Below are 57,671 nucleotides of genomic sequence, written 5' to 3'. Positions count from 1 at the left end.
AATCATGCGGCGTATTCTCCGCAAAATTGCCGCGGATGAACTGGACAACCTGGGGGACACCTCCACACTGGCCGACCCGACAGTGGTGGATGACCTGATCGAAAACCGGGGCGGCTAACCGCTTGGTGACCCCGCCCACATCAACCCCCAAAGGGAGTCGAGAATGAGAGGAAAACCGCAAAAAAGCCGTCAAACCCGGGCCCTGTGGCAGGCCCTCCTGACGGGAGCGACCTTGCTTACGCTCGCCCTGCCGACGGTGGCAGAGCCTTCAGCTTCGGGTGAAGAGCCCTCAGCGGCGGGTAAAGAGCCCTCAGCGGCGAGTAAGGAGCCTTCAGCGGCAGGGAATGAGCCCTCAGCGGCGGGTAAGGAGCCCTCAGCGGCAGGCAAAAAGCCTTCCCTTGAGCGCCAGTGGGAAACCGAAGGCCTGCGTGTGCCCGAGTCCGTCCTCTACCATGAGGCGGACGGGGAACCGTACCTGTTGGTTTCGGAAATCGATGGCGAAGGCGCCAAGGCCGACGGGAAAGGAGGCATTGCCAAGCTGTCCGTCAGTGGCGAAATCCTGGACCAAGATTGGGTAAGAGGTCTGAATGCCCCCAAAGGCATGGCAGTTTTCCGCGACACTCTGTACGTGGCCGACCTGGATGAAGTTGTTGCCATTAGCCTTAAAACCGGCCAGGTTGACGCCCGCATGCCGGTGGAAGGAGCGGTCTTTCTGAATGATGTGGCCGTTGACCGCTCGGGCAAGGTTTATGTGTCCGATACCCGGACCGGCAAGGTTCATCAGATTGATCGTGAGGGTGAGGTAACCCTCTTCCTTGAGGGGCTTGAAGATCCCAATGGCCTGTACGCCGAGGGTAAAACGCTGTATGTCGGAGCGGGCAAGACGCTGCTTAAAGTTACCCCCAATGGCAAGCAGCACACCGTGGCCACCGGCTTTGAAGCCGGCATTGATGGGGTTGAGAAAATCGGCACCGATGAGTTTCTCGTCACTTGCTGGGTGGGGCTGGTTTACCACGTCAACAAGGGTGACGTTAACCGCCTGATGGATACCCGCGACCCGAGAATGAATACCGCCGATCTCGGTTGGAACCCCGATGACGGTGTCGCCTATATCCCGACGTTCTTCACCAACTCCGTGATTGCCTATCGCTGGCGCTGAGTGAGGTATGCCCCCGGACTTGATCGACAGCCATTGTCATTTCGATTTCGAGGCTTTTGATGAAGACCGAAGCGACATCTGGTCCCGATGTCGATCGCTGGGGATTCGACAGCTGCTGATTCCCGGCACCGAGCCTCGCCAATGGGAGCGGGCCCGGGCACTTTGCGAGACCACAGCCGGCTGGTATTTCGCCGCCGGCGTTCACCCTTGGTGGCAGCATAAAGTTCGGGAGGACGAGTGGCTTGACCCATGCCGCCGGGCTCTGGCGACCTCCCGCTGCGTGGCGGTGGGGGAGTGCGGTTTGGATAAGTTTACTGATACCCCCATGGCAGAGCAGGAAAAGCTGCTTGAGCAGCACCTGCAGCTTGCCTCCGAGCGGCGGCTCCCCATTGTCCTCCACTGCGTTAAGGCCCACAACGAGTTGATTCGGTGGCTGAAGCGCTACCCGCTGGAGCGCGGTGGCGTTATCCACGCTTTCAGCGGCAGTGCAGACATCGCCGAGACCTATTCGCAAATGGGGTTTCGATTGGGCATTGGCGGTACCATCACTTACGAGCGGGCGAAGAAAACCCGTGAGGCGGTTAGTCGGGTGCGCCTTGAGGCACTTCTGCTGGAAACGGATGCGCCCGACATGCCCCTGTGCGGCCGGCAGGGGGAGCGAAACAGCCCCGAATATCTGCCCGAGGTCGCCCGCGTGCTCGCCGAGCTCCGGGGCCTAAGCCTTGCGGAACTGGCCGCCGCTACCGGCGAGAACACCCGGTTACTTTTTGGGCTTGAGCACTGAGCGGTCCTGTAGATATCGTTCCACGGCTTGGGCCGCAGCCGCAAAGCCGAAGCTCCCGGTTACCATCAAGACCGACCCCAGACCCCCGCCGCAGTCGAGTTTGACGCCGCTGTCCGGGTCCCGGTTGCCTTTGTCCCCCGTGCACACACTGCCGTCGAGTTGAGGGAAGTGCATCTGCTCGTTGGAGTAAATGGCATCGACTCGAAAGCGCCGCTTGGCATCTTTGCGAAATCCATAATGCCGATAGAGTAAATTGCGAACCTTGCGCAGCATGGGGTCATAGGCCGTTTGCGCCAGGTCATGGCAGACAATTTGTTTCGGGTCCCGCTTGCCGCCGGAGGAACCCACGGTAACCAGGCGCATTTTCCGGCGACTGCAGTAGGCGACCAAGTGTGCCTTAATGTGAGCAGCATCAATGGCATCAATAACAACATCATGCCGTGGACCGATCAGCGCCTCCACATTGTCGCTGGTCAGGAACGTCTCCTCGCTGTGAATGGTCAGCTCTGGGTTAATGGCCCTGAGCCGGTCGCTGACCACCTGATTTTTCGAGGCGCCAATATAGCCCTCCAGGGCATGCAGCTGCCGGTTAGTGTTGGTGACACAAACGCCATCGAGCTCAATCAATGTCAGAGTGCCGATGCCGGTGCGAGCCAAGGCCTCCGCAGCCCAGCTCCCAACGCCTCCCAAACCCACCACCGCGATGTGAGCCCCGGCCAGGTGCTCAAGCGCGGCCTCTCCGTAGAGCCGGCCCAAGGCTCCAAAGCGTTGTCGGTAACCACTACTTAATTCGGGGGTGTCGGTGCTGGCAGTCGATTTCATAAGTCTCCGATGAATGAAAAGAGTACGGGCGCCTTTGACGCCATTTTAAAGGATTTGTCACACTTCGGCTAAAAATTGTTCTAAAGGGGTTGAGATATATAAAAACCTATGCAAATATTAAAACGCTGGATTCTAATATAAGCTTGGTGTGGTAATGCCTCCGGGTGTTGGGCACCGCAAAAGCGACCGGCGATAACCATAAGTGATGATAGTTTGAGTGAGAGAGAGGAATGGGAGAAATGAGCACATCATGTGTCATTCTGTCTGCCAATGGAGATGCTTTGCCAAGAAAAAAGTGCTCTATTGCGTCCCCCTGAGTGTGCCTGCTTCCAAGGTGCCTTTGTAAATCTTGCGCGTTGGCTTATCTGTGTTGGTTCGCAGAGGCTATCCATTGTCGCTGTGGTGATGCCCGTTCTAGTTCCGTCGATTCTGAATAGGACGGCGGTTGCCCGTCGCTGAGCTTATGTTCTTTCCTGTTTTAACAGGGGGAAGCTGATGACAGTGGTGAGAGATTGATAATAACCGTAAAGAGATAATAACTCAGGAGGCATCATGTCCTACATGAAAAAACGCATTGGTCGCCGGTTCTTGGCCAACACTTCAATGACCGCTCTGGCTATGGCGATTGCAGGTGCGGCTCAGGCTCAAACATCAACCAACGGCGAACCCGCAATGGAGGAAGTCGTGGTCACGGGGTTTCGCCAGAGCCTGGAACGTGCGCTTGATATCAAACGTGACTCTGCCAATAACGTCGAAAGTATCGTTGCCGAAGACATGGGCAAAATGCCCGACTTGAACCTCGCCGAATCCCTCCAGCGGGTGCCCGGCGTGGCGATCACCCGCGAAGGGGGGGAAGGCCGCAGTATTACCGTGCGTGGTTTGGGGCCAGACTTTACCCGCAGTACCCTCAACGGCATGGAAGTGCCCGGTGGCGCCGGCGGTTTGGACTCCTCCGGGGGCGTGAACCGCGGCCGTTCCATGGACTTCAATATTTTTGCCTCCGAACTGTTTAATCGTATTGATATTCACAAGTCCACTACCGCTTCAGTAGAAGAGGGCGGCCTGGCCAGCACGGTGGAACTGCATACCGCCAAACCTTTTGATAATCCGGGGCTGAACCTCAGCGCCAGCGCACAGATGACTGTCGACAATGTGGCCGGTGAGGAGGATCCGCGTTTCTCGGCCCTGGTCAGCAACACCTTCATGGACGAGACCTTCGGCGCCTTGTTCTCCATCGCCCAATCGACCCGCACCGTGCGACAGGAAGGTTTCGGCACCGTGCGCTGGACGTCGCCCTTTGCCAACGGCGATCGCGGATGGGCCGATACCACCGGGACCGAGGTGACCGGCACGGCCAACCCGGCGGCCAACCACTCTGAATATACATCCGGGGATGAACCCCTGGATTACATGTGGCACCCCCGCTTGCCGCGAATGGATTACTTCGGCAACACTCAAGATCGCACCGGTGCGACCGCCTCGTTTCAGTTCCGCCCCAACGATCGGCTGGAAATGAGTCTGGATCTGGTGGGCTCCAAGCTGGAAAACGATCGCGAGTCCTACAACTATTTTGCGCAGTTCCGTAACCTTCAGGACACGATTACCCCCGAAAGCGTAACGTTGGACCCAAGTGGCCGCTACATGGTCGCGGGTAGCTTCAGCAACGTGCAGCCGCGCTCTGAAAGCCGTGGGCAGTTTTCGGAAACCGACTTTCTTCAAACCGTGTTCAGCGCGGACTATGACTTGTCGGACCAGACAACGCTGAGCGTTGTATTGGGGAATGCCTCCTCCAAGCATGACGAGGAGCAGTACCGGTTTAACCTGACGGCGACTGATGCGTCCACCTTCTCATTCGACTTCGGCCCGAATGCCAATATCGCCGAGATGAGTTACGGTTTTGATATCATGGACCATAATAACTACGAATTTACCGGCCCGGTAATTCGCAAAGATGTGGTCGATCGTGATAACAACACCTTCAGTGTGGATTTGGTCACCCATCAGGGCGGCGCCACGTTCAAAACCGGCTTTATCTACAATGACCGGGAGGTGGACTCACTGCGTTATGATCCCACCGAGGGCACCCTTACGCCGCCTTCTGATACTTCAGATTCCCTCACTACCAATATCCGTGAATTGGGAGTGGATGATTTCGCCACAGGGCTGGACGCGCCCGACGGCTTCCCCACCAACTGGTTGGTGGCCAATTTTGACAACACCATCGAAGCCTACAATGCGGGGCAGTTCACTGCGGCTCCGCTTGACTCTTCTTCCTGGAATGTTCAGGAAGAAACCATGGGTGTCTACGGTGAGTTGGATTTTGAGACCGACGTCTTCAGTCGTCCTCTGCGAGTCAATACCGGCCTTCGACTCGCCCGTACTTTTATGACCTCGGAAGGTGTGGCTGAGAACCCCGTTACCGGTGAAATTTCCCCGCTGACCGGGGAAAACAACTACACCGACGTTCTACCCTCGACCAACATCGTTTGGGAGCTCGAGGAAGACCTGCTGCTTCGAGCCAATATCTCTCGGAACATGACCCGCCCCGGCTTGGGCAGTCTCTCGCCCACCGTCACTAACGTGACGCCACGTAATGGTAACATCGGTCGGGGCAATCCGGAGTTGGATCCCATTCGTGCCAACGCCGTGGATTTGGGCGTGGAGTGGTACTTCGGGGACCAAGGGTTGCTGGCACTGACCGTCTTCCATAAAGACATCGAGAGCTTCATCGCCGGTGACGAAGTGGAAGGCGCCTTGTCCTCGGAGCTGCGTCAGGTTGTAGCGAGCTACCCTGAGTATGATCCCGACTCTCCGCTTTACGACCCCAGCGTGGTGCCTGTTGATGGAAGCGATTGGTTCGTGTCGCAGCCGGTCAACGGTGACGGCGCCCAGCTGGATGGTTTCGAGCTGGCCTATCAGCAAACCTTCACCTTCCTGCCTGCACCCTTCAACAACATGGGCACCATTGCCAACTACACCTATGTGGAGTCGGAGGCCCGCTTTGATGATGTGGTCAGCACACTGCCGGGGCTGTCCGAGAGCAGCTACAATTTTACGCTGTACTACGAAACCGACCGCTTCGGTGTTCGGGGCTCGTGGAACAGTCGGGATGATTACATCACCAGTCCCAACGGCAGCAACGGCAACGCGCAGCACGCGACGACCGGGCCGACTCGCCTGGACATGTCCGCTTTCTATAACATCACTGACGATCTGAAAGTGACCCTGGAAGGCATCAACATGACCAACGAGGCCGAGCGGCTTTATACGACCGGTCCGCAGGGTGATCTGAATCTGGTGCGTGAATACAACACCACCGGACGCGAGGTTTACCTGGGGCTGCGTTACACTTACTAGCTCCGGTTTTCGCCTTAGAGTGAGCCCGGTTTGATCCACTGAGACGCCACCTTTATCGGGTGGCGTTTTTTTTTGAGCGGCCCCTGGACAGACATAAAAAAACCGGCCCGGGGGAGTGGGCCGGTCAACTTGCTGGCGCAAGTGGGTGGAGTGAAGTCTGAATTAGAACTCTAGGCGAACGCCCACCTTAACGGTGTCCAGGTCCGTATCTTCCACGCCCTCCAGATCTTCGATTTCGGTGTCGATCTGGTAGCGGCTGTATTCAATGATCATGCTCAGGTGGGAGCTTAGCTCTACGTCCGTGCCCGCGGCGAAGAAAGGATCATCGCCATCGGCTTCGGCGCTGCCGAAGGGAGTGTCAATGCTGGCGTCCCAGAAGAATTGGCCGCCCTTGGCATACAGGCCCCAAGTATCAGACAGCGGTACGCGTCCGATCAGAGCCATGCCATAGCCTTCGGCTTCGGCCGTGGCCAAGTCGCCGCCATACTCACCAAAATAGGTGCCGCTGGCTTCAAGGCCGAGATAGGGATTAAAGAAACCACCGAAAGAGACTTCGATTAGATCCTTTTCATCGTCGAATTCGCCGCCGCTGGCTTTAAAGCCACCATAGCTGCCGCCTATGTAAACGTGGGCGTCATCGTCCGAAGATTGTGCCAGAACCGCTCCAGATGTAAGAGTCAGCAAGCCGGCAAAACCGTAAACAATTGATTGTTTCATGCGATGGTTCCTCTTTGGTTGTTACGAAAATTTTTGCGCCGTTAACGACGCAAACATGGTCCCTATGATTATTCGTTAAAAGGAAGGCGGAGTCGAGGGTGACTTCCGTGCCCCCTCGCTCCGAGCACCCTAAGGTTCCAGTGGGTGCAGTCGCTTTATCCCTCGTACTCCGATTGCGACACGGTTCCATCTCCATTGGCGTCCATGGATTCGAAGCGGCTGTCGCTAACGCCGGCGTTGCGAGCTTCGTCCTTATCGATGCTGCCATCACCGTTCTGGTCGATAACAGAAAAGGCGGAGCTATCGTTGGTACCGCTCTCGTAGGTAGACTCGGTTTCAGTACCGGTCTCGGTATCAGTCTCGCTGTCGTCGCCCCAATCTTGAGCTACAGCGGACAGAGAACCCAGAGAAAACAGAGCAGTGGCCGTCAACGCGTAAATAGTCTTCATGTTCATAATGTCACCTCATCGTTCCTGTTGATGTGTTGCCAGCGTTTTATTGCGCTGGCACCGAGGATAATGCGAAGGCTGTGCCACAATATAAAAATCCATAAATATCAGTGATTTACGTATTTTTGGTGTCAGGCGTACCGATCTCGGAGGGGCTGTAGTGTTGCTAAATTGCGACGGGGTTTACCCCTCAAGCCGCTCAAGCCCGCTAAAATGGCGGGTTTAGGGTGTCGCTAAAGAGCAACAGTTTGAAGGTTGTTTGGAAAAGGCGTTGAATCAGGCCATGGTGAAGAGGAGTTCCCCCATGCCCCACAAGCCCAAAGGGTTATCGCTGTCCCAGCAGTGGCTACTGATTGCCATGGTTACTCTGGTGCCGGTTTTTGCGATGGTCGCTTACGCGTCTTGGTCGCTCTATCAACAACTACAACTACAGCGCGAATTAGTGAGCCGTTCGGACACGCTTCAGGCCCGTCACGGCGAGCTTAACGAAGAGACACGCGACCTCGAACGTTTTGCCCGGCAATACCGTTTATTGCGCGACGATACGTTTCTCGAACCTTACGCGGAAAAATATCAAACAATTCTTGTTGGGGTCGGGGAGCTGAGAGATTTTTTACGCCGCGAGAGTCGCGCTCAGGGCGGCCCTGTTGCTGAAGCGCAACACCAAGAACTGGCGGCTACTTTGACGGCGTTAAGTGCCGCGCTCGCGGAGCTTGAACCCGTCGTACTGGAGCGTTCTGATGAGGAGTCCTTTACCTCGGCGCTTCAGGAGTTGGGTCAGACCCGGGGGCAACTAGGTTCGGCTGTCTCCGACTATAGTGAAGCGCTTCAAAGTCGTGGCGAATTGGCGCTGCAGGATATTTTAGAGAGGCTGTTCCTGTTGGGGGTGATAAGCCTGCCGTTGACGCTGGCGCTGATGGCGCTGGGCTTTTTGCAAATGATTCGGCCGATTCGCCGGCTTTCCTGGGCCATTCGCAATCTCGGCCACGGAGACTGGAACACACCCATTGCCGTGACCGGCCCGCGGGACTTCCAAGCGTTGGGCGAGCGGTTGGAATGGATGCGGGATCAGCTGCGCGCCGCGGACCATCAAAAACAGGCTTTTCTTCGACATGTTTCCCACGAACTTAAAACGCCACTCTCGGCAATCGTTGAGGCCGGGTCCTTGTTGAAAGATGAAGTGCCCGGCCCCATAAATGCAAAGCAGGAGTCTGTGGTGCGCATACTGCTGGAAAATTCCCACAGTCTTCAGGAACTTATTCAGCAATTATTGAACTACAACGTAACGACCCACAATGTTGGTTTACGACGCCAGCCCGTGGTGATGTCTGAATTGTGCTCCAAACTGACCGGCCGGCTGGATCAACAGAATTGGCGCCACCGAGTTATCTGGGAGTGCCGGGGGCAGCCCGACACACTGGAAACCGACCCACAACTATTAGAGATGATACTATCCAACCTGCTCTCCAACGCCTACCACTACTCCCCCGACGAGGGACGCGTGACTGTATGCTGGGGAATCGAGGGCGCCGATGCCTGGATTTCCGTGGCGGATGAGGGGCCGGGCATTGAGGTGGCCGAACAGGAAAAGATTTTTCAGCCCTTTGTGCAGGGGCATGTGCGGCGGCACGGTTCGGTGCACGGGAGCGGCGTCGGACTGGCTATTGTGAAAGAGTCGGTCGTTCGGCTGGGAGGAGACGTTCGAATCGAATCCCGAGCCGGCCAGGGCAGTCGTTTCCTCTTACGCTTTCCAATGACCCCATTAGCTGATCAGGAGAATGTCGCATGACACGAATGGGTACTCTGGGCGTATTGCTGCTGTCCCTGGTGGGGTGCACGCTAATACAAAACGATCGCCAGTCACAGGCGCCATCCGAGGTAAACAGTCCTTTGGATTGCCCCGTAGTGCTTCAGCGGCGGTCTGAACCGAAGGTCGAGCCCGCAAACACCGCTAACGCGCTGTTGGGGTTCCGTCGTGTGCAGTGCGCCCGCCCCAAGGAAGAACGTGATGCGTTAATTCAAGACTATCTCGAACAATCCTCCCGGCAGGCGGTGATGCGAACGCTTATGCTGGCCTCCTGTGCGCCGGACCAAACTCCAGGGCTCTTGGCCAACGCGCTGGTTCAGGCCCGGGACATGGAGCCGCATGCGAAGGATGTGGCCGCCTTGCTGGATTTGCTGGCCGCCCAAGCGGAGTCCTACGCTTTACTTGAGCGGCGGCTACACTCGACGCAAAAAAAACTGGACGATATGATTCAAGGCATTCGCGCGATCGAGGCCGAGATGGGTGAGGCCTCCGATGGCGCGGACACCTCCGGCCAAAGGGGAGCCCAGCCATGACGCAAACCCAGCCTGATAAGGACACCGAAAAAGCCCCGCTGATTCTGCTGGTGGATGATGACCCGGGCATACTGCAGTTGTTGAGCATGCGGCTTAATGCCTATGGTTATCGGGTTCACACAGCGGCCAGTGGCGCCGATGCCATTGCGAGCCTGGAGCAGGAATCCGCCGCCGCCGTGATCACCGACCTGCGCATGGAGCCGATGGATGGCATGACGCTGTTTTATCACCTGCAGCAACACTGGCCCAACCTCCCGGTGATTATGCTCACCGCCCACGGTTCGATCCGCGAAGCGGTGGATGCCACTCAACAGGGCCTGTTTTCCTTTCTTACCAAGCCGGTGGACAACCGCGAACTGCGTCAGGTGCTGGAGCAGGCGATTGAACTGGGAGGCACCGGGCCCGTGCCCGACGCCCAGTGGTCCGATGCCATCGTCACCCGCAGCGAGAGCATGTTTAAATGCCTGGAGCAGGCCCGACGGCTGGCCCGTAGCGACATCAATGTGTTGATCGGTGGGGACAGCGGTACGGGTAAAGAGCTGTTGGCTCAAGCGGTACACAAGGCCAGCCGACGGGCCGATGCGCCCTTCATTGCTGTGAACTGCGGCGCCATTCCCGCGGACCTGTTGGAGTCGGAGTTGTTTGGCCACACCAAGGGGGCCTTTACCGGCGCCACTCAGGACCGGGAAGGCCTGTTCATCGCGGCCGATGGCGGCACGCTCTTTCTCGATGAAATCGGAGATATGCCCATTGGCCTGCAGGTAAAGTTGCTGCGGGTGCTGCAAGAGCGCAAAGTCAGGCCGCTGGGCTCCACGGCGGATCAACCGATCGACGTTCGGGTGCTGTCCGCCACCCACCGGGATCTGGACGAAGCCATTGCCGAGCAGACCTTCCGGGAGGACCTTTACTACCGACTCAACGTCGCCCAATTGGCGTTGCCACCGCTGCGCGAGCGCAAAGAAGACATCCCCCTACTTAGCCACCACTTCCTGCAGGCCATTGCCAAGCGGACCGGTGATTCAGTTCGTCAGCTTTCACCGGGGGGGCAGCGGTTGCTGCTGCAGTACGATTGGCCCGGCAACATTCGCCAACTGAGCAACGTGATTGAACAGCTGGTGGCGCTGGCCCCCACCACGGTCATTCCTGAGACGCTGGTGGCGGAAGTGCTGCCCCAACAGGAAGAGCCGGTACTGATGCCTCTTAAGGAAGCCAAAAAGCAGTTTGAGCGGGACTACGTGGTGCGACTGCTGCGAATGACCAGCGGCAACATTACCGAAGCCGCTCGATTGTCCGGCCGCAACCGCTCTGACTTTCACAAAATCATGAAGCGTCACGACCTGGAAAGCGACCGCTTCCGGCCGGTTACCTAACAGCCACTTTTAGAAGAGCGCGGTGCCCGTGCCGCGCGCTTTGCCAGGCTCTTGTTAATCACGCCCCCGGTGGCATGGAAACCACCGCGCGCAGCCCGTATAATTTCCGCTCGATTCTCGACTCGCCGATCCGGAGCCCCCATGGCTGAGCGCCCCTTTGAGACAGATGACTACCTCGGTATCTTTCTTCGGGATACCCCGATGATCGATACCCGGGCGCCGGTGGAGTTCGCCAAGGGCGCTTTCCCCGGGGCGGTCAACCTGCCGCTGATGACCGATGACGAACGCGCCCGGGTGGGGACGTGCTATAAAGAGCAGGGCCAGACCGCAGCGATTGAGCTGGGGCACGAGCTGGTCCAGGGCCCCGTTAAGCAGGCGCGCGTGGAAGCCTGGCTGGAGTTTGCCCGGGCCCACCCCGATGGCCTGCTGTACTGTTTTCGTGGAGGTTTGCGCTCCCAAATTTGCCAGCAGTGGCTTGGGGAAGCGGGTTGTGACTACCCTCGCATCGTCGGCGGCTACAAGGCTATGCGCTGGTTCCTTCTGGAACAAATGGAGCAGCTGTGCCACGCTCAACCGCTGGTCATCCTGGCCGGGCGCACCGGGGTCGCCAAAACCGACTTCCTTTGGCGTTGGCCCCAGAGTATCGACCTTGAAGGGCGCGCCAACCATCGGGGCAGTGCCTTTGGTCGGCGGGTAGGAGGCCAACCGAGCCAAATTGATTTTGAAAACGCCATCGCGGTGGATCTGCTGCGATGCCACCACCGCCGGACCGAGCAGCCGGTGCTGGTGGAGGATGAAAGCCACCTGATCGGACGCTGCGTACTGCCGCAGCCGCTGAAAGAGGCCATGGCACGCGCGCCCATCGTGGTACTGGAAACCTCCCTACCGGCCCGGGTGGAACATACCTATACTAATTATATTCTGCGCAAGCTGGCCGAGTGGCAGGCCCACGAGGGCGAAGAGCGGGGCTTTGAGCGGTTTGCGGAGGACCTGCGCCTGTCCCTGGGGCGGATTCGAAAACGTCTGGGGGGGGCTCGCTACGCCGAAATGAACCGCCTGCTCGAACAGGCGTTGGCCGCACACGAGCGGGGGGAGGCGCAGCTCCACCGCAGCTGGATTCGGGCTTTGCTCGAAGAGTACTACGACCCTATGTATCGCTATCAACTGGAGAGAAAGGCCGATCGGGTTCGCTTTCGCGGCGATGCTCAAGCCGTGGCGGACTATCTGCAAACGCAGATGGGCTTGAGGCTCTGACCTCGGCCCGTCTTTCACCAGCCACCGAGCCGGTACAGCGGTACTGGCGCGACACCAAGCGCCGACAATCTTCGACTTTCCTGGAGTGGCCAGCTAGGATAAGGTTGTCGGACAAATGAACAGGGGAAGACTGAATGAGTCGGGGCTCCGATACCATCAAGAAAGCAGACGGCCGAACAACCTTTGGGTTGGAAAAAGCGCTGGCGGTGTTGGTTGTGCTCACCGTGGTGGCGGTGGTGGCCGAGCGGCCCATACTGGAGACCACTCTTACCCTGGATGCCAGTGATGCTGCCTTGGCGGTTTACGACGACTCGGTCTCGGGGGGAAGTAGCGAGTCTGAGATTCTGGATCCCACAGCGATGAGCTGGCGCTGTAACCTGAGGAAGCAAGCACAGTACAGTTTTTGCGGCTTTGAGATGATTTTTGACCCCCATCGGCGGCAAAGAGGGCTGGATTTATCCCGCTATGACCAGATTCACCTATGGCTGGATTACGAAGGGCCCACTGAAACCATTCGCGTCTATTTGCGCAATTATGACCCGGCTTACAGCGTGCCGAACAAAAACGACAGCACCAAATACAACCAAGTGGAGTTCAGTCGGGAACGTGTGAAAGGCGATGGCCCTACTTCCTTTTCCATGAAGGACTTTTTTGTGGCCAACTGGTGGTTTCAACACAACCGGTTGCCACCGGAACTCACCCATCCCCAATTTGACAATATCGTGGTCCTAGAAGTCCAGACCGGCCAGGCGCCGGTAGCGGGGGAACACCGTTTCAGCCTGTCAAAGGTGAAATTTGTCGGACAGCTCGTGTCCTCCGAACAGTGGTATTTCGGCATTATGGCCACCTGGGTGCTAGTGGCATTGGGCTTTCTGGCGGCCCGAATCTGGCGGCTCAAACAGGAGGTAACGCTTAAAAGCCGGCGGGAGCGGGAGCTGCTGGAAGTGAACCGCTTGCTGGACCGCCGGGGGCGCTCGTTGGAGGAACGGGCGAGAAAAGACCCCCTGACCGGCGCCTTTAACCGGGAAGGGGTGGAAGCGGCTATAAAAGAGGGGTTGCTGGCGTTTCGTCGCCACGGCGAGCCGTTGTCGTTGATATTTCTGGATGTGGATCACTTTAAAGTGGTGAACGACAACCACGGCCACGGCGTGGGGGACCAGATTCTCTCGGGGCTCACCAGCGCGGTGCAAGAAAACATTCGTGCCAGTGACGGCTTTGCTCGCTGGGGCGGGGAAGAGTTCGCGCTGGTGTGCCCCAATACCGGCCGGGCGGAGGCGACCAATCTTGCAGAGAAGCTGCGGGCACTGGTGGAAGGCGAGCGGTTCGGTACGCCGGCACCGATCACCGTCAGTTTCGGCGTGGCGACCCTGAGGGAGGGCGAGGGCGTTGAGCAACTGTTTTATCGGGCGGATGAGGCCCTCTACCTCGCCAAGGAGTTGGGCCGCAACCGGGTTGAGGTGGCCGACTAAAGGGGCGGACTCAACGTCATAAATACCCCGCCCGGGGGATTGTCGGTAGAGCGTGGGTATGCGATTATATGGAAATGCTTCTCATTTAGTTGTTCCCCTATAATCGCCCCATTGACGGGCCGCTCAACCGACGAGGACACCCCATGACATTCAAACGCCCCCTGATGATGTTACCCCTGCTGGCCGCACTGGCCTGCTCCGTTCAAGCGGAGGACAGGCTGGAGCACTACCAGGGTAAGCCGGCGGATACGCTGGAGCAGGCCGTAGCCAACTTTACCGAAGGCAACCGTGAGCTGCGTAAACTGCTGGAAGGCGAGGTGACCAGCGCCGACCTGGCCCGCGTGCACGAGTTGAGTTACACCCTGGAAAATGCCCTGGGTAAGATGAACAAAGAAATGAAAGTGCTCGCGGTGCTGCTTGAGCAGGTCCACCTGGCCTCGGAGACGGCCAAGACAGAAACCGTTCAGGGCAGCGGCCGAGCTTACTTCGAGATTGCGGAGACATTGCAACTGGGAGAGGGCGAGCAATAGCGCCCGGGTGGTAAAACCCCGGCGGGCACCCGCCCTTCAAGCAATAAAAAAAGCCGGCCCCTATGGGCCGGCTTTTTCGTTGGGGGCCGCTTTTAACGAACCCGGCGCCGAACGCGGAATAGGGCGAAAAGGCCCGTCACGAATAAGAACAGCGAGGTCGGCTCCGGTACGCTGGCCTTGGTGACGGTCAGCAGGTTTTGAGAGTCGCTGTTCTGTAAGTAATGAAAATCGTACAGGCCGGTCTGCAAACTGGTGTCCGTCAGGCTGTTAAGCCAGTTCTGGGCGGTGGTTCTTGCCCCGCCAAAACCGCTTGTTTCAAAGTGGTGGTGGTACAGATTGAGCGCGTTACCAGAGTACTCTTCAACGACCTCCCACAGAGCCAGCTGGAAGGCCGCGCTTGATTGCACACTCGTTTGTGCCTCGTCGTAGTAGTTAGAGAACAACCGATCGATATAGGTGGCTTCCGTGGTGCTAAACGCTCCCAGCCCTTGGCTTACATCGTAGGTTCTGGGGCTCTTTAGCGTGGTGTCGATTTGCACGCAGAAGGCACTCAAGCCCTCATCCCACTGGGCAATGCCGGTACTGTTCTCGGATGAGGAGAAATCAAATTCGCCAGCGTAGACGTGCGAGCCGCTCCAGCCCTCGTAGATCGTTCCGGTTGGGGCGCCTTCGCTCGAGAGGTTGTTCTGGTAAGTCAGTTTGATGGAGGCGGCTTGAGTGGCCGCCGCAGCCAGGGTCAATAGACCGGCTGTCATGGCCAAACGCAATACTTGGATGGTTTTCATAGCAACTCCCGTGCAGTTTTTTGGGCAGTTTGGGATCGGTTTAAGGCGTCACCCGCTCCCTGGGCTCGGTGCACCCTGTGCATCCACCATTTTCTTCACGCCGTGGCGTTCTGCACAAACTGTTCCACAAAACTAAAACCATTAAGTATCAGCGGCTTAACGCGCCTCTGGAAGGAGTTCGCCGTCATTTCAGTTAATTATGTCAGTTTTGTCGACATGCGCCCCGTGCCTTCGTCCTGTGAAGCCCGTCACAGGGAGGCTACGCCTGCCGGGTCCGGATTTTGATGGGGTAGCTCAGGGTCTTGTGCACGGGACACTTATCGGCGATTTCCAATAAGCGCTGACGTTGATCGTCGGTTAGCTCCCCTTCGCAATGAATCCGACGTTCGATTTCGTCAATCATGCCCTCTTTGGACTCGCAGTCCGTGCAGTCCTCGGCGTGCACGCGACGGTGCTTGAGGTGCACCTGAATGTCCTCAATGGCCAGTTTTTTGTGATTCGCATACATACGTAGGGTCATGGACGTGCAGGCCCCCAGCGACATCAGTAGCAGGTCATAGGGCGTGGGCCCCAGGTTGGTCCCCCCTTTATTCGCGGGTTCGTCGGCCTGCCATTGGTGGTCGGCGGTATAGAGCCCGCGCAGAAATTGGGTGTCCTTTTCGGTGATCAGGACTTCACCAGGCTCCACCGCTGGGCGGTCTTGGCTTTCTGCCTGGGGGGCGTTGAGCTTTAAATAACGGCTGGCCCAGGCGGTCAGTGTCAGGGCCACGTACTCGGCGTCCTCCCGGCGGCTTAAAAGGTGGTCGGCATCATCCAGGGAGATATAGCTTTTGGGGTGTTTGGCCGCTTGGTAGATTTTGGCCGCCTCGCTTACATTGACGGTCTGGTCGGCGGGGGAGTGAAAAATCAGAATCGGTTTGCGCAAATCCCCCACGGTTTTTTCCACGGGCCAGAGCTTTAAATCCTCCAGCAAATCCGCGCCCAGCTCGAAGGGGCGCCCGCCGATGTTCACTTCGGCTTGGCCATCCCGGCGGATATCGCAGGCCTGGTCGGCGAACAAGTGCTCCACGTGCTGAGGGGTGGCCGGCGCCGCAATCGTCACCAGCGCTTCGATAGTGTCGATGCGCTTGGCTGCCACCAGGGCGGCGGCGCCCCCGAGGCTGTGGCCAATCAGCAGCTTGGGCGCCTGGTATTCGCGCCCCAGAAATTCCGCTGCCGACTCCAGATCGGAGACGTTGCTCGTGAAAGTGGTGTTGGCAAAATCTCCGTCGCTGCCTCCCAGGCCGGTAAAGTCAAAGCGAAGCACGGCGATACCCTGGTCCGCGAGAGAGCGGGCGATTCGGGTCGCGGCAATCACATCCTTGCCACAGGTAAAGCAATGGGCAAACAGGCCGAAAGCCTTGGGGGCACCGCTTTCGGGCAGCTCTAGGGCGCCGGCCAGGGTGTGTCCGGCGCGGTTGGTGAATTCGACTTTCCGGCGTGACATGGTTGATCCTGCTTTGTTGGGTAAATGATGAACGGCATTCGGTTTGGTTTGCCGATCATGGTAACCTGTCGGCGAAATATAGTGTGAGTATGAGAACGCAATAATGACCAAACGCTTTACCTCCCTCCGTCAGGCCTTCGGCCGCCGTCTTTTGAGCCTCTGCCTCGTGAGTCTTGCCATGGCGGCCTTGCCCGCTCCCGGCCTGGCTCAAGATGAGCCCGACCCCTCCCACTTGCAGCTGGCCTCCATTGGGGCGGCTGTGGCTCCGCTGGATGCGCCGGCGCCGGTGTTCTCTAAACGGGCGGATTGGGCCATGCCCATTGCTTCGGTAACCAAGCTGATGACTGCTCTGGTGGCCCTGGAATCGGAGGCCGACCCGGAGGAGTGGCTCACGGTGGAAGAGCGTCATTTCCCTCCGGCCAATAATGCCTTTTCCCGGATTCGGACCGGCTCGCAGGCCCAGCGCAAGGATCTTTTGCAGGTGGCGGTTATGTCCTCCGAGAACTACGCCGCTTACCTGTTGGCCCGCCATCACCCGGAGGGCTATGATGCCTTTATTCGCGCCATGAATGAGAAGGCCGAATCGCTGGGTATGACCCAAACCCACTTTGTGGACTCCTCCGGGCTGTCCGAGAGCAATGTGTCCACGGCATCGGATTTGCTAAAACTCGTGCAGGCCGCCCACGCCAACACCACTTTGCGCGAGCTTAGCCAGGGTGGCCGCCACACGGTGCACTTTCGCAACCCGGATTACTCGCTCTACTTTGGCAACACCAACCCACTGGTGCACAGTTCCCGCTGGGAGGTCTCTCTGACCAAAACCGGCTACCTGAATGAAGCGGGGCGCTGCCTGGTGATGGTGGCGGACATTGATGGCCAGGCGACCGCCATTGTATTGCTGAACTCCTTTGGGACCCGCACCCCCTTGGGCGATGCCGGTCGAATTCGGCGCTGGCTGACGACCGGCCAGGGCGGCTCGGTGGCCAGTGCGGCGGTCCGCTACGAAAAAGACACCGTACGCGCATTACAAGAGCGCATGCAGGAGCGCATCGCGGAGGCGAAACCGGAGACGGTTCAGGCCAGCGCGCAGTAGTAGGGGTGGCTTCCCCCGGGGTGGGAAATATGTTCTTATAGTCAATAAGACTTATAAAAACACTCCGGGAGTCCCCATGAGCCAGCTCACCCCCTCTTGTCGGCGAATCTCCATTCACGGGCGTATGACCGGGGTCACCCTACTATTGGCCTTGACCTTCGGCTTGTTGGCCTGCCAACATCAGCCTTCTCAATCTTCGCTCGACCAACCGATTAACCGCCACGCCCTGGTTGCACGTCACCATCCTACCGTTCGGGAGCTGGACCCGCTGTCGCCTTTTACCCTGGGGAATGGTGAATTTGCCTTTACGGCCGACGTCACCGGCCTGCAAACCTTTCCCGCCGACTATCAGGTGGGGATTCCCCTGGCCACCCAGTCCCATTGGGGGTGGCACTCCGAGGCCAATACCGAGGGGTATGAGTTGTCGGACACTTTCCAGCACTACGACACCGACGGTCGGTCGGTTTCCTATGCGGCCGATATGGAGTCCCCGGCCGGCCAATGGCTGCGGGCCAACCCCCACCGGTTGCATCTGGGGCAAATCGGCCTGGCCATGACTACCCGCGAGGGGGAATCAGTGACTCCGGATCAACTCACTGCCATCGACCAGAAGCTTGACCTCTGGCAGGGCGTGCTGGAGAGCCGGTTTGAGCTGGAGCAGACAGCGGTTTCGGTCCAGACCGCCGTGCACCCCTCGGTGGATCAGGTGGCTGCTCGAATTCAGTCGCCGCTCCTGGCCAGCGGACAGGTGCAAGTGAGCCTGAACTTTCCCTACGGGTCCCAGAACTGGGGCACGCCGAACGCGGACTGGTCTCAGCCCGAGCGCCATTCGACGTTGGTCTTCGAACAGGGGCCTCGCTATCTGTTGCTGCGTCGCCGGCTGGATGAGGCGGAGTATTTCGTGCGAGTGAGCTGGGAGGGCGAGGTAACGGTCACTCAGCCTGAGCGACACGAGTTTCTTCTCGCGACGTCTCAGCGCGAACTGGCGGTGACGGTGCAATTCAGTGAAGCGCCGCCGAGGGCCGAAAGCGCAAATGTGAAGCAGACCCTGGCCGCCAGTGCCCGGCACTGGCCGGCGTTCTGGCAAAGCGGGGGCGCACTGGATTTGTCGGAAACCGACGACCCCAGAGCCCGAGAGCTGGAACGCCGAGCGGTGCTCTCGCGCTACCTTACGGCGATTCAGACGTCGGGCTCATTGCCGCCGGCGGAAACCGGGCTGACCGGTAACAGCTGGTTCGGCAAGTTTCACCTGGAAATGCACTGGTGGCACGGCGTGCACTATGTGCTTTGGGACCGCCCGGATCTGTTTGAGAAAAGCCTGCCCTGGTACCAGACCGCCCTGGCGGCCGCCAAAAAGAAAGCCCGGCGCCAGGGCTACGAGGGCGCGCGCTGGCCCAAAATGGTGGGGCCCGAGGGGCGGGAGAGCCCCTCAAGCATCGGGGTGTTTCTGATCTGGCAGCAGCCCCATCCCATCTACTACGCTGAACTGCTGTATCAGCACCATGATCAGGACCCGGCGTTGCTGCAGCAGTATCGAGACATCGTTTTCGAAACCGCCGCCTTTATGGCGGACTACCCCATTTGGGAGCCGGAAAAACAGCGTTACCGGCTGGGGCCGCCTTTAATCCCCGGGCAGGAAATCTACCCGCCCGAGGAAGCGTTCAATCCGACCTTCGAGCTGGCGTACTGGCGCTATGGCCTGACCGTGGCCCAGCAGTGGCGCGAGCGGCTCGGGCTGGAACGGCAGGGGAAATGGGATGAGGTGCTGAGCAAGCTTTCGGACTACCCGCTCAGTGATGGCCTCTACCAGAATTCGGAAAATGCCTTGGGCACCTTTGAGGATGCCAAACATCGCCGGGACCACCCCACCATGCTCGGCGCTTACGGCATGTTACCGGGGGCGGGCATCGATAAAAACGCCATGGGCAACACCCTGGACGCCGTCCTGGCCTCCTGGAACTGGGGCCACACTTGGGGGTGGGACTATCCCATGGTCGCCATGAGCGCTGCCCGGCTCGGTCGGCCGGAGCAGGCGGTGGATGCCCTGCTGATGGATGTGCAAAAAAACCGCTATCTGAACAATGGCCACAACTACCAGGACGAGCGCCTGACGTTGTACTTGCCCGGTAACGGCGGGCTGCTCACCGCGCTGGCAATGATGGCCGCCGGCTGGGAGGGCGCTCCCGAGCGGCCGGCGCCGGGCTTTCCGAAAGACTGGATCGTACGCCACGAGCAATTGCACCCGCTTCCCTAGCGGGCCGCAGGAAACGCCTTGGATGGCCGACCGGGTCTTGCCAATGCTTTTGGGTAGCTTATTCACTCTCGTCGCTGGAGGCGGACACAATGAAATTTTTGGGAAAATACGGACTCTGGCTGGCGGTGCTACTGGTACTGGGCGCCTGCACCACTCAAGGGCCGGGCGTTGAACAAGACCATTGGCGGAGCGGCGATTATCGCCTGTCGCTGGGAGAGCAGGGGTTGGACATTGCGTACCGGGGCGAGCGCTTCGCCACCATTGATTCGTTCGAATTCAACTTCGTGCACGGGACCATTACCGAACTGGTCCCCCAGCCCGGCGCTGCCGATGGACAGGCTTACCTGAGAATCACACTGGAAGGGGAAGACGGCTACATCGAGGACTTCCCGGAGCAGCTTCGTGTGAGGGTGACCCAAGACAACGGCCGCTTTCGCTTTGAGGCCTCTCACCCCGGCTTTCACCACATCGGTATTAACCTGGTGGACCGAGACGAACACTATTTCGGTTTGCTTGAAAAGCTCTACCCCGACAACCGCAAAAGCCCGGACTTGCGGGGAGAAACGGTGGAGGTGGATGTCTACCATCAGGGCGAGCGCGATTACGCGGAAAACTACGCCTCGGCCTTCTCGGCGTTCTACCTCAGCAGCGCCGGTTACGGCAGCTTTTTCGATACCTTCGCCAAGGGCGAGTACCGGTTCGCCCAAGAGGGAATAACCCATATCTATCACCAGACCGACGAGCTCGACTGGTATCTGATTCACGGCCCCGACGGGCAGCACATCCACCAGCGTTATTATGAGGTGATCGGTGCGCCGAAATCCGTACCCCTCTGGGCGCTGGGGCCGGTGGTGTGGCGGGATTACAACACCGGAAAAGAGGAAATTCTGTCCGACCTGGAACACTTCAGCGAACTGCGCATCCCCCTAACCGCCACTTTTGTGGACCGACCCTACAGTGACGGTGGCCACGAATGGTCCAAGATGAACTTCTCCGACGCGTTCGCCAACCCGGAAGAATGGATAGGGCAAATAAACCGCGATTTCGGCATGGAGGTGATGAGCTGGGTGGGGCCCATGACCTTTGGGGATACCGACTTTCCCGGCCTGCTGCCCAACCACCGGACCTATATCGATTTGACCGACCCCCAAGCCCTGGTGGAGTTCGAGCGCCGCCTCCAAACCCTGCAGTACGACGCGGGCATTCGCGGGCACAAAATGGACCGCGCCGATGAAAACTTCCCGATGACCGCCCTCTGGCACGACCCGGTGCCGGAATCGGAAACGCGCAACACCTATGTGTACCTTTACTCGAAAGTGATCGACCAGTTTCTGCGCGGCGCCCACGGCGACAACCAGTTCAACTTTGCCCGCGCGGCGTACCACCGAACCCAGCCATTTTTAAGTGCCGTTTGGGGCGGCGACGTCCGCCCCAACTGGCAGGGCATGGCGGGGAACCTGGCCAACGCCATGCGCGTCGGCTTTATGGGCTTTCCGGTCTGGGGTTCGGATACCGGGGGCTACCTGGGTGACGGCCGCATCGACGAAAAGCTCTACGCTCGTTGGTTGCAGTGGGGCGCCTGGAACGGCATGTTCGAAGTCAAACTCGATGGTATTGGCGGGCAGGGGGAAGACCGCGTGCCCTGGCGCTATTCCGAGCGGTTGCAGGCGGTCTTCCGTGCCGTCGCCGAACAGCGCATGGCCATGATTCCCTACAGTTATTCCCTGGCCAATACCTCCGCCTCCAATGGGGTGCTGATGAAGCCCATGGCCTACGTCTACCCCCGGGATGAAAACACCTACGACCTTTGGGACCAATACCTTTTTGGCGGTGCCTTCCTCGTGGCGCCCATGCTAACCCCCGAGGACCAGCGCCAGGTGTACCTGCCGGAAGGCCACTGGTACGACTTTTATGACCTGAACCGGGCGTTCAAAGGAGAGCAAACCCTCAGTGTGACCGCTGAGTTCGAGCGCATCCCGGTCTTTGTGCGGGGCAACTCGCTCTATGTTACGGGGGATATCTATCGGGGTAGCGACCGTCGCTGGCGCGGTCCTTTGGAAGAGGGGCGTTTAACGATTCACGCCCTGCCGGGAAAGCCAGGGCAGAAAACCGCGTTCACCTATGTGGACGCCTTCGAAGGTGATCGGGAGAAGCGAATGACGCTGATCCGCTCCGGTGAGGAAGTGGAGTTTCAAACGCCCAAAATGGTGGTCCCGACCAAGGTGCGGCTCCGGCTTGAACGGGCGCCACGGCAAGTGTGGCTCAATGGCGCACGGACAGAGCCACTTTACGACGCGGAGCAAAAGATGCTGTTGCTACTCTTGCCCGAGAACCAAGCGGTCGAACTGCGGGTCGAGCTTTAACTGCGACCCGCTTTTTTTACAGTCCGTGAGAAGGGCGCTTAAAACCGCAGGCTGGTGGCGACGCCGAAGTTGGCCTCCTCTTCCAGTTCGTTGTAGTAGCCCGAGACACTCCACCGCTCGCCGAAAAACTTCCTGGCCCGAAATTGCCAGTTATCGGGGGTGTCTCCTCCTTCCAACACTTCCGAGCGCTGAACCCCGATACTCAGGGTGCGGGTCAGGTAGAAATCCACGCCCAGCATGGCAGTGTTGTTACTATAGCTGCGGTAATTGTAGCGGCTTGTCAGTGCCAGCGTCGGGCCAAGCCCGTCGGTGACGTACTTGACGTTGAGGTTCCAGTCCTCGTCGAAGTCTTGGTCTTCGTAAAAGTCGCTGGAAATCAACAGGCCTTCGGCGGGGGTAATGCCGAGGGAAGCATTCCATGCTTCATCCGAATTAAAAGAACCAGACTCGAACCTAGTGGCCCCTACCCGGGCGTAGAACAGGTCGCCCGGCAGGTACCACTCCGCCGAGGCGGTATAGGTGTCGACGCTGCTCTCGTAAGCGCTTAAGACGTAGGGCTCTTCTTCGAAGAAGATAGTTCTTTCCGGCACCTCCATGGTGGAGCGGTAGCCCCCAAGGCGGATATTGCTGGCCCGCTCCAGAAAGGCGGCCTCGCCCAGCACATGGTCTTCGGTATTGACCGGGTTGAAGTAATAGGTGCCCCGCAGGGATTTGTCTTCCACGTTTACTTCATCGTCTTCATTGTCGTTGGTGCCGTACTCCCCCTGGAGCTCGAACCGGTACTCGGAGGCGTGAGCGGCCGAGGCCGAAAAAATGAGGGCGGCGATGATAAAGGTGGGTTTAAGTGTAAAGGTGGGTTTAAGTGTAAAGGTGCGCTCGAACATGGTGGGGCTCCGTTCTATCGATTACCGATGTGGCCGGCATTCCGCCGGCCGGTCCTAGGGAAACCAGCTACTTCTGGTCGTGTTGGGTGGGTGCGCTAACGTCGGGCGATAATCCATACGGCATGCACAATACCGGGGATATAGCCTAGCAGGGTGAGCAAAATGTTCAACCAGAAGTGCCCCTTAATACCCACTTGCAAGAAAACCCCCAGAGGTGGCAGAAGAATCGCAATCAATACTCGAAGAATGTCCATAAAAACCTCCTGGTTTGATAAATTTACGGGTTGTGAAAGGTGACCTGCGGTTACCGCCTCGGCGTTGAAAACGGCCTGTTAGATAGCGGTGATCGCCTGCCACAACAAGCCAATCAGCCAAACCATCAGAGCGATGAAGCCAACCAACGCCGCTAATAGCGCTGCCCCCAGTGCGACACTGAACAAACGACTGCGGCGTCGGGTTTGTTGTGGTTGGTCTTGGAACGATTGCAGCAGCATTAAGTTCCTACGGTTAGCCCGCCAAGTCACATCAAAAATGTCCCCGACAAGGGGGATGGCGCCAAGGGTTGCATCCACCAGAATGTTAAACCCCATTCTCACCAACAGGGACCGGGGTACGCCCAGGCGAGAGGCTTCATTAAGGATGTAGCAAGAAAGCAGAGCACTGACGGCGTCCCCGACCACCGGAACCAAACCGATTAACGGGTCAACGCCCAGCCTTACTTGCGTGCCGGGAATGCGAAAGGCGCTGTCCAGGTACCAGGCCAGCCGTTCGAGTTTTGGGCTTGAATGATGGTGTGTAGATTCGTCCGCCAAATGAACCCCCTAACGTCGAGTAGTGAAGTTATGCCACTATGGGGGTGCTTGGAGCGGGAATCAAGCGTTAAGACGGTGGGGGCCATGAAGCCCGACCGGGTATGGAAGCAGGATCTTGTGACCACATCGTGACAGCCGGCTCCGATAAACGAAAAAAGTAAAAAAATTTTTTATTGTGTCCCCTTTTTCCTCCTCCGTGCCTCTAGGTAGCCAGAACTGCCAAAACCCGGGCCCGGTTTTTAGCAGCACCTATCCATGAGAAACGACATTGGGGAACACATGAAACATCCATACCTGAAAAAAAGTCTGCTGGCCCTTTGTGTGGCAAGCGCCGGCGCATCGGCTCAAGAGAACGACGTCAGCGATTTTCTGGAAGAGATTGTCGTTCGCGGTAGCTTCTCACAAAGCCTGCAGTCCGCCATCGACACCAAGCGCAACGCCGACAGTATTGTCGATGCGATTGTTGCGGAAGATATTGGCAACTTTCCCGCCCAGAATATCGCCGAGGCGCTCCAGCGCGTGACCGGTGTGTCCATTGTCCGCGATCGCGGTGAAGGGGTGTATGTCCGGGTTCGTGGTCTGGGTTCCAACTTCCAGGTTACAACGCTCAACGGTCGGACCATGGCCGTGAACGAAAACGTGCGCACCTCCGGGCAGTTTGGCCGACAGTTCCGCTTTGACACCTTGCCGGCGGAGCTGGTGTCCAGCGTGGAAGTCATCAAAAGTCCGACGGCGGATATGGACGAAGGCGCCATCGGTGGTACGGTCAATGTGAAAACCTTCCGCCCCCTGGATATCGGGGAAGACAAAGTGGCTGCGTCGGCTCAGGCCAGCCACTCTGAGCTGGCCGATCAGACCGATCCCAGGCTTTCCGGTCTGGCCAGCTGGACCAATGACGGTGAAACCTTTGGTGTTCTGGTTTCCGGCGCCTACGCGGAGCGAAGCGTTCGTCAGGACCGGTCACTGAACTTCGGTTGGACCGAAATTCCGGAAGGGATCGACACCGACGGTGATGGAACCGCGGACACCGGTTCTGTCATTACCCCCGGTGGTATTCGTCCGACACTGGAGTTTGAAGATCGTGAACGTCTGGGGTTGGGCACTGCGGTTCAATGGCGTCCAGCGGATAACGTCGATATCAACCTGGACATTCTTTACGTTGATCAGGAAGTGAACTACGACGAGTTTACCTACAGCGCCGATTACAATTACGACGAGTTGATTTCTGGCTCCGCGGTGATTCGCGACGGCGCCCTGGTCGGAGGGGCCACGGAGAACGGTTCCGTTCAGATCGGCCGGGAAAGCTCGGGTATTCACGATGAAAACCTGGCCGTCGGCCTCAATGGCGAATGGCTGCTCGACAATTGGACACTCTCCGCCGACCTTTTTCGCTCCACCGCCGATAGCGAAGACGCCGATCCGATTCGCCGCACCCGTTTCCGCCGTACCGAAGGCATCGCGTTTGAATTCCTCTTCCCGAAAGTGGATGGAGAGTCTGCTCCAAGCATTGAGTACAGCAATACCGACCTGAATGACCCCTCGGAATGGCCGGGACGCCGACTGGAGTGGCGCACCATACGGGCGGAAGACGAAGAGCAGTTTGTTCAGTTTGATGCGCGGCGGGATGTTGATTGGGCCGGCTTCACCGAGTTCGTCACGGGAATCAAATTGCGCGAGCGTTCGCGTGATTACTTCCGTCGGGACATCCGTCTGTACGAAGGCATCGAAGGAGTCACTTTTGACGAAAGCTACTTTACTGAATTTCCCGCTGATGACTTTCTGGGGGATGCCTCCGGCCGTTTCCCTCAGGAGTGGTTGATACCCGACGAGAGTCGCTTCTGGGAAAACTTCCCCAGTACGGCCGAGTTGGACGAGCCGCTGACCGGTGGGGACCTTCGCAACTCCTACCAGATCGACGAGAGCATCAATTCGGCCTATGCCATGCTGAACCTGGATGCCGAAACCGGTGGCATGATACTGCACGGGAATGTCGGGGTGCGCGTTTCGCAAACAGAGCAGACTTCCAGTGGTTATGCCTCGGTCGACGGCGAAGCCCGGCCGGTCAGTTTCACCAGTGACTACACCAACGTCCTTCCCTCGGCCAACCTGGTGCTGGACATGACCGATACGCTCACCACGCGCTTCTCGGCGGCCAAAGTCATTACCCGGCCGGACCTTCAGGATATGGCGCCGCGCCTGACCTTCAACTCCGGCGATATTCTGACCGCCACGGGCGGCAATCCGAACCTGGAGCCGTTCGAGGCTTGGCAATACGACGCCACACTGGAGTGGTACCCGAACGAGGTGACGGCGCTGACCGCCGGGCTTTTCTACAAGGACATTTCCACCTTCATCCAGACGCAGATGTCTGACCTGGAGTTCAATGGAGAAGTCTACCGTTTGACGTCTAAGGTGAACGGCTCCAACGCCGATGTCTCCGGCCTGGAGTTGGCCTATCAGCAGGTGTTCGAAAGTTTGCCCGAACCGCTGGATGGCCTCGGGGTTCAGGCTAATTATACTTACACCGACTCCAATGCCACTTACGTGGATGGTGAAGAAACCATCGAAGGGGACCTGGAGGATGTCGCCAAGAACAGCTACAACCTGACGACCTTCTATGAAAAAGATCCCTTTGCGCTTCGTTTCAGCTATAGCTGGCGTGATGGGGTGCTGAACCAAATCGGAACCAACTCGCTTTCTACCGAAAACAAAGACGAGTTCGGCTCACTGGACTTCAGCAGTTCCTATGCGTTTAACGATGCGGTTGAGGTCTATCTGGAAGGTATCAATATTACCGGCGAAGTTCAGCAGGAATTTGTCGATGGCGATGAGTTCAGAAGCTACACCAATTACGGTCGTACCTTCTCTCTGGGTGTCAGAGCGACCTTCTGACGGTCGGGCTTTTTTCTGATCGCCCTTGCATGACAAAAGCAGACTCTCCTGGGGCCTCTATTTGAGTTGCCCCCCTCTTTGGCCGCATTCGAAAGAGCGCGGCCCTTTTTTTGAGGTAAACGATGAAAGTATCAAGACGTCACTTTCTACGCAATGCCAGCGCGGCCGCGGTGGCATTCGGTGGGTTGGCCAGCCCCTGGGTTCGATCCCAGGTCTATGCCGTCGATCCCGAATACGGAGCGGACCCTTTTGGTCAGCTGGTCAGAGATCCAGCGGGGCTTCTCAACCTGCCAACTGACTTCAGCTATCGTATTCTGTCTCGCACGGGCGATCGAATGAGCGACGGGCTGATCACCCCAAGCGCGCCGGATGGGATGGCGGCCTTCCCCGTGCCCGGTCGGAAACATAAAAGTTTTCTGGTGCGTAATCACGAGTTGGATTCTCTGGGGCCGGAAATGGACGCCTTCGACGGTGATCTCAAACGGGCGAAAAAACATGTTGGGGGAAAGGCGTACGACCTTTATCAAGAGAGGCTGCCTGTCAACGGGGGCACTACGACCCTGCTGTACGACCACCAGAAGGGAACGATTGAGCGCTCCCACTTGAGCCTTGCGGGTACGGCTCGCAACTGCGCTGGCGGTGCCACTCCGTGGGGGTCCTGGCTAAGTTGTGAGGAAACACTGGTGACTCAAGCGCAAGGCTTCGGCCGTGAGCACGGCTATGTGTTTGAAGTGTCGTCCACCGCGACCGGTCTGGTCGATCCGGTTCCTTTAACCGACATGGGGCGTTTTGTTCACGAGGCGGCGGCCGTAGATAGCGAATCCGGCGTGATCTACATGACCGAGGACTACGATCACGCCCTGTTTTACCGATTCCTTCCCAACGAACATCAACGTCTGGTGGCCGGAGGTACGTTGCAGGCGTTGGTGATTGAGGAGTGGCCGTCGGCACTGACCCGGAATTGGCAGGAAGATGTTGATGATCAGAATGCCCGGCCGGTGTCCATTGGCCAGAGCTTCCGGTGCCGTTGGATGGATCTTGAGAATGTGACCTCGCCCGATGGCGACTTGAGTGCCCGAGGGGCAGAGAAAGGCGCCGCGCGCTTTTGCCGTTGCGAGGGCGTCGCCTTTGCACAGCGCCCTGACGGGCAGCGGGAAATTTTCTTCGCCGCCACCGGCGGGGGGCCCAAACACATTGGGCAGATCTGGCGCTACCGGCCTAGCGAGCATGAAGGCACGGAGCGGGAGCAGGAGAGTCCGGGTGAGTTGACGCTAATGTACGAAAGCCGGGACCGCTCGCTCATGGAGTCTTGCGACAATCTGGCTATAGCCCCCTGGGGTGACCTGATCATCTGTGAGGACAGTTACTCCGGTCAGCCGGACATGGTCAATTACATTCGGGGCATGACTCCGCAGGGACGGGTGTACACCCTGGCCATGAACGCGCACCCCGAAAAGGGCGAGTTCTGCGGTGCCTGCTTTTCACCGGATGGCAGTACGCTGTTTGTGAATATTCAGCGCCCCGGGTTCACCTTGGCGATCACCGGCCCCTGGCACCGAATCAGGCCGAGTGCTTGATCGAGAGCGCCAGGGATGGCCTCAGTTCTGATGAAATACCCAGTCACAAAATTGCCACGCAAAATTCACGAGTTTTTCTGTCCCTGAAAAGCGGTTTTAACGCTCATATGAGAGTCTGTTGAGGTTTTCAGACACTGTCTACTCACCTTCCAATACGCATAGGAGACTTTCTGTGAAACGTTTTTTGGGGATTGTTATGGCACTGGCGTTCAGTGCTCACGTCGGCGCCGGTGAATCACTCGGGGTGCTTACCTATAATGTGGCGGGCCTTCCGGATGCCTTCAGCTCCGCTAGCCCTGCGACCAATACAGTCAAGATCAGCCCATTGTTGAACGGCTATGATATTGTTCTGGTTCAGGAGGATTTCAGCTACCACAGTGACCTGGTCAGCCAGCTGAATCACTCTTACCAGTCGCCGCACTCGGGCGACATTGCCATGGGCGACGGGATGAACCGGTTCGCCTTCACCGGTGTGACAGATTTTTCGCGCGTGCAGTGGGACGACTGCCACGGTGTGTTTGACGCTGGCACCGATTGTTTGACTCCCAAGGGTTATTCGTTCTCGCGGATGACACTGAATAATGGCGCGGTTGTTGATGTCTATAACCTTCACGCTGATGCCGCAGTCGATGCCCAATCCAACGCGGCAAGAGCGAGCAATCTGATGCAGTTGTTGAGTGCGATTGAGACGGTCTCCGCGGGGCATGCTGTGATCGTGGCGGGGGACACCAACTCTCGCTACACTCGCACGCCCGACAAGCTGCACGAATTCATTGATGCGGGTTTCACCGATGTATGGGTTGCTACGGCGCGCGGCGGCAACTACCCGGTGAGCGGTGCTCCCGCGCTCACCGATTGCTCGAATCCGAACAGTGGCAACTGTGAGCGGGTTGATAAAATTCTGTTTCGAAGTTCACCCGCCGTTCAGCTCTCCCTGAATCAGGCCGAAGTGCCCGGAGAGTTCGTGGACGAGAATGGCGAGCCGCTCTCAGATCACGATCCAGTGGCGGCGCATTTTGATGTGAGCTTTGATAATGGCCTGACTCTCACGCAAACTGTGGGCGGCCCTCATGGTCACTTCTTTAACGACGTGGGTGCGCTTGATAATAGCGGTTATCCCTCCGTGCAACAGGTCACTGTCCGGGCCGGAAGCCGTGTCGACCAGCTGGCGTTTGGTTACGGTAACGGTATGACACTGAGCCATGGCGGTTCGGGTGGGTCGGCCCAGACCATGACGTTGTCTGCGGGCGAGTACCTGACTCAGGTGACGGCCTGCCAAGCGAAGCGCAACGGTCATACCCGCGTGTTTTATCTGTCCTTCTCGACCAATATGGGTCAGAGCCTGGCGGCTGGAAGCTACCAGGGAAGTTGCCAGACGCTGACGGCACCTGCTGGCCATGGCTTTGTCGGGGCTTATGGACGTTCGGGCGATGAACTCGATCGGGTCGGATTTGTGAGTCGCGAGCAGTAGCGGTAAAGGGCGGTCTCTTGGGGCCGCTCTTCAGTCCGGGCGCCAGTGCTAGAAGTTGGCTTTCATACCCACCAGAAACGTTCGTCCGTAGTAGGTGTAGCCGGCAAACTCTTCACCGGCTATGGATTCCCACTCCGCCACATCGGTCAGGTTGATTCCCTCAAGGGTTAGGCTCACGCTGTCTGACAGGTGGTAGGCTATTTGCGCATCAAGCGTGCCGAAGGCATTGCTGTCCTGGGAGGCCAAAGTAGCGCTGCCCACGTTTTTCAGGACCCGGTCGCGCCAGTTGTAGTGGACGCGGGCGCCGAACCGGCGAAGCTCATACACCAGTCCCAGGTTGATGGTTTGGCCGGAGACATCGGCCAGGTCGTCAGTGACCCGTTGGCTGGCGATGCGGTATTGCGCCCGGGAATTGGTGAGCGTCACGTTGGCCTGCAGGCCCAGTCTTCCCGAGAGCGGGGAGGGCAAGCTCAGCATATGCTGAAAATCGAACTCCAGACCTTGTACGTTTGCCTTGGCTCCGTTGCTTTTTGTGGTTAGCTCATAGGGCGTTCCGTCAAGTTCGATATCCACAATATCGTTTTGAATAAAGTCCTCCAGATCCGTCCAGAATGCCCCGAGGCTGAGCAAGCTTTGCGGGGCGAAGTACCACTCCCACGCCACTTCTGTCTGCCAGGCTCTGGTAGGTTCCAGAGCGGGGTTCCCGCCGACGGCGGTCTTTTCGTCGCCAGAGCTGGGGGTCAGTCTCGGGGCAAGATCCTGCAGGTCGGGCCGATTCATGGTGCGCGCCAGAGCAAACCGCCACTGATGACCCGTTGAGGGTTGGTACACCACATTGAGAGCGGGCAGCCAGTGACCGTAGCGTCGATGAACGGAGACCGGCTCGGGCGGTTCGAATCCCGCGCGGCCGCGATAACCGAAAGCGTGCTGCCCGGTGAGGACGTAGCGCGCACCGATGTCACCTCGCCACGGCGTTTGCTCCCACTGGATTTGCGAATAGAAGGCGTCCACCGTTTCCCTAATCCGGTAGGAGTTCTGCTTGTCCTCAGCCGAAGGGGGTTGCTCTGCCAGAGATTGAGTGTTCACTTCCGCCCAGAAAGCTGACTCATCCGGCGCCCACCATTGACGGGGAAGGCTTCCTCCCTGGTGTGAAAGAAAGTCGTCCACGGGCAATAAGTGAAAGTGGCTGGCTGGAAAATACTCGTCCTCTATGCCCGTTGTGATGAGCGCGTCCCGACGCTGGTAATCCCGGCGGTGCTCGCGCCATTGCAGCCCGGTTTCCCACTGTTCAATCGTCGTGTTTTCAAACCGACGAATGACACTGAGGCCGATACCGGAGTAGGAGTCCTCCGAGTCGATCTTACGCCATTCCAGTCGACGCCCCGGCAATCGGGTGGGTGTATCCAGCGTACTTTCCAGGTCTTCAATGGACGGCAGCCGTTCCGTCTTGGTTTTGAAATACCGAAACGCGAAAGGAACGTTCTCGTCCCGGCGCAGGCGGGTTCGTCGTATCGGTTCGCTGTTAAAGCTTTGGGTGCTGGAATGAGTGAGACGGGTTTGCCACTCCCAGCGGCCGGCGGTGTGCCGCAACGCCAGGCTGTGCGCCTGGAAACGATCGGTCAGTTCCGTGGACTCGGTGCCAATCTGGGAAGAACCGGTTTTCGTCCGCCCGGCAATAAGGGCATTTCCCCGCCATTCAACACTCGCCGGCTCCAACTGAGTTGGATCGTAGTCGGCGCTGTAGCTGTATTCCTGATAGCCGATCCGTTGGCCCAACGCGAGAGAGTTGACGTCCAGTTCGGTGTGCTCTCCCAGACGCCACTGCAGAGCGGCGTTGACTCCGAGTCGTCGGCGATGTTCCAGCTCGAGCGTGGGCCTAACACTGCCGGGGGAGATGACGTCGGAAGTGGGAGTCTCCGGGTCAATCGCCTTCGGATTCAGTGAGTACCAACGAAAGTTCAGCGCTCGGTCTTGGCGTAAATGACGCTCACTGTAAGTGAGGCCCAACAGGGCGCCGAAGGTTTGCCCGGCGTTGCGCCATGAACCGATAACGGAGGCCCGAGGGTCTTGCCGGTTCGCCAGCTCGGAATGACTCACGGCCGTGGTGAAATTCATTACGGGGGCGTCCAACGCCAGAGGACGAAATGTTTCCAGGTTCACACTGCCCCCGATTGCCCCTTCGGGGTCGCTGGCCTGGGGCGACTTTCTCACTTCCAGACCCGCGATCAGTTCCGCCGGCAAGGTATCGTGGTGAAAGCGCCGACCGTATTGCTCGGAGGTGCGGGTGTTCTCGTTGGTCGCGACCGGCGCTCCGTTCAGTGTGAGGGCGTTGAACTGCGTGGGCAGGCCCCGAATGCTGATGAACAGCGCCTCCCCCCGGTCGCGAACGACGGAGACACCGGGGCTGCGTTTGATCGCCTCCGCCACATTGAGCGCGGGGAATTCGCCGATTCGTTCGGCCAGTATGATGTCCTGATGCCGGTTAGCCGCCCGTTGTTGTCGCAAGGCCCGGTCCAGAGCGTCGGAATAACGCTCCACCACTAAAACCTCATTCAATCTCGGGCCCGCTGCGGGCGTGTCGGTGGGCGGCTGCGGTTTGGGGAGTATCAACCAGCCTTTTCCGGTGGTCTGGGCGGTGAGAGAGGTGTCGGCGAGGAGCCGGGTCAGGGCCTCCTGCGGCGAGAGCTGGCCCCGCAGCGCCGGGGCGGAAATGCCCCGCACGACGTCGGGCTTGAAAATCACCGGTCGATTCGTTGCGCGGGAAAAGGCGGATAGGGCTTCGGCAAGAGGTTGGGCCGGAAGGTCAAAGCGTTCCGCTTGAGCCAGGGACGGAGCGATCGCGCATAGCACTCCCAACCATCCTAGCCCCAACAAGATGAGACGGCGGGTTGCACGGAGGGCGAGCATCACCTCGGCCTCCCGGCTCAGTCCGATGCGGGTTCGATCCAAATGCGTCCTGCCTGGCGATCGACCCGCAGTGGGTAGAGTTGGCTCAGCATGGTCAACGCGGTGTCCGTATCCTGCAGACGAAACCGCCCGGCCACTCGCAGGTCACCCAACTCGGGAGAGGCGAGGCGGATCGGTGTCGAGCTGTGACGGGACAATTTTTCCAGCAGAAACGTCAGGGTTTCGTCCTTTACCTCGACCCATCCGGAGCGCCAGTCCACCAACTGGGCGAGCGCCACGGCGCGCACGTCGGAAAGCCCGTTTTCGGTAATTCGCACTTGCTCGCCGGCGCGCAACAGGCTGGGTCTGGCTTCGGGTCGTGCCCGCACCTCAATCGCGCCCTCGTACACGGTGACATCAATGCCGCTGGTGGTCCGGTCGATATTGAACTCCGTGCCCACGGCGGTGACGGATGCCGGGCCCATGTGGACGGAGAAGGGCCGTTGTTTGTCCGGCGCCACGGCGAAGTAGGCCGCACCGCGCTTGAGTGCCACGGTGCGGCGTGTCTCCTCAAGGCGTATTTCCAGCGCGCTGAGCGCGGCCATTTGTAGGGTGGAGCCGTCGGCCAGGGTGAGGTCTTTGGGCGTGCCCACTTCCGTCGCAACGGACTGTACGGTGGCAGAGAAGGGCCTTGCGGGGTCGTAAAAGCCGGGAAAAAGCCAAACCGCCAACAGTAAGCTTGTAAGGGCGGCAGTGGCCCACCAGAAGCGGTGCCAGGCGCGGGAGGCAACCCGGTAGCGCTCGGGCAGCGTGGCATTCGTCTGACTCTGCTGGGCGGCCCGCGTCAGAACCGGGTCGGACCAGCTGTGGAGCATCCGGTCGAACAGAGCCTGGTTGTCATCGGTGTTGAGCCAACGGTTGAACCGGTGGGCGTTGACTTTGTCCAGTTCGCCGTCCGACAGGCGCTCGAGCCACGCAGCAGCTTCTTCGTAGGCCTTCGAACTGGGTGTATTGGTCGGTTCGGAACTCATGGGGCGCGGCTAAACCGTGTTGTGGCGATCGATAGCTTGTTGTAAATCACTCATCGCCCGGGTGATGTGTTTTTTCACCGCTTCTTCGCTTAAGCCGAGAGAGCGGGCGATGGCTTCGCGGCTCTCCCCGTGCAGGCGACGGCGAATAAACACTCGACGACGAAGGGGTGGCATGCGTCGCAGAACCTCCTGAAAGTGTCGGAATCGCTCATCGCTCTCGGCCTGTTGTTCCGGGGTGGGCGCGGGGCATTCCGGGTTCATTTCATCAGAGAGAGCGGTGGTTCTTGATGGTGCTGACATGAGGTTTTTGGCTATGGTCATGGCATAGGCCACCGGATTTCGAATGGGCTGTTCCCGTGCCTTTTCCAGTACCCGAACGACCGCCTCCTGATAATAGTCCGCCACGTCCGACGCATCGGAACTGTGTCGGTTCAGGTAACGTTTAATTTGGCTGCTGCCTTCGATCAGCGCTCGGCACAGCGCTTCCTGCGAGCCAACATCGGGCTTGGACATCTCGGGTCACCCTGACTGTGGGATGGTTTTGAGCCGGGTAACCCTAGCAGGGCACTGTGACAGTATTAAGAAACGAACCGAGGGAGGCCGCTTAGGGGATGCTCAACCGTTGCTCCAGACGGCTTTCATGGTGCTCGCGGGGCACGTCTGTTTTTTGCCACTCGGTGCGCTGGCGGGTGATCAGGCGGCCACTCTTTACATCATAGTGGCTGATCACATTTTCTGGTGTTCTCCGCGAATCACAAACAAAATACTGCCCTTGGCGTCGAGTTTGACACGGCTGGCCAAGGGTGTGCCCTCCGGGGTCACCCAGATTTCCAGTGTGGAGTCGAATTCCTTAATGTAGCGGCGCATGCGTTCGTGCACCACGGACTTGTCCCTATCAAAGATAAGCCGGGTTACGGTCTGTTCGTCATACTCATCGGAAACGGCTTCGCGAAACTCGGCGCGTTTGATGGCACGCCGAAGTTCCTGGGCGGGAGAGAGCAGAGGGCGCAGCTGGTTCACATTCAGTCGCCAGGCCAGGTCATTCAGCGGGGTTTTGGCGTCGGGGTTGGTTACTTGTTGCTCTGCCTCCTCATCTAGCCGACGGAGGAGTTTAGGGCCATATTGCAGTGAGAACCCCTCGCGGTTGTCGGTGAGGCTTAGAGTGAGGGTCCGCGTGGTTTCTTCCCGGTCCTCCCCCTTGCCCTCGGCTCGCCACAGCTCGGACTCCAGCCGAGCCCTGATGGGCGTCTCGTTATCCAGGCGGTCCAACGCGGCCATCAGCGCTTGCGGGCTGTCGGCCAGGGCGAGCCCTGGCAGTGCCATCGCGAGCATGGCAAGCATGAGAAGGGGTGGGTTTAGTGGGGGCATGGTCTCACTCCGTCCTAGGTTCTATTGGTTGACGCCTCAGACATGCGAGAACCGGTAAAGTGCCTCGGGTGACAAATGCGGTAGGCTTAAAAGGCTCTGGCGTACATCTACCGCGATCGGTGTGCCTGTGCCATAATGGCGCCCCGACAATAAGCCCGCGGGCTTCGTCGAGTTCCACTCACTCAATAGTGCATAAGGAAGGCTTCTCCGGGTAGCCATACAGTCATATCGCGGCCTCACGTTGTTCAGCACCGCGAAGACAGCCTCCCCCGACTTCTTCCTGAATCCAATTTAACGACCTGCTAGTGCTTACGCATTCACGAGGGAATTGAACATGCTGAAAAAAATCGTTCTACCGCTGGGTATCACGGCAGTGGGGGTCGCGGTCATCGTGCTCCTGGTCGCGGCCAAGCCCGAACCGACCCCGCGTCCGCCCGCCGAGGAAGCCGCCAACGTCAGTGTGGCCGTCACCGAGGCCCACCCCGAAACCCTGCGGCTGTCGGTGCAGGCCCAGGGCTCTGTTATGCCCAAGCGCGAGATCGACTTGGTGGCCGAAGTCTCCGGCCGGGTTACCCGCGTGGACTCTGCTTTTGTGGAAGGGGGCTTCTTCGAGGGCGATCAGACCCTGCTGGAAATTGATGACCGTAACTATCAGGCGGCGCTGTTGGAAGCCCAATCCCGCGTGGCGGACGCTGAGCAGCGCTTGGCCGAGGAGCGGGGCCGGGCTCTTCAGGCCCAACGGGAATGGCGGGACCTGGGCGATGAAAATGCCAACAACCTGTTTATGCGCAAGCCTCAAGTGGCCGCCGCCGAAGCCAGTCTCGCCTCGGCTCGCGGGGCGCTGGAGGTTGCCCGACTGAACGTGGCGCGAACCCGCATCACCGTGCCCTTCAGCGGTCGTGTACGCCAGATGGACGTGGATTTGGGGGAATATGTGGCCGCGGGCACCCGCTTGGGCACCGTCTACGACTCGCAGGTCATGGAAGTCCGGCTGCCATTGACTGAACAGCAAGCGGCACTGATTGATTTACCCCTGACCTCCCAGAGCCGCACTCAAGACCAAGCCCCCATAGCGGTGACCGTGCGCGGCAGCGTCGCGGGAAAGGCACAGCAATGGCAGGGCCAACTGGTACGCACCGACGCCTTTGTCGATGCCGACTCACGGCTGTACTACGCCGTGGTGGAAGTGAACGAGCCCTTTGCCCCTACCTCGCCCGAGGGTAAGCCCCGGGCCCCGCTACTGCCCGGCCTGTTTGTCGAAGCGGAGATTCAAGGCAAGGAGCTGAAAGAAGTGGTAAAGCTCCCTCGGGCGGCGTTGTTTGAGCGTGACAAATTATTGGTGCTCGACAGTGACAACCGGGTGAGCGAGCAGCGGGTGACGGTGTTACACAAAACCGATAGCAGCGTTTGGGTTCAGTCCAGCTCGCCGGAGCTGACCCGGGTCACCCTGGAGAAGCAATCTCTTACTCCTGCCGGCACCCTCGTGGACCCGGTAATCTCCGAGCCCTCGGCCCCTTCTGAAGAGAACAGCGGCGCTATCGCGGCGGCGAGCGCCGCCACGACGAGTCAGTCCGCTGGCGAGCGGAAGGAGTAAACCATGCGAGCGCTTACTCAATGGTTTGTGAATAACCCCATTGCCGCCAACCTGCTGATGATTGCCATGTTGATCGGTGGCTACAGCAGTTGGAGCATGGTAAAAAAAGAGACGTTCCCGGCCTACGAAGGCAACCGGATATTTGTCTCCATGGCCTACCCCGGCGCGGCCCCGAGCGAAGTGGAACAACAGGTGGTGGTGCGAATTGAAGAGGCCATCGCCGATCTTCCGGGTATTTTTCAAATTACCTCTGAATCCCAGGAAGGCTATGGCACGGTCAATGTGGAAGTGGCCGAAGGCTTTGATGTGCGCGAATTGCTCAATGACATCAAGGGCCGTGTGGATGCCATCAATACCTTTCCCCCCTCGGCCGAGCGGCCCATTATCAACCAACTGGTCCAGCGTGAATTTCTCATGTACATCGCGCTCTATGGGGACGCGGACCGGCGGCAACTGAAAGACCTCGGATACCAAATCCGGGATGAAATGTCTCTCTTGCCGGGCGTGTCGGAAGTCGTGATTACCGGGTTGAAAAACGACGAAGTCAGCATCGAAATCTCTGAGGAATCGCTGCGCCGCTACAATCTGAGCTTCAATGAGGTGGCGGAGGCTATTCGCCAGTCCTCACTGAACGTGCCGGCCGGCACCATTCGTACCAAAGACGGTGACCTTCAGGTTCAGACCCGCGCCCAGGCGTTTGATCACGACGATTTCGCGCAGATAGTCATACGCAGCTACCGAGACGGCGGGCGGCTGCTATTGAGTGACGTGGCCGTTATTAAGGACGGCTTTGCCGAACAAAATATCGACTTCACCATGAACGGGAAGCCCGGCCTGAACATGGAAGTGAAAATGAGCGATGACCCACTGCTGTTCGAAGGGACGGAAAACGCCCGCCGCTATGTTGAACAGTTTCGGGAGCAGCTGCCCGAAGGGCTTGAGCTGAAAATCAATTTCGAATCCAAGAGCATTTTTGACAGCCGCTTTAACCTGCTCAAGGACAATGCTCTGAGCGGCTTGATTTTGGTCTTTATCATTCTGATGCTGTTTCTGCGCCCCCTGTTGGCACTCTGGGTGGTCGCCGGTATCGCCACTACCTTCGCCGGCGCAATCTGGCTGCTGCCTTACCTGGATGTCTCAATCAACATGCTATCGATGTTTGCGTTCCTGATGGTACTGGGGATTGTGGTCGATGATGCGATTATTGTGGGCGAGAGCATCTACCGCCACCAGCAGCGGGGCGAGCTCGGCCGAGTGGCGGCCATCGGCGGTACTCACTCGGTATTGAAACCGGTATTTCTGGCGGTAATGAGCACCATTATCTTTTTTATGCCGATGATGGATGTGCCCTCGGATGTGCTGATCTATACCCGTTCCATTTTTTGGGTCGTGTTTCTGTGCCTGGTGTTCTCGCTGGCGGAGTCACTGCTGGTTTTGCCTTCTCACCTGTCGCACATGAAGCCGGAGACTCCCAGCCGTTTTATGGTGGGCCGTAAAATGGCGGCCATTCGCCACCGTTTCTCGGACGGCATGGAGCGCTTTGCCACCGCCCGTTACCAACCGGCGCTGGCGGCCATGCTGCGGCGCAAGGGCAGTACCTTTCTGGCCTTTTTCTTTGTATTTGCCGTGACCGTGACCATAGTGGCCGCAGGTTGGATCAACCTCAGCTTCTTCCCCCAAGTTCCCCAGCCCATGGTGATGGTGAACGTCGGCTTCTCCCAAGGCACACCGTTCTCTCGCACCGAAGCGGTGGCCCAACATATTCGCGACCAGGTGGAAGTGCTCAGTCAGGACCCCGAGCTGCTTGAGCAGAACCGTGGCCAATCCTTTATTCGTGAGGTAAACCGGAGCCTGAACGGCAACAATGCCACCATCTTCGTCGGGCTCACCAAGGATGAGGACCGCCACGTGGCCTCGGCGGCGGTCGCCGACCGTTTGCGCGAGTTGGTCGGCCCCCTGCCGGAGGCGCAGAGTTATTCACTCAACGCCACCATGAGCGGGGGCGGGCCGGATATCACACTGAACCTTAACCTGTTGGACAATCGCCGCGAGACACAGCAGGCGGCGGTGGACCAAGTGGTCGAGGCATTGTCCCGCTACCCCGGGGTGTTTAATGCGCGCAGCAACCTGGATTCCGAGCGCATGGAGGTGGAGGTCGAACTCAAGCCCCACGCCGAGAGCCTGGGCATCACCCAGGGTGATGTGGCGCGGCAGGTACGCCAGGGCTTTTACGGAGAGGAAATACAACGCATTCCCCGTGCGAAAGAGGATGTACGGGTCATGTTGCGCTACCCGGAGGAAGATCGCCGAACCCTGGATACCCTCGATCACGTGCGTATTCGCACGCCCGATGGTCGGGAGCTGCCCATCGCCGCGGTGGCCGATGTCGAGCTGGTGCCGGGGGCGAGCACCATTCGCCGGGTGAACCGCAAGCGGAACATCACCATTACGGCGGAAGTGGAAGACGGGCACGATGCCAACGACATCGTCAACACCATGCTCGATCAGAACCTCGTGAACTGGAAGCAATCCTTTGTGGGCTTCAATTTGTCCACCGACGGTGGCTTGCGCACCCAGGCTCAGTTTGGGGATAATTTTTCGGCTAATTTTATAAAAGCGTTTATCTTCGTGCTGGCGTTGTTTGCCATCGCCTTCCGTTCCTTCTCTCAGCCGCTACTGGTCATGCTGGCCGTTCCTTTCGGCTTTGTGGGTGCGGTGCTGGGGCATTTGATTGTGGGGGTGGACTTCAGCCTGTTCTCCGGCTTCGGCTTCCTGGCCTGCTCCGGGGTGGTGGTGAATGACAACCTCGTTCTTCTCGAGCGGATCAATACCCTGAGAGCCAGGGGGGAGGACACGTTGAGAGCGGTGCTGGATGCGGGCGTGGACCGCTTCCGCCCGATTGTACTGACCTCGATTACCACCTTCGTGGGCCTGCTGCCGATCCTGTTCGAGCGCAGCCTTCAAGCCCAGTTCCTTATTCCGATGGTGGTCTCCCTGTCATTCGGGGTTTTGTTCTCCTCCGTGGTCACCCTGTTCCTTGTACCCTGCAGCTATTACGGCGGTGTCCGCCTTAGGCAGCGGGTGCTCGGTCTGTTTGGCCGACAGTCGCCGGAAAACGCAACGCCCGTCGCGGAGTAACAGCCCGTCCCTTTGGGCTCCGGCGGGGTTATACCCTTCGCCGGAGTCGCTCCCCCTATTCTGTCTGTCACGCCGCCTCAACGCAGCACATGCCAGTGGTTTCCCTGGCGAGTCTGTTGATGCGCACGCCCAGCACCGCTATGCTCAGCAAAATAGTTGCTAGCCTACAATAATCTCCTTATCTAAACGCTGCGAGGGTATCGGCAATAGCGGTATCAGCCCTGCTGAGAGCCACTTTATGGAATAAGACGGAATAAAACCCGCCCTGAGACGTTGTCTGTAATATGAGGCCTGAATGACATTGGATTTTCGCTCCCAACTGGTGGCTCTGCTGCCGCGCCTGAGGCGGTTTGCGCTCGGCCTGACGGCCAACCGCGAAGAGGCCGATGACCTGGTGCAGGCAGCCTGTGAAAAGGCCCTGAGCAAGGAGCATCAGTGGCAGCCTGGCTCGCGGTTGGATTCCTGGGTGTATCGTATTATCCAGACCCAGCGCATCGATCACCTGCGCCGCGAGAAGCGCGCTCCGGTGAGCCTGGATGATGAGGGGATGCCCGAGCGGGAAGACACCCGCAGCGCCGACCGGGCCGAACAGGAGGACTTGCTTCAACATACGCTGAAGGCCCTGGAGGCACTACCCGAGGAGCAGCGAGCGGTCATGGTGCTGGTGGTGGTTGAAGGTTACTCCTACCGGGAGGTGGCCGAGCAACTGGGCATTCCCCGGGGCACCGTAATGAGCCGTCTGGCCCGAGCGCGTCTACGAGTCCAGGAACACCTCGGGCCAACTGACGATTAGCACCTGCGCCGACCGAGCACGACCAGTAGGTTAACCGAGAGAGACACCGCGATGAATGATGCCGATTTTGAACTGATAATGGTTTACGCCGATGGCGAAGCGGGGCCGGAAGAGACCGCCCGGGCCGAAGCGCTGTTGGCGGCGCAGCCGCAAGCGCGGGAGGCACTGGCGCGTTTGCGGGCGGTGGACGGGCAAGTCAAGGCGAGCCTGAATGCCGTGTTGGATGAGCCGGTACCGCAGCGGTTGAGCCGCGCGGCAAGCTCGCCAAAGCGCTCCGGCGGCTCGCGGGTGTTGCGCTTCCCAATGAATTCGGCTCCGTCTCATTGGGCAATGGCGGCCTCCCTGGTGCTGGCTTTGGGCGCGGTTTTTCTTTGGACGGCGGGTTCCGGGCCCAACACCGAGGCTATGCAAACCTTCGTCTACCAAACCCTGGAGCAGACCCCCAGCGGCGAGGGGCGCAAGCACCCGAACAAAGGCTGGCAGGTAATGCCGTTGGCCAGCTACCAGACCGCCGATGGTCGGCTGTGCCGGGAGTATGCCGGGCGGACCGGGGATGACACCCTCTCCGGGTTGGCCTGCCGGTCCACCGACGGTCAGTGGCAGACACTGGTCTCTCGCACTCAGCCGCCGGTCCAGGGCTACCAGCCCGCCTCCGGGCCGTCTCAGAAAGTAGAGGCGGTGTTGCAAGGGCTAGAGGCCGGTGAGCCGTTGAGTGCCGAGGAAGAAGCTGCTCTGTTAGCCCGCTCCCCGGAATGAGATTAGCCAGAGAATGAAACGACTTTCCGTTCAACGCCGCTGTTTGGCTCTGCCTCCAGCGCTGCTGGCTCTTCTCTGCGCTGCGGCCCTGGCGCAGGGGGCGGAGCGGCCCTCATCAGAAGAACCTTCCCCGTTGTGGCGCGAGGTGCGGGATACGGTGGACCTGTCGGTATCCGCCGGCGCCCGCCATGAAGACAACCTGGTGGTGGAAGAGCTCGACTCGGTCTCCCGGGACTCTGGTTCGGCCTGGGTCGGCTCGGTCGACCTGGATGTGGAGCACGCGCTTGAGGCGGGCCCTCGGCTGGGCGCCGGTTACTTTATGGAGCAGCGGCGCTTTGAGGAGCACCCGAGGTATGACCTGGGCTTGCATTACGGCTACGGCAACTTGAGCCACCGGTGGGGGCCGGTGCGTTGGACCACACGCGTGGATGGCAGCGTGGCTTACCTGGGCGGAAGCCGTTTGCTGGAGAATCGCCAGCTTGGATTGCAGGCCTCCGGTCTAGTCAACCGCTCGCTATACCTGCGTGGCGAGCTGGCCTTTAAGCAGACGGATTTGCTGCGGGCGCCCGAGCGTAACAATGACGATTCTCGGGCTCAGTGGGCGGGTTACTACTTTCTGGACGGCACCGCGCACTATGTGAGTGCTAACTATCGCCTCAGCGCCAAGCGCGCAGTGAACCCCCGCTATGACTACGACGCCCACCGCTTGGGCCTGTTGTACACCCGGCGCCTGCCGCGTTGGGCCACTCTGAAGCTGGACTGGCGCTACGAGGAGCGCCAGTACCTCAGTGATAATTCCACCAATGAGGACGGCGCCCGGCTGGATAAGCGCCAACGCTGGCGCGCGCGTTTGGAAGCCCCTCTGGGGAACCGCTGGGAACTGGAGCTGCGCTACGAGCACCGGGACTATACCTCCAACCTCGCCAGCGTGGACTACACCGATAATCGAGTGGAAGCGCGTCTTACCCTGCAATTACTCTGATAGCCAGCTTTTCCCCGCCAAGCCGTGACCGAACAGGGGGTCCTTTCCGGGCTCGCCCAGGTCCAGCGTGTCCGCCTTCAGCATTTGGAGCGCGGCTTCCGGCGAGCCGCTATCGATCAGAGCGCGGGCCAGTAGGGCGGTGACCACGGGCGTGGCGAAGGAGGTGCCGGTGACAGCTTCGAACCCCCGCTTCCCGGAGGCGGCGCTCAGGTTCACGCCATAGGCGGAAAAATCCAAATGATCACCGCGTACGGCATAGGGGTAGAGCCTTTGCTCGCGGTTAATAGCCGTGACCGCCACCACTGTGGGGTAGGCGGCCGGGTATTGTGGGTCCGCCAGGGGGCCGGCGTTGCCCGCAGCCGCGACCGGCAGAATGCCCTGGGCTCGAACTCGCTCCAGCGCCGTTTCCAGCGTTTGGTTGGCGGGGCCGGCGAGGCTGATATTGATCACCTTCACCGACTGGGACACCAGCCAATCCAACGCGGTAATCAGGCTCTGGGTGGTGGCAATGGAGCCATACCGGGCCTGCTCGGAAAATACCGAGGCGACATATAGCTCTGCCTCGGGCACCAAGCCTTCCCACGCCGGGGTGCGGCCCACGAGCAGCGAGGCGACTGCCGTGCCATGCGCCCGGTCCCGCTCGGAGGGGGAGGGCACGAAGGCTTTTTGCGCGAGCCGCGCGTCCGCAAAGGCGGGGTGGCCGGTGTTCACCGGTCCGTCCAGCATGCCGATGGCGGTCCGTGTTCGGCCCGGTGTAGCGGATCGATAGAGGGAGGACAAGGTAACCGGCGAGCCGGCCTCCCCCCGGCCCTGATTCAATTCATAACCGTGGTTAAAGTCCACGGAGAGCCCCGGGTAGGTCTCTCGCAGTTCGCTCCGCAAGGTGTTCAGTGACACGTCGCTCCGAACGCGGAAGCTGCCCAGGCTCGTGCCCAGAGCGGAGAGAGGCTGTCGCTCCCTAAGCTCGAGTGCCGGGTGGCGGTTCAGCCGCTCCAGCAACGCCGCGTCGGCCAGTACCAGCATTTCATTGCGAACAATAATATCGCCGGTGTTGAGCTCGACGAGGCTGTCCAAGTCATCTTCCACCGCATCCAGCAGCCGCTCTTCCAGGGCTTCGGCCAGCCGGTCGTCCTCGTCGAAGCCTTCCTCCAGGTTCTCGGGCTCCAGGTCTTCATCGAGTTCGTCCTCGAGCTCGTCCTCCAGGTCCTCGTCCAAATCTTCGAACTCGTCCTCATCCATCCGATCTTCGGCGGCGGCCTCGGCCCGCTCTTCGGCGAGGTCCTCGGCCTCATCCTCCAGGCTGTTTTCCAGCTCGTCCTCGGCGGCCTCTTCGGCTAGCTCCTCCGCCAGGTCTTCGGCGTCATCGTCCAGCGCGTTTTCGGCCGCCTCTTCCGCCAGATCCTCGAGCTCATCCTCTATTTCATCGCCCACCTCGTCTTCTAGCTCGTCCTCCGCTTCACCGCCGATTCTATCCTCGACCTCATCGTCCAGGTCCTCCACCTCGTCCTCAATATCGTCCCTCAGGTCCTCAAGGTCGTCATCGCCCCGTTGCGCCAGGTACAGGGTCGGGGCCGGCAAGCCGGTGACTCCGGAAAAAGGTGATTCGGCATGCGCCGCTTCGGCCGTGCTCAGCAAAAGCCCCATTAGGCCCGTAAGCAGCAGTCGTGTGTAGGGAGGGAAACCGTTGGGGGACATGGCTAGTGGCTCGGAGTCAGGGCAATACCCTAGTTGGGGGTGGGTAGTTACCGCAGGTGTGAAACACAGGTCAGACTACAAGACAGAATAGATCAAGGGAAATCCCTTTGGCAATTGCAGCGAACAACCGGGCCTTTCCCTGGGGCCCGGTCTGGACTACGACAGCTTACCTCTTAAGCTTCAGTGCCGTCCTGCTCGTTCTCTTCGGTCTCTTCTTCCTCGTCGGCGTCATCCTCGTCCCGGTCGTAGGTGGTGTTCACCTCGTCATCGGACTCGAACTCAGCTTCCGCGGCCACTAGCAGGCCGTCTGAGCAGGCGGCCGCATCTTCTTCATTACCCTCGGCTTCGACCACTGCGCCGGCGCTCAGAGTGCTGAAGAATTCCACTCGGCCGAGGCTGCTGTCGTCGTCACCACCGAAGGCGCCGTCGTCCAGAATGCTGGCGGTATCGATGGTGACCCCGAGCATGGTGAAGGTGCCGGTGGAGACATCAATGCTGCCCGCCTCTACCGGTGCGCGCAGTGAGCACGCTTGGTCGCCATCATCGTCGTCGCGCTCAATCCGGCTCCAGGTGAGAGTGCCGTCTTCAGCGAGGTAGCCCCGGGCCTCAATGGCATCGCCGGCTTGCAGGCGGGCCATAAACTCTTCCGGCTTCAGGTGGTCGCCATCCTCGTCGTTATCGTCTTCCACCCGGCTCAGGCCCGTGGGGGTGACGGTGACGCCCATGCGGGTGGTGAAGCTGGTGGCGCCCACGGTTTCGACCCGGTCGGAGACCTCCACATTGTTGGTCCATTCCCGCTTGATGCCGTCATCGTCGGCGTCGATTTCCAGCTGACCTTCGGCATTGAACGAGCCTTCCAATTCGACCTTGGTGCCGACCAGACCGACGAGCACGCTGGCGTCGGCCATGGGGATCACGGCGCCGTTGATGGTGACGCTGTTGGGGGTGCTGTCGGTATCGACGGCTTGAACAATGCCCTCGACTTCGAACTCACCTTCGCGTTCGTCGTCTTCCTCCCAACGGTCGTCTTCGCGCTCGATCTTGGTGGCCTGTAAGCTGCCGTCCGCCTGGACTTCACCTTCGACTTCCACGAACCAACCCTCGCTAAGCTGACCTTCTTCCAGGTCATCCTCCAAGGCGGTCAGGTCGTAGTGGACTTCCAGCCCGCGAACCATAAAGGTGCCGTTGGCGGTGTCCAGCTCGGCCACCACGCCTTTGACTTCCGCCTCGTTCTCATCACTGTCGTCACCGCCGTTGAGCCGCTCCAGGCGGGTGGCAACAAAGCCGGCGTCTGTGGGAAAGCCGCTCACCTCAACCACGACGCGCCCTTCGCTGCTGCTCAGGTCGTTCAGGTCGATACGGCCATCCATGTTGGCATCGGTGACGCCGCTGCCTACAACGGTGTTCGCATCCACGGTCACGCTCTGGCCCAACACCACCAGGGTGCCTAGGGTGGGATCTTCCGCGTCGGGCGTCACGGTGCTGACCGGGCCCTTCAGGTCTTTATCGAACACCACGCGAGTGGCGCGACGGCCTTCCCCCTCTTGGGCAGCTTCAATCTCCACCCGCATGCCCAGGCGCAGGTCGTCTTCGCTCATGCGGCCTTTGCCCTCAAACTCGACTTCCGCGCTGGCGGTGTCGTAGCGGACGCCGTTCACGTAGATGCTGCCGAAGCCGGTAATCACCCCGGAGGAGCTCACCTTGGAGCTCGAGTCGGTTTGGTCCGGACTGTCGGTGTTCGGATCAGAATCACCGCTGCTGCCACCGCAGCCGGTCATAATCATGGCGATGGATGTGGCCAGTACGCTTTTCTTTAGATGTTTCATGGCGAGACCTCTTCTTGATGATTGATCGTGTTGCTAAGGCGACAAAGCGCCGCCTTTTTGTGTGTTTCATAAGCGACAACGATCCAGGCGACGTTTTATTCCCCCTTCTACTAAATTTTTTTGATTTCACCGCCACGGTCGTTTCCTGGCCTGCGGACGGCTTCGAAATGGGAGGGCTCACAGGCGGGGGGCAAATAGGGCCGCTCAGCGTTGTGCGAGGGTGGTAGGTATCCGGGCCCGGGCGGGCAACCAGGGCGACAAGCTCGCGGGAGAGGTATAGGGCGGGGTAGGGTCGCCGCGTTGGTGGAGGGCGGAACGTCGTCCCTTGGGCAAGGAGGCAAAAGGCTTGGCGTCCCGGGACGAGTGTGGACGGATCACAAGGGAGCTGGCCGGGGCCGCGGGAAAGCCAAGTAAAACAGGAGGTTACCCACTCGGGGGTACCTCTAGCGCCTCGCTCCCAGTGGTATCCACCGCCTAAAAAAGAGTGCGATAATTTTCCCAATCATGAGTCCATGATCTGCCGTTGTTCTATATGGACGCACTTCGACTGTAGCGAGACTCTCTTCTTCTCTCCTCCATAGTTGAGATCGGTTTTTGATGAAGAGCTGTTGGATCCCTTCAAGTTCCGCACGCCACCTTGGGCTATGTATTGTCCTGTTTTTGCCGGCCTTGTTCATGGGGGTGGTGTCGGGAGTGCAAGCTGCCGAGAGCCCGGGAGCGCAACCGCACGCCGAACTTGCCCAGGCGCGCATTGACCGTGTCTTCCCTGAGGCCGATACAGTCTCCGAGCCGAAAGGGGACTACGGCGTGCGCACCATTGCGGCCGGGGAGGAGGTGCTGGGCTATGCGTTCCAGAGCTTGAACGTGGTGAATATCCCCGCCTACTCCGGCAAACCAGTCAATATGCACATCATTCTCGACACCGAAGCGGTGATTCAGGATGCCTATGTGCTAGAACACCATGAGCCCATTCTGCTGATCGGCATTCCCGAGCAGAAGTTGCATGACTTCAATGCTAAGTACGAAGGCATCGGTGTTAACCAGCGGGTAGTCGTGGGCCGCTCCAGAGACGCCAACGCGGTTACCGTCGATGCGGTCAGCGGAGCGACCGTCACCGTCATGGTCATTAACGAAATCGTCATGCGGGCGGCGCACGAAGTGGCGGTTTCCTTGGGGCTGATTGATGCCCAAGCGGCTACGGCGCAGAAGCCGGCCAGGGTGCGCGAGGAGGTTTACGAGCCGGCGGACTGGGCGAAGTTGACCGGTAATGGCGCCGTGCGCCGGCTGCGCCTGACCCGTGGTGAAGTGGATAAGGCGTTCGAGGGGACCGAGGCGGAAGGCGTGGACGAAGCCGGGCCGCAGGAGGTGGATGAAACTTTTATCGACCTCTACGCCACCCACCTTAACCCCCCGACCATCGGGCGAAACTTGTTGGGCGAAAACCAGTACCGTTTTCTGATGGAAGATCTCGAGCCCGGCGAACATGCCATTGGAGTATTTGGTCGGGGGGAGTATTCGTTCAAAGGTTCGGGCTATGTTCGAGGCGGCATTTTCGACCGGGTGCAGCTGCGCCAGTTTGGCGAAAGCATTAGTTTCCGGGACCGTGATTACGAGCGGCTGTCGGATGTCTACGCCGAGGGAATGCCCGACTTTGATGAGATGGCGATCTTTATCGTTCGTGAACACTACCAGTTTGACCCCGGTTCGCCCTGGACGTTGGAGTTACTGGTGCGCCGTCAGACCGGCCCGGTCAGCAGCATCTTTACAAGCTTCGAGCTTCCCTATCAGATGCCGGAGCAATACATTGAACGGCCCGAACCCACCGCGGAGGAAATTGCGGCGGCCGAAGAAGCCAATCGTCCCCTGTGGGTCAATATCTGGTACCAGAAGAGCTTTCAAATCGGCGTGATCGTTGTTGCACTGCTGTTGCTCACGGTGATTCTGTTCCTACAGGATACATTCACCCGTCGGCCGAAATTTTTGCACTGGCTGCGTCGTGGCTACCTGATTTTTACAGTGGTGTTTATAGGCTGGTACGCCCTTGGGCAACTGTCTGTGGTTAACGTGCTGACCTTCGCCCACTCGCTGTTTCAGGACTTTCGCTGGAGCCTGTTTCTGAGCGACCCCGTTATCTTCATCTTATGGGTTTTTACCGCGGCCAGTATTCTGCTGTGGGGGCGCGGGGTGTTCTGCGGGTGGCTGTGCCCCTTTGGCGCCATGCAGGAGCTAATCAATGAAGCGTCCCGCAAGCTGAAAGTGCCTCAGTACGAGTTGCCATTCGCCGTGCATGAGCGGTTGTGGGCTCTGAAATACATCATCCTGCTGGTGTTGTTCGGCATCTCGCTGGAATCCATGTCCGCCGCCGAGCAGGCCGCCGAGGTGGAACCTTTCAAGACCGCGGTAACCATGAAGTTCGACCGCCAGTGGTGGTTTGTGCTCTATGCGGCGCTCTGGTTGGTTATCAGCATCTTCACTCGAAAGGTGTACTGCCGCTATATCTGCCCTCTGGGAGCGGCGCTGGCGATACCGAGCAAGTTTAGGTTGTTCGACTGGCTCAAACGCCGTAAAGAGTGTGGCGACCCCTGCCAGCTCTGTGCAAAAGAGTGCGAAATTCAAGCGATTCATCCCGATGGCCGGATTAATGCGAACGAGTGCCACTATTGCCTGGACTGCCAAATGACCTATCACAACGACAACAAATGTCCGCCGCTGGTGAACAAGAAAAAGCGACGGGCCAAGGGCAAGAAAAAGGCGCCCAACGAGTACATTCCTGTCGTGCAGATAGCGGAACCCTGACACTGATAAACGCAAAGACCGGCCAGAGTCGTTGAATGGCTTTTACAAATAGTTGTCACAATAGGAGCAGAGCTCATGAGTAAGAAAGATGTAAAGAACACCTCGAATGACCTAGACAAGGCGGGCTTGAGCCGCCGTGGTTTTCTGGGGGCCACCGCCGTGGGAAGCGCCACCTTGATGGGCGCTGCGACGCTCGGTGGGGCGGTAATGAGCCGTGAGTCCTGGGCGGAGGCCGTGAGTGAATCCAGGGCCAAAATCCATGTCGAACCCGGCGAGCTGGATGAGTACTACGGTTTCTGGAGTGGCGGGCACCAGGGTGAAGTGCGCGTGATGGGGGTACCCTCCATGCGCGAGCTGATGCGTATTCCGGTGTTCAACGTTGACTCCGCCAGTGGCTGGGGCCTCACCAATGAAAGTCGGGAAATTATGGGCGAGAGCGCCAAATACCTTAACGGCGACTGCCACCACCCGCACATTTCCATGACCGACGGCAAGTACGACGGGAAGTACCTGTTCATTAACGACAAGGCCAACACCCGGGTGGCCCGCATCCGTCTCGATATCATGAAGTGTGACAAGATGCTGACCGTGCCCAGTGTCCAAGCCATTCACGGCCTGCGCCTGCAGAAAGTGCCTCATACCAAGTATGTGTTTGCCAATGCCGAGTTCGTGATTCCGCACCCGAATGACGGCTCCAACTATGACCTGAAGGACAAAAACAGCTACACGATGTTTAACGTCATTGATGCCGAAAAAATGGAAATGGCGTTCCAGGTCATTGTCGATGGCAACCTGGACAATGTGGATGCTGACTATACCGGAAAATACGCTGCTTCTACCTGTTATAACTCGGAAGACGCCACCGACCTGGGTGGCATGATGCGCAACGAGCGCGACTGGGTCGTAGTGTTCAATATTGAGCGTATAGAGAAAGCGGTGAAGGAGGGCAAGTTCTCTACCTTGGCCGGCTCCGACGTCCCGGTCGTAGACGGACGTAAGGGCTCGGATTTCACGCGTTACATCCCGGTTCCGAAAAATCCCCACGGCTTGAACACCTCTCCGGACGGAAAGTACTTTATTGCCGCCGGTAAGCTGTCACCGACGGTTTCGGTTATCCAAATTGACAAGTTGGACGAACTGTTCGATGGTAGTCTTGAAGATCCCCGCGCGGCGGTTGTGGCGGAGCCGGAGTTGGGCCTGGGGCCGCTTCACACCACCTACGATGGCCGGGGTAACGGCTACACCACGCTCTTCCTGGATAGCCAGATCGTGAAGTGGAACATTGCCGAGGCCATCCGTGCCTACAACGGTGAGAAGGTCAACTACATCAAGCAGAAGCTGGATGTGCACTACCAGCCGGGGCATACTCACGCCTCCTTGACCGAAACCAGCGATGCGGACGGCCAGTGGCTGGTGGTACTTAGCAAGTTCTCCAAGGACCGTTTCCTTCCCACCGGACCGCTGCACCCTGAAAATGACCAGCTGATCGACATTTCCGGCGATGAAATGAAGCTCGTCCACGACGGCCCGACCTATGCCGAGCCTCACGACTGCATATTGGCGCGTCGGGATCAGATCAGAACCAAAAAAATCTGGGACCGGAACGATCCGTTCTTTGCCAGCACCGTGGAAAGGGCCAAGAAAGACAAAATCAACCTGGAAAGCGACAACAAGGTTATCCGCGACGGTAATAAGGTGCGGGTGTACATGACCTCAATAGCGCCCTCTTTTGGCCTTACAGAGTTCAACGTGAAGCAGGGCGACGAAGTCACCGTGACGGTTACCAACCTTGATCAGGTGGAGGACGTCTCCCACGGCTTTGTCATGACCAACCACGGTGTCAGTATGGAAATCAGTCCCCAGCAGACGTCGTCCATCACCTTTGTGGCCGATAAGCCCGGCATGCACTGGTACTACTGCAGCTGGTTCTGCCATGCGCTGCACATGGAAATGGTCGGCCGGATGCTGGTAGAACCGGCGTAATTTGTCGGGCAGGAACAGTCAGTATGGGGCCTGGTAGGGAGGCTGGGTCCCTTCAATAATGGCCATGAAAAGGTAGAGTGAGTGTTGGTATTTAGGCATAAAGGGTCCCGGCCATTGCTAGTGATCCTGTTGCTACTGTTTTTTTCCGGCGTCGCTCAGGCGGCGCGGGATATCACCGATTTGCCCCTTCAGTCAGAGGGGGATAACCGTTGGGTGCTTCCCGCCGGGGAGTACCGTGGTCAGTTTTCCATTAGTGAGTCGGTGCACATCCGCTGCGAGGAAGGTTCCGTTCTTCACGCGCAGGGACAGGGGCACGGGCTCGATATCAAAGCCCCAAACGTGACAGTCGAAGGCTGCACGCTTAAAGCCTGGGGGCGGAATCTAACGGCGATGGATTCGGGCATATTTATCCGGCCCGATGCCGAGGGCGCGCTCTTGAAGGACAACCATCTGCAGGGGCCAGGCTTTGGTATCTGGGCGGATGGTGCAAGGGATATCCGTATTATAGCCAACACCATTGTGGGTGACACCCGTGTTCGCTCCCAGGACCGTGGTAATGGCATCCATCTTTTTTCCGTGAGCGGAGCGAGAATCATCGACAACGAGGTGCGCCATACTCGTGATGGCCTTTATATTGAAAACTCCCACGGCAACCATCTTGAAGGGAATGCGCTGGAAGATTTGCGTTACGGCATACATTATATGTTCTCTCATGATAATCAGGTGATTGGCAACGTCACCCGTCGTACCCGCACCGGCTATGCGCTGATGCAAAGCCGCAACCTGACGGTGACCGGTAACCGGTCCGATCAGGATGAGAACTACGGTATTTTGATGAATTACATTACGTACTCCACCATAAGAAACAACATCGTCAGCGCGGTGAGCCACAACTCAGCGGCCGCTAGCACCTCGCCGGGAGCCGAAGGCAAGGCGCTTTTTATCTACAATTCGGTGGCCAACGTCATCGAGAACAATCATTTTGAGCACAGCACCCTGGGCATTCACCTGACCGCCGGCTCGGAGGACAACCGCATCTCTGGCAATGCCTTCGTTAAGAACCAGCAGCAGGTCAAATATGTGGCAACGCGTACCCAGGAGTGGTCGGTGGATGGGCGTGGCAATTATTGGAGTGATTACCTGGGCTGGGACCGAGACGGCGATGGCATCGGGGATGTGCCCTACGAGCCCAATGATAACGTCGACCGCATGCTATGGTTGTACCCCCAGGCGCGGCTGTTGATGAACAGCCCGGCCATACAGGTGCTGCGCTGGGTTCAGCGCGCCTTTCCGGTAATCAAATCCCCGGGGGTAAAAGACACCCATCCCTTGATGCGCCTACCCACTGAAAACCTGATGAAGCAATCCGCGGGGCCCGCCTCATGAATGCTGTGGAAATCCAGAATGTTAGCCAGCGCTATGGCCGAATGACGGTGCTGGAGAACTTGAACTTGAATTTGGGGGAAGGGGAGGTCCTGGGCTTATTCGGCCATAACGGCGCGGGCAAGACCACCAGCATGAAGCTTATTCTCGGGCTATTGAATCCGACCGAGGGTCAGGTGAGTGTGCTGGGGCGGAAACCGAACGACGCCGCTGTGCGTCGTCAGCTTGGTTATTTACCGGAGAACGTCACCTTCTACCCGCAGCTAAGCGGACGGGAGACCTTGCGCCATTTCGCCCGGCTTAAGGGAGCGCCGGCGCAACAGGTAGATGAGTTGCTGGAACAGGTGGGGCTCGCCTCGGCCGCCGGCCGTCGGGTTAAAACCTATTCCAAGGGTATGCGCCAACGTCTGGGGCTGGCCCAAGCGTTGCTGGGGGAACCTCGGTTGCTACTGCTCGACGAGCCGACCGTCGGTCTTGACCCCATGGCGACCCAGGACCTTTACTCGCTGATTGACCGTCTGCGCCAAAAAGGCACCAGTATTATTATTTGCTCTCATGTGTTGCCGGGGGTGGAGGCGCACATCGGCCGGGCTGCTATTCTGGCGAACGGACGATTACAAGCGGTGGGGAGCTTGGCCCATTTGCGGGAAGAGGCGGCGCTACCGGTCCATATTCGGGTCACCGGGCTGGGCGAGCCCGAGCTCTGGTTGCAGCGGCTGCACAATGAAGGCCATGCGGCACGCGCCCGGGGCGATAATGCCATTGAGATTGATGCTGTGAATGGTCACAAGCTGGCGCTTCTGCGTCAGGTTCTCGGGGACGGCGCGATAGGCGATATCGAGATCCAACAGCCCTCTCTTGAGGACCTCTATCGCTACTATATGGATAGGCCCACTGGAGCGTCAGCGGTCGTGGGGGTCAGCTCATGAGCCAGATTTGGAATATTGCCCGAAAGGAAATCAGCGACGGACTGCGCAACCGGTGGCTGGTGGCCATCAGCTTGTTGTTTGCCGTGTTGGCCGTGGGTATTGCCTGGTTGGGGGCGGTGGCATCGGGCCAGGTGGGGTTCACCTCGGTTCCGGCAACCGTCGCCAGCCTAGCCAGCCTCGCGACCTTTTTGATGCCGCTGATTGCCTTGCTCCTGGCCTACGACGCTATTGTGGGTGAAGAGGAAGCCGGTACCCTGATGTTATTGCTAACCTACCCCTTGGGGCGGGGGCAGATTCTTTTGGGTAAGTTTGTCGGTCACGGCGTGATCCTCGCGCTGGCGACGCTCATTGGCTTTGGGAGCGCGGCGGTCGCCATTGCAGTCTTGGTTGAGGGTGTTGAAACCAGTCTGCTTCTGTGGGCATTCGGCCGTTTTATGCTTTCCTCGACGCTGCTGGGGTGGGTATTTTTGGCCCTGGCCTACGTGCTCAGTAGCAAAGCCGGCGAAAAATCCACGGCCGCCGGGTTGGCGCTGGGTGTGTGGTTCCTGTTCGTGCTGGTCTTCGATCTGGTTTTACTGGCCCTGTTGGTGCTTAGCGAAGGGCAGTTCAACCCGGATTTACTGCCTTGGTTGCTGTTGCTGAACCCAACCGATGTGTATCGACTGATCAACATGATGGGTTTTGCCGGCGGGGGCGAAGCCTTGGGCGTGCTCTCCCTGGGCAGTGATCTACCGGTGTCGGAGTTTGGGCTGTGGCTCTGTCTCCTGGCATGGATCGGGGTATCGCTTTCATTGGCCTACTGGCTTTTCCGTAGACGTTTGGCGTGAGTGTGGGGTTCGCAATGGTGTTAGCGCGGAGCGGTGAAGTTATGAATAACGTTTTCTCAAAGAGCGTTCGCGCTTTGATAGGGGTGGCAATTGTTCTGGGGCTGGCCGCCTGTGGCAAAGCCGAACAGGAGCTCGGCGCACTCGAACCGGTGGCCTTCCACGCCAGCGATGAGTGCCACGTTTGCGGCATGGTCATTACCCGGTTTCCCGGCCCCAAGGGGCAGGCCGTGGCGCCGACGAAAACGCGCAAGTTTTGCTCCACCGCGGAAATGCTGGGTTGGTGGCTGCAGCCGGAAAACCAGAACCTGGGCGCCAAGCTTTATGTTCACGACATGGGCCGCAGCGATTGGAACAGCCCCGATGATGAACATCTGATTGATGCCACCAGCGCCTGGTACGTCGCCGGCACCGGGCTTAAAGGCGCCATGGGCGTCGTGCTAGCCACTTTTTCCGAAGAACAGGCGGCCCGGGCATTGGCTGACGAGCATAATGGTCGGGTTTTACGCTTCGAGCAGATTGATCAGGCGCTACTTCAGCAGCGCGCCACAAACCGAGCGGCGGGCGAGGCGGCACACCCGGGGCATTAAGCCGTGGGGTTAACCTTAAGAGAGGTGACTAAAATGATGGGCATCAGTATCTGGCAACTTTTGATCGTGCTTCTAATTGTGATAATGCTGTTCGGCACCAAGCGTTTGCGGGGGCTAGGGTCTGACCTGGGTAGCGCCATCAGTGGCTTTCGCAAGTCCGTGAAGGACGGCGATTTAACACAGGCGGAAAAGGTCGAGCAGGATCTAAAACACTGATAAACCGGCGGGGCTTGAAAGCGCCACCGCCGGCCCCTAAAAGGGGAGCAGGCAATGGCGCAAGCGGTTATTGTTAGCCTTTTTCCAATATCCACTCGGCGAGGGCTTTTGCTTCTTCCTCGGTCACGTTGTTGGCGGGCATGGGCATTTGGCCCCACTTGCCTTTGCTGCCGTTCTTGATGCTGTTCGCCAGTATCCCTGAGGCATCGTCTTCGCCCGCATACTTTGCCGCAATTTCTTTGATGGCCGGACCCACCATCTTGGTGTCCATGGAGTGACAGGCCGCACAGGCCTTGCCTTGGAACAGTTTTTCGGCATCTTGAGCCAGCGCAGGTTGCACAAACACGCTACCCAGGGCGCACAGCGAAAGGAGTACTTTTTTCATAACGGAGCCTTCAGCAAACAGGGGATTCTTAACTTAGCTGCCATTGTAGTAGATTGAGCTAGAGCGTGGTTGATTATTATCAAGCGTGTCACTGAAAACTTTCCAATTACGCCTTTTGGAGTACCTGCATAGGCCACATTGAGCGCGCCGGGGATATCCCGACGCTTATGCGGCTCCTGGGGCGGGGCATGGAATAAAAACCCCCAGATCTTGCGTGATCCCTACCAGCAAAACTAGACACTCGACTTAGCGAGGTTTTCTTCCTCATACGCCTCAGGGCCAACGCCGCGCTTTGCGGCTGCTTTGTAGCACCAGCGGAAAAACTGTCCGACAACCGCGCCTTGTTACAACTTGCTTCGAATGTGGCATCTCGCTACAATTTAAGAAACTCAACTTAGGAGGTTCAAATGGCCACGAACAGCATTCGTTTAGATCAAAACCTTATTGAAAGAGCCACTAGTATAGCCAAAGCGCTTAATCGAACTCCGCCCAAGCAAATAGAACATTGGGCAAAAATCGGCGAGATGATGGAAGACAACCCGGATTTACCCTATGAGTTTGTAAGGCAAGCCATCATCGCGCAGGCCGAGCGAGACGCCGGAAAGCTGGAGGCCTACGATTTTGGTTAAGGCCGCCAGTGTATTCCAGACCCCTACATTCAAAAAAGCGGTGAAGAAGCTCAAGCCCAACCAGAAAAAAGGCCTCGATTTAGCCGTTAAGGACCTAATGGTCAACCCAAACATTGGCGAGCAGAAGAAAGGAGAGCTGGCCTTTCTGCGAGTCCATAAGTTCAAGATGAACAAGCAATTGACTCTACTGGGTTACAGTTTTGATGATGGGGCCCTTGTCCTTGAACTGATGGCCCTAGGCATACACGAAAACTTCTACCGCGACCTAAAGCGGAAGGAATGACGTTGTAACGCCGCGTGCAAGGGCGCGAGTTTACGAGCGTCCCGCCACGCATTGTTAACTACGTTTTTGGTTCTTTGCTTTAATTGCAACCTCAATGCCCTTCGCTTTTTGTGCGATTTTCGACGAATTATTCTTGATTTTCTGCTTGAGTTAATCCTTCTCCGATACAGCTTTAATCATTTCCTTTCCTCCGGTCTTTAACGCGATCAATGTCATTGGGATTGGTTAGTTTTCCCGATGGCTCTTCATCGGGGTTTCCTTTAGCACGATCCTTTATGTCTCGGATCTCCTTGAGCCTTTTTTTGGCTCTCCTGGCAATTTCCTCCCTGCCTTCAGGAGTATTCGGATCTGGTATCACAATACCCTCCTTTGCCCAACACGTTTTCCGTGATAGATAGTTCGAGAACCAAAGCCTTCGTTCATGTACAGGCCTTCCAAATCCGGGTCTGGGTCTAATACCCATAGCTCATCTGCGCCGACAATATCTGCAAATACAGCTGCTGCATAGGAAAGAATGGGTAGGGCTCGCATTCCAAGCGGTGTAGGACGCATAGGCGTAGACTCAATTAGGTTCATCCTGACTTTAGTGCCATGCTTGGATGTTTGCCCATAGCAAAGAGCACCAAGAACTCCGCCTTTAGAGAGTGATATTTCAAATCTATTCGGCCGGTTCTGGTAGTAAGGAAACTCCTGAACCCAATTCCAGGAGCCTCTTTCTATCCTTGATGGCCCTTGCTCAATTGCCTTCCAGGAGTCTGCGGTTAGGGCGTCCCTCAATGTTATCCCTTTTGCGTTAATCTCAGAAAACTGTTCCATCACAGTTTCATACGTAACCTCTCGGAACACCGAAAACTTCTCTTCGGTTCCAATGTGATCTTGCCTTTTTGGAAAAATACTACATCCTCCATATTGAGTAGTGAACGCCGCCAGCACGCGCGACTTTGTAGTGGAGGCGCAGCCGCAACGGAAAAGCCGTCGCTGTGACTGGCCTTGTTAAATTCCATCTTTCCGGAATCCGTCCATATACATCACTTCGGAATGGCCACCGTTTCTTGCTCTGCAAACCTTGGCGCCTTTTTCAACAATTACCGATACAGAATTAGCGCCATACAGGGACGGAAGAATAAAGTCTTGATCCGCGTATCTCACGTTATGCATCATTCTAACGTTCACATTGTCATAGTTATCTTTTGCGCCCTCAACCCACGTGTTGATCTCTGCCTGTGTAGCAGGCTTGGTCTTCTCCATGAACTGCGAGTAGATTAGGCTCTCGTATTCGATCATTTTTTGGCGAAGATCATTTACTTCATGCTTGAGGTGAAAGAGCTCCCCTTCGGCACGGCGAAATTCTTGACTCACCTCTTGGTTGTTCTGGAAGTCTCCACGCACCCAGCCCACAGCTGGGTAATTGTCCACAGCTTGATGGAGACTTGTCATAGCTTGATAACCAAGCTGATCCTTGTTGTTCCAAAATTTTACGACGCGCCCGTTAGATGCCTTACCCCGAAAGGCATCTAACTTTTCCCTCAATTGCGGGTCTTCATCAAGAACTTTGGCGGGAAAATTACCTGGGGATTCGTGCACGAATGCCAGTACGACTTTCCCTTTCTCGATGGCGTAATCGTACTCTTTCTCCGTATAACTAATTCCATCGTAACTATTCAGCACCATCTTCAAGATGCGAGCGCTTTTCAATCAAAAAGTCCGGCCAGTTAT

49 protein-coding genes (1 of these 49 running past the window's edge) are annotated in these 57,671 nt (G+C 58.4%); 30 read left to right on the top strand and 19 right to left on the bottom strand.

Translation table 11 applies throughout. From position 1 onward, the window contains the following. The 3 genes in view from acs to AAE514_RS04890 are tightly spaced (at most 45 nt apart) and all read left to right on the top strand, a layout consistent with a single transcriptional unit that may run on beyond the window. Positions 1 to 118 carry the 3' portion of an acetate--CoA ligase gene (gene acs / locus AAE514_RS04900; RefSeq protein ID WP_347330398.1) on the top strand. 1,817 nt of this gene lie to the left of the window's left edge, so only the last 118 of its 1,935 coding nucleotides appear in the window; the start codon falls outside the window, past its left edge; its stop codon occupies positions 116 to 118. A 45-nt stretch (positions 119 to 163) separates the two neighbouring features. Next, positions 164 to 1,159, top strand: coding sequence for an SMP-30/gluconolactonase/LRE family protein (locus AAE514_RS04895; protein ID WP_347330397.1), 996 nt, complete (start codon positions 164 to 166; stop codon positions 1,157 to 1,159). A gap of 7 nt (positions 1,160 to 1,166) precedes the next feature. Next, on the top strand, positions 1,167 to 1,943 hold the full coding sequence (locus AAE514_RS04890; protein ID WP_347330396.1) for a TatD family hydrolase: 777 nt from the start codon (positions 1,167 to 1,169) through the stop codon (positions 1,941 to 1,943). Here the strand turns inward: AAE514_RS04890 and AAE514_RS04885 are convergent. Further along, positions 1,920 to 2,765 carry a tRNA threonylcarbamoyladenosine dehydratase gene (locus AAE514_RS04885; RefSeq protein ID WP_347330395.1) on the bottom strand — a complete coding sequence of 282 codons (846 nt, stop codon included), beginning with the start codon at positions 2,763 to 2,765 and terminating at the stop codon, positions 1,920 to 1,922. The genes AAE514_RS04890 and AAE514_RS04885 overlap by 24 nt on opposite strands. 552 nt (positions 2,766 to 3,317) lie before the next feature. Here AAE514_RS04885 and AAE514_RS04880 point away from each other — a divergent pair. After that, the gene (locus AAE514_RS04880) at positions 3,318 to 6,122 is read left to right on the top strand and encodes a TonB-dependent receptor (protein WP_347330394.1); all 2,805 of its coding nucleotides are present in this window, start codon (positions 3,318 to 3,320) and stop codon (positions 6,120 to 6,122) included. Positions 6,123 to 6,284: 162 nt separating this feature from the next. Here the strand turns inward: AAE514_RS04880 and AAE514_RS04875 are convergent, their stop codons facing one another. Together AAE514_RS04875 and AAE514_RS04870 are read right to left on the bottom strand one after the other, a co-directional pair. Further along, entirely contained in the window at positions 6,285 to 6,839 is a 555-nt protein-coding gene (locus AAE514_RS04875) for a porin family protein (protein WP_347330393.1), read from the bottom strand. A 155-nt stretch (positions 6,840 to 6,994) separates the two neighbouring features. Beyond that, entirely contained in the window at positions 6,995 to 7,294 is a 300-nt protein-coding gene (locus tag AAE514_RS04870; protein ID WP_347330392.1) for an EF-hand domain-containing protein, read from the bottom strand. Between the two features lie 298 nt (positions 7,295 to 7,592). Here AAE514_RS04870 and AAE514_RS04865 point away from each other — a divergent pair, with 298 nt between their 5' ends. The 6 genes from AAE514_RS04865 (at position 7,593) to AAE514_RS04840 (ending at position 14,251) form a co-directional block, all read left to right on the top strand. After that, complete coding sequence (locus AAE514_RS04865; RefSeq protein ID WP_347330391.1) at positions 7,593 to 9,077, top strand: sensor histidine kinase; 1,485 nt, start codon at positions 7,593 to 7,595, stop codon at positions 9,075 to 9,077. Next, entirely contained in the window at positions 9,074 to 9,628 is a 555-nt protein-coding gene (locus tag AAE514_RS04860) for a hypothetical protein (protein WP_347330390.1), read from the top strand. Before AAE514_RS04865 ends, AAE514_RS04860 begins: the two co-directional genes overlap by 4 nt. After that, positions 9,625 to 10,998 (top strand): sigma 54-interacting transcriptional regulator, encoded by a 1,374-nt coding sequence (locus tag AAE514_RS04855; protein WP_347330389.1) that lies wholly within the window; start codon positions 9,625 to 9,627, stop codon positions 10,996 to 10,998. Before AAE514_RS04860 ends, AAE514_RS04855 begins: the two co-directional genes overlap by 4 nt. Before the next feature lie 141 nt (positions 10,999 to 11,139). Next, positions 11,140 to 12,252 carry a tRNA 2-selenouridine(34) synthase MnmH gene (gene mnmH / locus AAE514_RS04850; protein WP_347330388.1) on the top strand — a complete coding sequence of 371 codons (1,113 nt, stop codon included), beginning with the start codon at positions 11,140 to 11,142 and terminating at the stop codon, positions 12,250 to 12,252. A gap of 134 nt (positions 12,253 to 12,386) precedes the next feature. Next, the gene (locus tag AAE514_RS04845; protein ID WP_347330387.1) at positions 12,387 to 13,721 is read left to right on the top strand and encodes a GGDEF domain-containing protein; all 1,335 of its coding nucleotides are present in this window, start codon (positions 12,387 to 12,389) and stop codon (positions 13,719 to 13,721) included. A gap of 143 nt (positions 13,722 to 13,864) precedes the next feature. Next, positions 13,865 to 14,251, top strand: a complete 387-nt coding sequence (locus AAE514_RS04840) for a DUF6746 family protein (protein WP_347330386.1) — start codon at positions 13,865 to 13,867, stop codon at positions 14,249 to 14,251. Positions 14,252 to 14,343: 92 nt separating this feature from the next. On the opposite strand, the gene AAE514_RS04835 is transcribed toward AAE514_RS04840, so the two are convergent. Then, the gene (locus tag AAE514_RS04835; RefSeq protein WP_347330385.1) at positions 14,344 to 15,036 is read right to left on the bottom strand and encodes a PEP-CTERM sorting domain-containing protein; all 693 of its coding nucleotides are present in this window, start codon (positions 15,034 to 15,036) and stop codon (positions 14,344 to 14,346) included. Positions 15,037 to 15,295: 259 nt separating this feature from the next. Then, entirely contained in the window at positions 15,296 to 16,522 is a 1,227-nt protein-coding gene (locus AAE514_RS04830) for a bifunctional alpha/beta hydrolase/OsmC family protein (RefSeq protein WP_347330384.1), read from the bottom strand. Positions 16,523 to 16,625: 103 nt separating this feature from the next. On the opposite strand from AAE514_RS04830, the gene pbpG reads away from it, so the two are divergent. From pbpG to AAE514_RS04815, 3 genes are all read left to right on the top strand, one after another. Further along, positions 16,626 to 17,615 (top strand): D-alanyl-D-alanine endopeptidase, encoded by a 990-nt coding sequence (pbpG, locus tag AAE514_RS04825; RefSeq protein WP_347330383.1) that lies wholly within the window; start codon positions 16,626 to 16,628, stop codon positions 17,613 to 17,615. A 76-nt stretch (positions 17,616 to 17,691) separates the two neighbouring features. Beyond that, positions 17,692 to 19,869, top strand: a complete 2,178-nt coding sequence (locus tag AAE514_RS04820) for a hypothetical protein (RefSeq protein ID WP_347330382.1) — start codon at positions 17,692 to 17,694, stop codon at positions 19,867 to 19,869. A gap of 89 nt (positions 19,870 to 19,958) precedes the next feature. Then, on the top strand, positions 19,959 to 22,232 hold the full coding sequence (locus AAE514_RS04815; protein ID WP_347330381.1) for a TIM-barrel domain-containing protein: 2,274 nt from the start codon (positions 19,959 to 19,961) through the stop codon (positions 22,230 to 22,232). A 38-nt stretch (positions 22,233 to 22,270) separates the two neighbouring features. Here the strand turns inward: AAE514_RS04815 and AAE514_RS04810 are convergent, their stop codons facing one another. From AAE514_RS04810 to AAE514_RS04800, 3 genes are all read right to left on the bottom strand, one after another. Then, the gene (locus AAE514_RS04810; RefSeq protein WP_347330380.1) at positions 22,271 to 23,116 is read right to left on the bottom strand and encodes a putative porin; all 846 of its coding nucleotides are present in this window, start codon (positions 23,114 to 23,116) and stop codon (positions 22,271 to 22,273) included. Positions 23,117 to 23,211: 95 nt separating this feature from the next. Continuing rightward, positions 23,212 to 23,370: a YqaE/Pmp3 family membrane protein gene (locus AAE514_RS04805; RefSeq protein WP_347330379.1), complete on the bottom strand. Its 159-nt coding sequence runs from the start codon at positions 23,368 to 23,370 to the stop codon at positions 23,212 to 23,214. A gap of 78 nt (positions 23,371 to 23,448) precedes the next feature. Next, positions 23,449 to 23,928, bottom strand: a complete 480-nt coding sequence (locus AAE514_RS04800; protein ID WP_347330378.1) for a DUF4112 domain-containing protein — start codon at positions 23,926 to 23,928, stop codon at positions 23,449 to 23,451. 279 nt (positions 23,929 to 24,207) lie between these two features. Between AAE514_RS04800 and AAE514_RS04795 the strand changes: the two genes are divergently transcribed. The 3 genes from AAE514_RS04795 (at position 24,208) to AAE514_RS04785 (ending at position 29,868) form a co-directional block, all read left to right on the top strand. After that, a complete protein-coding gene (locus AAE514_RS04795) occupies positions 24,208 to 26,820 on the top strand; it encodes a TonB-dependent receptor (protein ID WP_347330377.1) in 2,613 nt (870 codons plus the stop codon). Positions 26,821 to 26,942: 122 nt separating this feature from the next. After that, positions 26,943 to 28,397 carry an alkaline phosphatase PhoX gene (locus AAE514_RS04790; RefSeq protein ID WP_347330376.1) on the top strand — a complete coding sequence of 485 codons (1,455 nt, stop codon included), beginning with the start codon at positions 26,943 to 26,945 and terminating at the stop codon, positions 28,395 to 28,397. 172 nt (positions 28,398 to 28,569) lie between these two features. After that, on the top strand, positions 28,570 to 29,868 hold the full coding sequence (locus AAE514_RS04785) for a jacalin-like lectin (RefSeq protein ID WP_347330375.1): 1,299 nt from the start codon (positions 28,570 to 28,572) through the stop codon (positions 29,866 to 29,868). Positions 29,869 to 29,916: 48 nt separating this feature from the next. Here AAE514_RS04785 and AAE514_RS04780 read toward each other — a convergent pair whose 3' ends face one another. From AAE514_RS04780 to AAE514_RS04760, 5 genes are all read right to left on the bottom strand, one after another. Continuing rightward, positions 29,917 to 32,817 (bottom strand): TonB-dependent receptor, encoded by a 2,901-nt coding sequence (locus AAE514_RS04780; protein WP_347330374.1) that lies wholly within the window; start codon positions 32,815 to 32,817, stop codon positions 29,917 to 29,919. Next, positions 32,793 to 33,785 (bottom strand): FecR family protein, encoded by a 993-nt coding sequence (locus AAE514_RS04775; RefSeq protein ID WP_347330373.1) that lies wholly within the window; start codon positions 33,783 to 33,785, stop codon positions 32,793 to 32,795. Before AAE514_RS04775 ends, AAE514_RS04780 begins: the two co-directional genes overlap by 25 nt. Before the next feature lie 9 nt (positions 33,786 to 33,794). Further along, positions 33,795 to 34,298: a sigma-70 family RNA polymerase sigma factor gene (locus tag AAE514_RS04770; protein WP_347330372.1), complete on the bottom strand. Its 504-nt coding sequence runs from the start codon at positions 34,296 to 34,298 to the stop codon at positions 33,795 to 33,797. A 91-nt stretch (positions 34,299 to 34,389) separates the two neighbouring features. Further along, positions 34,390 to 34,515 carry a hypothetical protein gene (locus AAE514_RS04765; RefSeq protein WP_347330371.1) on the bottom strand — a complete coding sequence of 42 codons (126 nt, stop codon included), beginning with the start codon at positions 34,513 to 34,515 and terminating at the stop codon, positions 34,390 to 34,392. Then, positions 34,512 to 35,153 (bottom strand): hypothetical protein, encoded by a 642-nt coding sequence (locus AAE514_RS04760; RefSeq protein ID WP_347330370.1) that lies wholly within the window; start codon positions 35,151 to 35,153, stop codon positions 34,512 to 34,514. Before AAE514_RS04760 ends, AAE514_RS04765 begins: the two co-directional genes overlap by 4 nt. Before the next feature lie 334 nt (positions 35,154 to 35,487). Between AAE514_RS04760 and AAE514_RS04755 the strand changes: the two genes are divergently transcribed. The 5 genes from AAE514_RS04755 (at position 35,488) to AAE514_RS04735 (ending at position 42,416) form a co-directional block, all read left to right on the top strand. Next, a complete protein-coding gene (locus tag AAE514_RS04755) occupies positions 35,488 to 36,747 on the top strand; it encodes an efflux RND transporter periplasmic adaptor subunit (protein ID WP_347330369.1) in 1,260 nt (419 codons plus the stop codon). Positions 36,748 to 36,750: 3 nt separating this feature from the next. Then, on the top strand, positions 36,751 to 39,885 hold the full coding sequence (locus tag AAE514_RS04750; protein WP_347330368.1) for an efflux RND transporter permease subunit: 3,135 nt from the start codon (positions 36,751 to 36,753) through the stop codon (positions 39,883 to 39,885). 295 nt (positions 39,886 to 40,180) lie between these two features. After that, entirely contained in the window at positions 40,181 to 40,678 is a 498-nt protein-coding gene (locus tag AAE514_RS04745; protein ID WP_347330367.1) for an RNA polymerase sigma factor, read from the top strand. Between the two features lie 51 nt (positions 40,679 to 40,729). Then, positions 40,730 to 41,434 (top strand): RT0821/Lpp0805 family surface protein, encoded by a 705-nt coding sequence (locus tag AAE514_RS04740; protein WP_347330366.1) that lies wholly within the window; start codon positions 40,730 to 40,732, stop codon positions 41,432 to 41,434. 13 nt (positions 41,435 to 41,447) lie between these two features. Beyond that, on the top strand, positions 41,448 to 42,416 hold the full coding sequence (locus tag AAE514_RS04735) for an outer membrane beta-barrel protein (RefSeq protein WP_347330365.1): 969 nt from the start codon (positions 41,448 to 41,450) through the stop codon (positions 42,414 to 42,416). On the opposite strand, the gene AAE514_RS04730 is transcribed toward AAE514_RS04735, so the two are convergent. Further along, positions 42,408 to 44,111: a S8 family serine peptidase gene (locus AAE514_RS04730; RefSeq protein WP_347330364.1), complete on the bottom strand. Its 1,704-nt coding sequence runs from the start codon at positions 44,109 to 44,111 to the stop codon at positions 42,408 to 42,410. The two genes, AAE514_RS04735 and AAE514_RS04730, sit on opposite strands and share 9 nt — an antisense overlap. 173 nt (positions 44,112 to 44,284) lie before the next feature. After that, complete coding sequence (locus tag AAE514_RS04725) at positions 44,285 to 45,937, bottom strand: DUF5666 domain-containing protein (protein ID WP_347330363.1); 1,653 nt, start codon at positions 45,935 to 45,937, stop codon at positions 44,285 to 44,287. A gap of 693 nt (positions 45,938 to 46,630) precedes the next feature. Between AAE514_RS04725 and nosR the strand changes: the two genes are divergently transcribed. The 7 genes from nosR to tatA all read left to right on the top strand — a co-directional run bounded on the left by nosR (position 46,631) and on the right by tatA (position 54,658). Further along, on the top strand, positions 46,631 to 48,733 hold the full coding sequence (gene nosR / locus AAE514_RS04720; protein WP_347330362.1) for a transcriptional regulator NosR: 2,103 nt from the start codon (positions 46,631 to 46,633) through the stop codon (positions 48,731 to 48,733). Between the two features lie 75 nt (positions 48,734 to 48,808). Next, positions 48,809 to 50,716 carry a TAT-dependent nitrous-oxide reductase gene (gene nosZ, locus AAE514_RS04715; RefSeq protein ID WP_347330361.1) on the top strand — a complete coding sequence of 636 codons (1,908 nt, stop codon included), beginning with the start codon at positions 48,809 to 48,811 and terminating at the stop codon, positions 50,714 to 50,716. 120 nt (positions 50,717 to 50,836) lie between these two features. Further along, positions 50,837 to 52,102, top strand: coding sequence for a nitrous oxide reductase family maturation protein NosD (locus AAE514_RS04710; protein ID WP_347330496.1), 1,266 nt, complete (start codon positions 50,837 to 50,839; stop codon positions 52,100 to 52,102). After that, positions 52,099 to 53,028: an ABC transporter ATP-binding protein gene (locus AAE514_RS04705; protein ID WP_347330360.1), complete on the top strand. Its 930-nt coding sequence runs from the start codon at positions 52,099 to 52,101 to the stop codon at positions 53,026 to 53,028. The genes AAE514_RS04710 and AAE514_RS04705 overlap by 4 nt, the downstream gene beginning before the upstream one ends. Then, on the top strand, positions 53,025 to 53,855 hold the full coding sequence (locus AAE514_RS04700) for an ABC transporter permease (protein WP_347330359.1): 831 nt from the start codon (positions 53,025 to 53,027) through the stop codon (positions 53,853 to 53,855). Before AAE514_RS04705 ends, AAE514_RS04700 begins: the two co-directional genes overlap by 4 nt. 41 nt (positions 53,856 to 53,896) lie before the next feature. Further along, positions 53,897 to 54,442 carry a nitrous oxide reductase accessory protein NosL gene (locus AAE514_RS04695; RefSeq protein WP_347330358.1) on the top strand — a complete coding sequence of 182 codons (546 nt, stop codon included), beginning with the start codon at positions 53,897 to 53,899 and terminating at the stop codon, positions 54,440 to 54,442. 33 nt (positions 54,443 to 54,475) lie between these two features. Next, entirely contained in the window at positions 54,476 to 54,658 is a 183-nt protein-coding gene (gene tatA / locus AAE514_RS04690) for a twin-arginine translocase TatA/TatE family subunit (RefSeq protein WP_347330357.1), read from the top strand. Positions 54,659 to 54,731: 73 nt separating this feature from the next. On the opposite strand, the gene AAE514_RS04685 is transcribed toward tatA, so the two are convergent. Beyond that, positions 54,732 to 55,043 carry a c-type cytochrome gene (locus AAE514_RS04685; protein WP_347330356.1) on the bottom strand — a complete coding sequence of 104 codons (312 nt, stop codon included), beginning with the start codon at positions 55,041 to 55,043 and terminating at the stop codon, positions 54,732 to 54,734. A 407-nt stretch (positions 55,044 to 55,450) separates the two neighbouring features. On the opposite strand from AAE514_RS04685, the gene AAE514_RS04680 reads away from it, so the two are divergent. Continuing rightward, positions 55,451 to 55,672, top strand: coding sequence for a TA system antitoxin ParD family protein (locus tag AAE514_RS04680; RefSeq protein WP_347330355.1), 222 nt, complete (start codon positions 55,451 to 55,453; stop codon positions 55,670 to 55,672). Beyond that, entirely contained in the window at positions 55,665 to 55,955 is a 291-nt protein-coding gene (locus AAE514_RS04675) for a type II toxin-antitoxin system RelE/ParE family toxin (protein ID WP_347330354.1), read from the top strand. Before AAE514_RS04680 ends, AAE514_RS04675 begins: the two co-directional genes overlap by 8 nt. 172 nt (positions 55,956 to 56,127) lie before the next feature. Here AAE514_RS04675 and AAE514_RS04670 read toward each other — a convergent pair whose 3' ends face one another. Genes AAE514_RS04670 through AAE514_RS04660 form a run of 3 tightly spaced genes read right to left on the bottom strand, consistent with a single transcriptional unit; the run spans position 56,128 to position 57,650 of the window. Continuing rightward, positions 56,128 to 56,313, bottom strand: coding sequence for a hypothetical protein (locus tag AAE514_RS04670; RefSeq protein ID WP_347330353.1), 186 nt, complete (start codon positions 56,311 to 56,313; stop codon positions 56,128 to 56,130). After that, positions 56,310 to 56,888: a hypothetical protein gene (locus AAE514_RS04665; protein ID WP_347330352.1), complete on the bottom strand. Its 579-nt coding sequence runs from the start codon at positions 56,886 to 56,888 to the stop codon at positions 56,310 to 56,312. The genes AAE514_RS04670 and AAE514_RS04665 overlap by 4 nt, the downstream gene beginning before the upstream one ends. 60 nt (positions 56,889 to 56,948) lie before the next feature. After that, on the bottom strand, positions 56,949 to 57,650 hold the full coding sequence (locus AAE514_RS04660) for a DUF4062 domain-containing protein (protein ID WP_347330351.1): 702 nt from the start codon (positions 57,648 to 57,650) through the stop codon (positions 56,949 to 56,951). Positions 57,651 to 57,671: the final 21 nt, after the last annotated feature.

Source organism: Marinimicrobium locisalis, from assembly GCF_039822625.1.
Lineage (GTDB): Bacteria > Pseudomonadota > Gammaproteobacteria > Pseudomonadales > Cellvibrionaceae > Marinimicrobium > Marinimicrobium locisalis.
The sequence above is the reverse complement of the archived record's forward strand: the minus strand, read 5'-3'. Positions and strand labels throughout refer to the sequence as shown.

Excerpts from the sequence above, each read along its gene's own strand:
- AAE514_RS04835 (WP_347330385.1), bottom strand. The coding sequence starts at position 15,036 with ATGAAAACCATCCAAGTATTGCGTTTGGCCATGACAGCCGGTCTATTG.
- mnmH (WP_347330388.1), top strand. The coding sequence starts at position 11,140 with ATGGCTGAGCGCCCCTTTGAGACAGATGACTACCTCGGTATCTTTCTT.
- AAE514_RS04820 (WP_347330382.1), top strand. The coding sequence starts at position 17,692 with ATGAGCCAGCTCACCCCCTCTTGTCGGCGAATCTCCATTCACGGGCGT.
- AAE514_RS04770 (WP_347330372.1), bottom strand. The coding sequence starts at position 34,298 with ATGTCCAAGCCCGATGTTGGCTCGCAGGAAGCGCTGTGCCGAGCGCTG.
- AAE514_RS04795 (WP_347330377.1), top strand. The coding sequence starts at position 24,208 with ATGAAACATCCATACCTGAAAAAAAGTCTGCTGGCCCTTTGTGTGGCA.
- AAE514_RS04840 (WP_347330386.1), top strand. The coding sequence starts at position 13,865 with ATGACATTCAAACGCCCCCTGATGATGTTACCCCTGCTGGCCGCACTG.
- AAE514_RS04870 (WP_347330392.1), bottom strand. The coding sequence starts at position 7,294 with ATGAACATGAAGACTATTTACGCGTTGACGGCCACTGCTCTGTTTTCT.
- AAE514_RS04700 (WP_347330359.1), top strand. The coding sequence starts at position 53,025 with ATGAGCCAGATTTGGAATATTGCCCGAAAGGAAATCAGCGACGGACTG.
- AAE514_RS04750 (WP_347330368.1), top strand. The coding sequence starts at position 36,751 with ATGCGAGCGCTTACTCAATGGTTTGTGAATAACCCCATTGCCGCCAAC.
- AAE514_RS04845 (WP_347330387.1), top strand. The coding sequence starts at position 12,387 with ATGAGTCGGGGCTCCGATACCATCAAGAAAGCAGACGGCCGAACAACC.
- tatA (WP_347330357.1), top strand. The coding sequence starts at position 54,476 with ATGATGGGCATCAGTATCTGGCAACTTTTGATCGTGCTTCTAATTGTG.
- AAE514_RS04680 (WP_347330355.1), top strand. The coding sequence starts at position 55,451 with ATGGCCACGAACAGCATTCGTTTAGATCAAAACCTTATTGAAAGAGCC.
- nosZ (WP_347330361.1), top strand. The coding sequence starts at position 48,809 with ATGAGTAAGAAAGATGTAAAGAACACCTCGAATGACCTAGACAAGGCG.
- AAE514_RS04760 (WP_347330370.1), bottom strand. The coding sequence starts at position 35,153 with ATGCCCCCACTAAACCCACCCCTTCTCATGCTTGCCATGCTCGCGATG.
- AAE514_RS04865 (WP_347330391.1), top strand. The coding sequence starts at position 7,593 with ATGCCCCACAAGCCCAAAGGGTTATCGCTGTCCCAGCAGTGGCTACTG.
- AAE514_RS04790 (WP_347330376.1), top strand. The coding sequence starts at position 26,943 with ATGAAAGTATCAAGACGTCACTTTCTACGCAATGCCAGCGCGGCCGCG.
- AAE514_RS04705 (WP_347330360.1), top strand. The coding sequence starts at position 52,099 with ATGAATGCTGTGGAAATCCAGAATGTTAGCCAGCGCTATGGCCGAATG.
- AAE514_RS04875 (WP_347330393.1), bottom strand. The coding sequence starts at position 6,839 with ATGAAACAATCAATTGTTTACGGTTTTGCCGGCTTGCTGACTCTTACA.
- AAE514_RS04695 (WP_347330358.1), top strand. The coding sequence starts at position 53,897 with ATGAATAACGTTTTCTCAAAGAGCGTTCGCGCTTTGATAGGGGTGGCA.
- AAE514_RS04740 (WP_347330366.1), top strand. The coding sequence starts at position 40,730 with ATGAATGATGCCGATTTTGAACTGATAATGGTTTACGCCGATGGCGAA.
- AAE514_RS04755 (WP_347330369.1), top strand. The coding sequence starts at position 35,488 with ATGCTGAAAAAAATCGTTCTACCGCTGGGTATCACGGCAGTGGGGGTC.
- AAE514_RS04745 (WP_347330367.1), top strand. The coding sequence starts at position 40,181 with ATGACATTGGATTTTCGCTCCCAACTGGTGGCTCTGCTGCCGCGCCTG.
- AAE514_RS04810 (WP_347330380.1), bottom strand. The coding sequence starts at position 23,116 with ATGTTCGAGCGCACCTTTACACTTAAACCCACCTTTACACTTAAACCC.
- AAE514_RS04815 (WP_347330381.1), top strand. The coding sequence starts at position 19,959 with ATGAAATTTTTGGGAAAATACGGACTCTGGCTGGCGGTGCTACTGGTA.
- AAE514_RS04805 (WP_347330379.1), bottom strand. The coding sequence starts at position 23,370 with ATGGACATTCTTCGAGTATTGATTGCGATTCTTCTGCCACCTCTGGGG.
- AAE514_RS04860 (WP_347330390.1), top strand. The coding sequence starts at position 9,074 with ATGACACGAATGGGTACTCTGGGCGTATTGCTGCTGTCCCTGGTGGGG.
- AAE514_RS04830 (WP_347330384.1), bottom strand. The coding sequence starts at position 16,522 with ATGTCACGCCGGAAAGTCGAATTCACCAACCGCGCCGGACACACCCTG.
- AAE514_RS04890 (WP_347330396.1), top strand. The coding sequence starts at position 1,167 with ATGCCCCCGGACTTGATCGACAGCCATTGTCATTTCGATTTCGAGGCT.
- AAE514_RS04880 (WP_347330394.1), top strand. The coding sequence starts at position 3,318 with ATGTCCTACATGAAAAAACGCATTGGTCGCCGGTTCTTGGCCAACACT.
- AAE514_RS04775 (WP_347330373.1), bottom strand. The coding sequence starts at position 33,785 with ATGAGTTCCGAACCGACCAATACACCCAGTTCGAAGGCCTACGAAGAA.
- AAE514_RS04735 (WP_347330365.1), top strand. The coding sequence starts at position 41,448 with ATGAAACGACTTTCCGTTCAACGCCGCTGTTTGGCTCTGCCTCCAGCG.
- pbpG (WP_347330383.1), top strand. The coding sequence starts at position 16,626 with ATGACCAAACGCTTTACCTCCCTCCGTCAGGCCTTCGGCCGCCGTCTT.
- AAE514_RS04685 (WP_347330356.1), bottom strand. The coding sequence starts at position 55,043 with ATGAAAAAAGTACTCCTTTCGCTGTGCGCCCTGGGTAGCGTGTTTGTG.
- AAE514_RS04730 (WP_347330364.1), bottom strand. The coding sequence starts at position 44,111 with ATGTCCCCCAACGGTTTCCCTCCCTACACACGACTGCTGCTTACGGGC.
- AAE514_RS04885 (WP_347330395.1), bottom strand. The coding sequence starts at position 2,765 with ATGAAATCGACTGCCAGCACCGACACCCCCGAATTAAGTAGTGGTTAC.
- AAE514_RS04725 (WP_347330363.1), bottom strand. The coding sequence starts at position 45,937 with ATGAAACATCTAAAGAAAAGCGTACTGGCCACATCCATCGCCATGATT.
- AAE514_RS04895 (WP_347330397.1), top strand. The coding sequence starts at position 164 with ATGAGAGGAAAACCGCAAAAAAGCCGTCAAACCCGGGCCCTGTGGCAG.
- AAE514_RS04855 (WP_347330389.1), top strand. The coding sequence starts at position 9,625 with ATGACGCAAACCCAGCCTGATAAGGACACCGAAAAAGCCCCGCTGATT.